This is a genomic window from Streptomyces sp. NPDC088554 (assembly GCF_044752945.1).
Taxonomy (GTDB): Bacteria; Actinomycetota; Actinomycetes; order Streptomycetales; family Streptomycetaceae; genus Streptomyces.
The window spans coordinates 1-56,754 of sequence record NZ_JBIVMF010000034.1 but is presented as its reverse complement, the minus strand read 5'-3'; the positions used below and the strand labels follow the sequence as shown (position 1 = coordinate 56,754).

Genomic DNA, 56,754 nt, shown 5'->3' with positions numbered 1-56,754 from the left:
ATCCGCCGCTACATCATCTGGCGAAACCGCCACGCCGACGACCGGCGCCTACGCGCGGTCATCGACAGGGCCAACGTTGCCTGATACGGCACTAGATTGATGGGGATCCGGGGCCTTCTGGTGAAGCGAGACCATCTGAGACAGCTACGTCCCCGCACATTGATCGCCGCGGTTCCGGGCAAGCGGATTGATCCTTTTGCTCGGCTGTGTCAGGTCGAGCCTCAGAAGTCTCTCGCCCGGTGACCTTCGTGAACACCTGTTCTGCGCGATCCAGGGTCAACCGCATCGTGCCGTAAGGCCCCGCGGCGTACCCGGTCCGGTGCCCATGCAGGTGCAGTTCCTCCACTGCCTGAAGGCCGGCGTCGACCTCCGGCACGTCGTCCGGTGGGACGAGGGCGTGCAGTTCCTCCGTCCACTCCCAACCGAGATCACGGAGCACGGCCCGGGCTTCCTCCTGCTCCCAGCCGCTTCGCGCCACCAGTCCGTGACGAGGGTCCGTCGAGAAGACCATGTTCGGGTCCGTCATCATCCGGCCATCTCCTCGACTCGTCCCGCAGATCCCGTCTCCTCGCCCTTGGCCGTGGGCCAGGCCGCGAGCTGGAAACGCGCCGGACGGTCGTCGTGCTTGCCGACGCGGCATTCGTCGCCTGCCTTGCCCAACGTCTTGTTCATTCGAGTGAGGAAGCGGTCGTACTGCTCATGCCAGATCACGGACGAGCCCGCCTCCGTATACGCGTCTCCCCTGGCGAAGGCCAGGGCCACGATCTCGTATGCCAGGCCCTCGTGCTTCGCCCAGCAGGGCGGGATGACGTCCTGCGGCTGCCAGGCGTACGTCCGGTTCAGCCAGCGGCACACGGAATCGAGCCACGCGGGTATCGGCTTGATCAGCTCTGCTGACAGGGCGCCGATGTCCCACGGGACGGGACCGTCGGCGGCCACAGACTCCTCCGTGCTCCGCTCCGCGATGTACTCCAGGATCAATGCGGGCGGCTCGGGAAAGGGCTCGAAGCGGGTCAGGGTCTCGGTCATGCGGCAGCCGCTCCTTCACGGCCGGCCCACGCCGCCGCGTGGGCCTTGGCCTGGTTCTTCTTCTCGGTGGCCCGCCGGGTCCGCTCGGCTTCGTTGGCGGCCCGCAGGTCTCGGACGTGCCCCTCGATCTCGGACCAGGAGTCCCAGGTCCATATGCCGTCGAGCCGGGTGACGATCGGCGGCAGATTGTCCGCGAGGACCAGAGCGTGCCCCGCGGGCAGGCCCCTGATCTCGTCTCCTCGAAGGACGGGTTCGAGCGCCATGTGCGTGGCCGTCGAGTGGCCGCCGCGGTCCCCACCGGACGTGGTCTTCGTCGTGCGCTCTCGTTCGACCTGACCGCACAGGTCGGACATGTCCTTCAGGAAGTCGGGGTCCTTGTCCCCGGGCAGGACGACGATGTTGTTGGTGAAGGCCGCCAGCTCCTTGGCGGTGTCCTCGCCGAAGCGGGCACGCGCAGACGCCCACGCCTGGAGGCCGTAGACGACCGTGATGCCACGGCCCCGGCCGTCGGCGACGCGTTGGCGCAGGGAGGGGATCGGCGCAATGTTCGGCGCCTCGTCCAGGGCCGCGAGGAGAGCGGGGTCGAGCCGCCCGGCCGGGGAGGCGAGGGCGTGCCCTTCCGCGAGATCCAGAAGGTCTTCGGCTATCGCGGTGGTCAGCGGCGCGACGCTGTTCACCTCCGAGTCCTTGCCGAGGAGGTAGAGGGTGCCCCCGGCGTCGAGGAAAGCGCCGAAATCCGTGGGGTTCTCTCGGTCTCCCTGAAGGGCGTTGATCACCGACTGGTGCATGAAGGGTTCGAGAGCCGCGTCGAGGGTCGAAGCGGTGTTGCCGACGGTGCGGCTGTCGCCGGTGGTGGCCGTGCGGAGCATGTCCGCCCAGCCGGGGCCGGCGCCCGGATGAGCGTTGAGGATGCCGAGCGGTGCCGGGTCGGTCAGCTTGCGGGCCCACCGCAGCACCCAGTCGAGGGAGGCGCCGTCGAGAGCGGCGGCGTGGAAGATAGCAGCGAGGATCTTGGAAGCCTGCCCCTTGTAGAAGGCGCTGCCCTCGCTGGACTGTGCTGCGCCGTTGGGGGTGCGTGAGCCCGCGACGAACGCCTTCCCGCGCATCATCGCCACCTCTGTGTCGGCTGCGCCGTTGATCGGCGTCCACCGGAAGCGGGGGAGGCTGGGAGCGATGTTCTGCGGGTCGAAGACCGCGACGGGGCGGCCGTCCCGCTGCCTCGCGTCCAGGGTCAGTTCGACCAGATCCGGCTTGGTCGAGGTGGCCAGGACGGGCCCGGCCCAGTTGCGGACGAGCGGGGCGAAGAACCTCATCGTTTTTCCGCTGCCCATCGGGCCGATGACCCGGCATGCCTTGTCGGCGCGGGACCAGAGATCGACGCCCTTCGGGCGCTGCGAGGTGCCCAGCGAGTAGCCGAAATCGTGAGTATCGAGGGGGTTGTGCATGACGTACTCCGGAGCGAAGTGGGCGACGAGGAGAGAGGGTCAACGAGCGGCGGGGCGGTTCTTCGCGAAGCTCACCCCGGCTGCGCGGCTGGGGTGGCCGTCGTCGCTGGTGAGGGAGGGCCGGATCTCGGTGGCCTTCAAGACTGCTTTGGCCGACATCTGGCGCTTGAGCTGTGCCTTGCTCGCGAATCCGGCGTTGCGCCGTCCGCGGTTCAGCAGGAACCAGAGCGTCACCAGGGCCACCGCGCACACGGCCGTCACGGCGTACAGGGCCAGGGAGATCCCGCCGGGCATGATGTCCATTACTCGGCCCTCCGGGCGACGCGGGCCGCCAGGTAGCGCATCCGCCGGCCGCACAGCCGCGACATTGACGCATCGGGCCCGGCACAGCGCGGGGGCGCGGTGTGGAAGGCGCTGTGCAAATCCTCGGCGGCTCGCCAGATATGGGCGACGGCCGTACGTACGCGACCTCCCGCGGCGGAGTAGTCGCCGTGGTCCAGCACGAGGGCCAGTTCTTTCATACGCCGGGCGAGGTCGAGCACTTCGGCGTGCAGCTGGTCGATGTCCTGTCGCACCGCGCGCTCGTCGGCGGGAAGCGTGGTGTGGTCGGTGGTGACGGTCATGGCGAGAGCTCGTTCCGAATCTGCGTGAAAGGGGTCGGCGGCGGAGAGGCGGCGGTATCCGCTCATTCGGCGTCCGGGGAGGTGCTGGTCAGGTCGGTCATCGAGCCGGAGGAGAAGCACAGGTGCTGCTCGGCCTCCACCAAGAGGTGCTGGACGCCGGGGTAGATCACCTCGCCGACCTTCCACAGCGCGATTCCGCGGCGCAGGCGCATGATGTGCTCGGCCGTCCAGGACGGCAGACCCAGCCGGGCCACCGTGGCTTCCGCCTCGGCCTTCTTCTGGCTGTAGATCACGATGGTGTCAGCCATCTTCAACGCCGCTTGGGTCTCCGGGCTGTCGTCGATGTCGGACAGGTGATGGACGATGAAGATGCAGCTCAGCCCGTATCCCCGCGCGAACTTCAGGAACTTCTCAAGCAGCGACGCGAGTTGGGGGGTCCCGAGGATGTGCCAGGCTTCCTCGCAGACGAGGATGCGCTTGCGCTGCGTGTAGCGGCGGCAGCCGGAGCCGGGGTTCGGCCCCAGCTCCCAGGCTCCGGAGTTCGCGTCGACCACGACGCGGTTGTGCTGCCCCGGCTCCGTCCCGCATTCGCACAGCGGGCGCAGCCAGACTTCTTCGAGGAAGACCGAGATCACGGCGACGAGGATGGTCATGGCGACGCCACCGGACGGGACCTTGGTCAGGTCGAAAACAATCATGTCGGCGTCAAGATCCACGCCTAGGCTGGTCGGGCCGTCGAGCATGCCCGTCAGGTCGCCGGTGTCGTCCTGTTCACTGCCGCAGAGCCGGTCCAGGACGTAGGACGCCTCCAGGCCGTCACCGAGAAGTTCGTCCCGCGTACGCTTCTTGGCCGTCGCGTCGGACTCCTCCGGGGACCGCAGCGCGGCGGAGACGTCGGCCAGGACCGGCGTCCGGCCGAGTTCTCCCGCCCGCTGGTGGGCCCTGCGGATCGCGATCCGCAGGGCAGAGCCGGCGAACTCGTCCAGGGCCTTGCCGAGACCGAGTTCAACGATCGTGCGTACCAGCTCGACTTGCCGCTTGCCCGCGATGGCCGGGTCCATCGGGTTGATGCACGAGGCACCACGGCCGCCACCGGGCGCGAACTTCACCGGGGCCTTGCCGGTCAGCGAGCGGCCGAGCGCGGCCCACTCGCCTTCTTCGCGCTCCTTCTGCTCCTTGGTGTCGAGGACGACGACCTGACGCCCGAGGCGGATCTGCCGGGCCGCGTACGTCTTGGTCAGGGCCGACTTACCCCGGCCCGTGTCCCCCATGACGATCATGTTGCCGCCGGGCAGGCCGTCACCGAACGCCGAGAACGGGCAGTAGATGAACGCCTTGCCCGAGTACAGCTCCCGGCCGATGATCGCGCCCGCCGTGCCGAGGGTCGGCGGAGCGATCGGCAGGTACAGGGCCTGGCTGGTGGTCGTCTCGGTGTAGAGGGGACGGCGCACCGTCTCATGCATCGGCGACAGCGGGGCGAGGTCGAGCAGGTCGGTCACTTGATGCCTCCGGCGAGGGGCAGGGTCGTGGCGAAGGCACGGGCGTGTTCGAGGTCGAGCCATTCGATACGCAGGTGCGCGTTGCGGGCGCGGGAGGCGGTGGTGCGCTTGGTGCGCTCCAGTTCTTCGGCGCTGCGCGAGGAGATGGTGATGTAGCCGACGACGGCGGAGCCGGCCGCGCCGGAGGAGGCCAGGTTCATGCCGCGTGATCCGGTGGCTCTGGCGGCGATCTGGTCGCGCGGGTCGATGTTCTTGCCGCGCTTCCGGTCGCGGTCGATCTCGGCCTGGTTGTTCGTGTCCTCCGCGAGCATCCGCTCCACGGCCTTGTCGTTGGGTTCGAGCTGCTGCGTGATCGAGATGGTGCGGATGACGTCGGGCATCCCGATCAGCAGAGGCGAGAGGAAGTCGGGGCCGACAGGGGTCGTAGGCCATCCGACGACGGCGGCCGTGGCGTGGTACCAGCTGTCCCTGGAGCCTGCCGCGCGAGTGGCGACGTGGGCACCGTCGCGGACGTCGACGTTGCGGGGGAAGGCGTGCGCCTGTCGGAGATCGGTGTCCCAGATGGCGTGATCCGGGTCGTACGAGTTGCGGATGAACGCGGTCATCCGCCCGTCGTCCAGGGGCGCGATCACAGAGAGGTCGGCGTCCTCCGCGCGGGACCACAGCTCATCCAGGTACGCGGCCATGGCGGCGGCGACTCCTTCGTCACCGGTACCGCGGGCGGCACCCTCGGCCGCCAGGTCGCGGGTGAACCGGGCGTGGATGGTGATGTAGTAGCGGTGCTCCTCAGCAGAAGTCGACACGGCGTTGGCCAGTACGTCGTACGAGTCCTTCAGCCACTGCGGGGCGTCCGTCGTCGCGGCCGACTCGTCGCGCTGCGCGATGTAACGCTGGTGGGCGTAGGGGTCCGACTTCATCTGCCGGGCCAGGACCTGGATGCGCTTCACCGGGTGTTCCTCGACGTTCCCGAAGGCGTCGAGGAGTTCGCCCCAACGCTCCAGGGCGACGATCTGCTCACCGACTTCCTTGCCGCCGAGGCCGGGCGAAGCGATCTCCAGGGTGGCTGTGACGCACCCGGCCTCCGGCTGGAGGACCACGACGGCCTGCTGACCGCGGACCGTGACCGGCACCCACGTCATGCCCGTGACGCCTTCCGGCTCCACAAGAGCGGCGTCCGGCGGTGTGCCGTTGCGGCGCACGCCGGCCTCGACGGCCGGGGACACCCATACGCCGCCGGTACGGCGGAGCGCCTTGCGGTGGTAGCGGTTGATCCGCCACCAGCGGTAGAGGGTGCGCCGCTGGGACGTGCCCTTGGGCCGGTACGGGGCGTACACGATGACCAGGGCGAGCAGGATCGGCAGGACCAGGCACGTTGCGGCGATGGCCGTCACGCCGTTGAAGAGGTAGCCGAAGAGGATGCCGGTGACGGCGCCGCCGCCGAGGACGACCTGTTCGCCGAGGTCTCGGCGGCCGACCAGCCCTGTGGGGCGGTGCTTTCCGAACTGATACGTACGAGTCGACATGGAGGGTCACTGATCCTTGCTGGGGTTCGGTCGTCCGGGTGCCTGGCCGCCCGAGGGCCGCGACGGCGGCGGGGGCGTGACGGAGGGCCCGGTGCCCGAGGTGGTTCCTGATGTGGAGGAGGGGGAGGCGGGTGGTGTCGGGCCCGAGGTTCCCGTGCCGGTTGACGGCGGGGAGGGCGGCTGTGCTGTGCTCGGTGCCCCGTTGGCTTCCGGTGGGCGTCCGGCCGAGGCGTGGCCACCGGCCGAGAACCAGTCCGGAGAAGAGCTGACGACCGGGTCGGAGGTCGCTCCCTGGGGACGAGCGGCGGCCGGTGCACCGGACGTTCCGGCGGTGTCGTCGCCGCCCTGCTGGCTTTCGGGCTGTTCGGGCTTGCCGCCGCTTGCGGCGTCGGTGCCCTGCGCGCCCGGGGAGCTGGTGGCCTTGTTCTTCGCCATGTCGACGCCGGCCTTGGCAACGGCGAGCCCGGCCGCGACCGGTCCGGCCACAGCCGTTCCGCCGCCCATCTTCGCGCCAGCGGTCTTGGCGCCAGCGGTCTTGGAGCCGCCGACCAAGGAGTCCTGCACGTGTGCGCCCATCGCCCTGTTGGCGTGCTGGGCGGGGCCGTCGATCGCGGCGGCCGGGCCGGAAGACTGTGCACTCTTCCGGTCGTGGTGGAGGCTGGCCATCTCGTCGCCGAAGGCAGGAACCCACTTGTAGAGCGTGGCGGACGCGAAGACGGCGAGCAGGAGGATCAGCGCGCCGACCAGGGTCTTGGAGACCGCGTCGGACATGCTCCCCGAGGTGTCGCTGAGGATCGCGCCGCCGAGGCCCAGCAGGGCGAACAAGATCGGTTTGCTCAAGCCGATGGCGAAGATGGCGCCGAACCACTTCTTCGACTTGCCCCACAGGTCGCGATCGACCAGCCCGGCGTTGACGATCGGCCCGAGCGCGACGGCCACGTAGATGGCCGCGCTGCGGATCAGCAGCTCGATCCACATCAGCAGGGCGCCGCACATCATGATGAGGTTGACAACCAGCAGCTGTCCCACGCCCTCCGTGGGGTTGGCCGCCATGACCTTGAGGATGTTCTCCAGGAACGGTTTGAAGTTGCTCGTCGCGTACGGCTCGAAAACGGCGGTGACTTCGTCAATGGCCTTCATCAGCAGCGCGATTGCGCCCGGCGTCATGGCGTTGACCACGAACTGGAGGAGCAGGAAGCCGATCGCCTCGGACACGGCGGTGGTCAGGGCGACTCCGCGGACCGCCCGCTTGGCCACGGCGATCAACCAGAGGGCCACGGTGAGCAGGCTGGAGGCCGCGAAGATGATCGCGTACTGCTTCAGGAAGCCGGGGCTGGTCAGGTCGATCTTCGTGGTGTTCTGGATCAGCTCCAGCATCTTGCGCAGGAACCAGATGTTCGCCTCGGTGAGCTTCTGGAGCAGGAACCCCAGCGGGTCCTTGACGAAGTCGATGGCCGCCTTCGCTTCACACACCATCGGGATGTAGCAGAAGGGGTTCGCCACCGCCGAGGGCATAAACACGAACCCGATGATCACGTTGACCATCGCCACCGCCTGGAGGCGGCGGCGCCAGCGACCCGGCGCTCCCCGCTCGATGGTCAGCAGGCCGGGGGCGTCGTCACGCAGTCGCAGGCGCATTGCTGGCACCCCCCACGTCCGCGAAGCTGTCGGCCGGGGCCGCCTCCTGCATGGCCGGCGGAGACGGCACGAGCGGGTCGGACGGCGTGACGGCCGTCGTCTTCCAGGTGCCGTCCTCCCAGACCACATCCACGGTCATGCGCAGGAAGGCGACCTGCGGGCGCTGCGTCTCGTCCTTCCCGGCGACACCCCCCACCGACGCCGTCCACAGCTCCACGCTCGCGGCCTGGTCGGAGTAGGAGACCGAGCGGGTGGCGAGCGCCGCCGTCCGCGTGATCAGTTCGCTGCCGTCGGCGGTCGTCCCGTCCGCGCCGACGCCGCGGTTCTCCATGACCAGACGAGCCGTCGAGTCGGTGTCCGAGGTGACCGAGTGCAGCACGCTCGACGCTGCGGTGGACGCCAGCATCCGGTGTCGCCAGTTCTCATCCGTGAAGAACCGAGGGTCGCCGTAGAGCATGGTGGCGCTGACGGCAGCGGCACGAGCGCCGCGCTCGTTGTGTCCGTACGGTGCCGGGAATCCACTTCGGTCTTCGGCACCGCTCAGCACGGGGTCTTCTGCAGCGGCCGGAACGTAGTCCGAGAAGTCGCCCGGTACGTTGGATGCCTGCCGCACGTCGATCGGAGCGACCAGTCCCGTCGAGGCCGAACTGTCCTTCAGCTTCCAATCGTCGGACTCCCAGGTGAGGGTGACCGTCACCGACTGGAAGCCCGTCTTCGGTGTCGCGTGCCCGGCCGTGCTGCCGCGAACCGTCGTCGTCCACAGCCGCACCATCGCCCCGTGGGCGTCGAAGCCCAGGACATGCGCCGAGAGGACACCGGTACGCGCGACGGTCTTCTTGACGGAGACCTTGGAGGTGTCGCCCCGCAGGGAGCCGACCGCGTCCTCGGCAGCGTGGTCGGCCTTCTTCACCGCCGCATCAGACGAGCCCTTGGCCGCCATAACTGCCACCGCACGGTGCCGCGCGTCCTTGTCCGTGAGGAACTGCGAGCTCCCGCTGACCGTCGTGTAGTTGGCCGCTGCGGCCTTGGCACCGGATCGAGTGTGCGGGTAGCCGACGGGGACGCCGTGCAGCTCCCGCACGCCTTCCCCGCTCGCCTGCGGAGCCGAGTGGGAGGGTGCCGACGCGGAGGGTGCCGTGGCCGCAGGGGTGCCCGTCGTCATGCTGACGACCACCCCGGCCGCGGTGACCACGGCCGCGCCGCCAGCCGCGATGCCCCAGAGCTTGGCCGACGAGCGGCGCGCTCCGCTGGCTTTCGAGGAGGAAACGTTCCTCCGGGATCGGATAGGCATGGGTCACACACCCATGCCGTACGTGATGGCGAAGATGGTGCCGAAGCTGGCCACGAGGAAGACGCAGGTCAGGCCGCCGACCATCATGCCCTTGCCGCGTGAGCTGTCCATCGTGGAGTGGCCCTCACCGAACCACCCCTTCGACTTGCCGACACCCGCGAGGAAGGCACCGGCGCCGACGACGAGGACGACGGCGGCGATGACACCCAGGATGACCTTCGCCGTGCCGCCGAGCTTCCCGAAGGGGCCCCAGTCCGGCTTCACGCCGGACACGACATCGACTCCGGCGGCGAGGGCCGTGTGCAGGGAGGGATCGACGGCGGCAGAAAGGAGGTTGTGCATGGTTCAGCCCCTTGGTGCTGTGAGGAATAGTTTGGGGTTTTTTGGCGTGATCAGCCGACGTGCCGCATCGCGATGATCTGCGGTTTCCAGTAGCTGAGCGGCTTGATCCGCACCTGAGCCCCGGTGTGCGGTGCGTCGATGACCTGGCCGCCGCCGATGTACATGCCGACGTGCTCAGGGCCGGCGCTGCCGGGGACGCTGAACAGCAGGTCGCCCGGGGCGAGTTGGGAGATGGCCTTGACGGCGGTCCCTGCGTGGACCTGGTCGTACGTGGTTCGCGGCAGGTTCACTCCCGCCGCTGACCAGGCCATCTTGGTGAGCGAGGAGCAGTCGCAGCCGCCCACACCCTCGTACGGCATGACGCAACTGCCGCCCCACCGGTACCAAGTGCCCAAGGCCGTCTTCGCGGCCGAGATCGCACGGGCGGCGCCCTTGCCGGCCGGTGCGTCCGGGCTGACGGCGTCGGCCCATTTCGAGGCCAGAGCGCGGATGCTGCGCACGTAGTTGCGGGTCTCGGGGTACGGGGGGATGCCGCCGTACTTGATCACCGCGCCGCCGCCCGCGTTGTACGCGGCCAGCATGTTGTCCGTCGAGTCGCCCGGCACCTTCTTGACCTCGTCGGCCAAGGTGCAGTCGTACGCGGCTTGCGCGGCGATGGCGTCGGCAGGGTTGCGGACGTCCTTGACCCCGTCGCCGTCGCCGTCTTTGCCGTGCTGTGCCCAGGTCCCTGGCATGAACTGAGCGATGCCGAGGGCGCCGACGGGTGACGTCGCACCGGAGTTGAAGTTGCTCTCCGTGTACAGCTGAGCCGCCAGGAGGGAAGCTGTGACCTGCGGGCACTCGCCCGCGTGCTTGTTGATCAGCTCACGGACCCAGCCCGGAACAGGCGCGTCCGTCGTGATGCCGCCCCCAGGTCCGGCTTCCTGCGCGGAGGCGCTGTCGGCCCCTCCAAACGTGGTCAGCATGGCGACGCCGGTGATGAGCCCGGCCGTGACGAGTCCCAGGCCAGCTTGTGTGCCCTTGTTCATCGCGGCCCCGTCACGCCCAGGGCAAGGCAGTGACGCGCCAGCCCTCGGCGGCGTGCTCCAGGCGGAGTGCGAGCTGTTCGTTACTGCTGCGCGCGTGGCCGGACTTCGCGGTGGTCGTAAGGGTGTAGCTCACGCGGACGAGGGCGGAGGAGGCCGTTGCCGCAGGTGCGCCGTCGGGGACGACTGCTGACGTGATCTTGGCCGTCTGATGTGCCTTCTCGGCCCGCAGGGCGGCCCAGACGGCGTCTTGACCCGGCCGCTTCTGGGCGAGCACGCCAGCGAGTTCCCCCGAGGCGAGCCGGGCTGCCCGAGCGCCGGCATCCGCGTACGAGCTGTCGGCACCGTCGCGGGCGTCGTGTTCCGCGTAGGCCGTAGTGAAGGCCCGCGCCGTCCGTGCAACGTCTTTGGGGAGTCCGGAAGCTGACGGGGAGGAGGTAGCGCTGCTGTGCGGCGTGGCCGTGTCGGGGATTCCCGCCGAGACGGAGTGCGGCTGCGCGGACACGGTCGAGGCCGCGGAGGCGTCGTTGGTCGAATTGGAGCAGCCGGTCGACAGAAGGGCCAGGGAACCAGCCACACCTATCGCTGCTGATATAGGTATGAAACGGGTGGATCGAGGCATGCGGGGACCACAACCTTGGTGCAAGAGATTTCGGAAGTGCGAGCGGCGCGGTCCCGCGGGGGCTGGGGACCGCGCCGCTCCTTCGCAGGAAGGAGGGGGATTCCTCCTGCGGGCTTTACCGGCGAAGGCCGGGGAAAGCGCAAAGCAGGCCGGAGCATATAGCTCTATCTGCCTGTCTCATCTGCGGAAGAGTTCGATCTTGTTTCGCATCTGCGAGACGGTTGAGCTGACGGGTGCTTACTCATATCAAGGCCATCAGCCCCTTCCGTGATTCGGGCGAGAACGTGAGCAGATCTCTACGGCCGAAAAACGCCTTGTGGCGTTGGCCGTGCCTGAATCCTTGCAGGAGTTCGCGGACAACTCGAATCACGAAAAAAGCCGGAACTTAATTCCTGGAATTAAGTTCCGGCTTTCGCTCGGGGGGAGGCTTTGCGGACCCTATGCCGCCCCGTGGCGCAGGTGCTCGATCGCCACGCCGAGCCACGGCGCGGCCGGGCCGGAAAGACGCAGGGGTGCGCACGTGCTGTACGAGAGGACGACGGCGGACGGCTCAGCAGCGACTCCGGTCAGAAGGGCGTGGTCGAACGGCATCCACTCACGAGCCCTCAGCGGCAGGAGCCGTACCCCGGTTGAGGTGAGCACCACTCGGGCGGCGGTGTGATCGCGCCACTGCGGAAGGGCGGCATCCTCCGCTTCCTGGCGCCGACGGGCGTCGAGACGACCGTTGCTCACCCACCGCCGGCCGAAGGTCGGGTGATCCTCGAAATACCCGCTGGCCGAGGTCGGGTAGTCGACCTCTGTCCCATAGAAGCGGGCGGCGGAGCACGCCACGTCCGCGAAGGCGACTTCACCGGCCGCAAGTACAAGGCAGTCCGCTTGGACCGGCACAAGACTGCCGCCGCCCTGGAGGTGAACCGTGAGGGCGGACGCTGCCTGTACGGCATCGGCGTGGACGGCGTCCTCCGCCCGGTCGCGTCGGCGAGACCACATCGTCGTTCCTTCCTGATCAAGCTGACGGCCGGGGCATGCACGGCGCGAGCCACGCAGGCCCCGAGTCCGTCATGAGATGAGATCACCAGAGGGCGGTGGAGGCAGCGGCGGGTGTCCTCGCTGCCTCGTCGTCCTCTTCCTTCAGCCGGGCCAGCAGCACACCAAGACGGTCGTTGCTGATCGCCTGGTGCTTGCGGACGGCGTCCCCTACAACCTCACGACTGGTCCGTCCGGCCCGCTCGGTAGCGGCCCGCGCGATCGGCAGCAACTCTGCCAACCAGTCGTCGTCCGGCTCCCGGTCCTGGGAGCATTCCGAGTCGTCCGGGACGGACGGCTTTTCGCCGTCCGTAGGGGTCCGGACCGCCGTGGGGCTGGGGGATTTCGTGCTCTCCGTCACTGCTGTGGTCGGCGCATGGTCCGCAGGTCCGCCGCCCGGCCCGTCCGCGCTCTTACCCTCCGTCTCCTCTCCGTCCGCTCCCGCGGACGGGTGAGCCGCAGCGTCCTCCGTACGTGGTTCCACGTCGGGCAGGGGCTTAACTTTCCGCAGGTCAACGGTTACTGGGGCGGCATCCTGCGGCGCGGACGGACCGCTCGTCAACCACCGCGGAGGCATCGATGCTGGCGCTTCCAGCGGACGAGGACTCTGCTGGACCGTGATGCGTTCGAGCGTCGGAGACTCCTCGCGGACCGGTCCGGGACCAGTGTCAGCCCGGTCCGGGACCGCTCGCTCAGCCGTCCGCGCCATCAGGATGTAGAGGTGGACCGATCCGGCCAGGGCGAGGGGCGCGAGCATCGACAGCACACCGACGACGCTGTCCGTAAGGTGCAGCGCGGACCGTCCGGCCTGCGGAGAATCGTTCAACGTGATGGCGTGCAGAGCGTTCGCGCCGAGGCTCGCCCCGGTAGCCGCGAGGAACAAGAACCAGGCGTAGAGCCGTGCGGCGAACCGCTGGTGCCGAAGGAGCACGATGGCTCGCACGCCGTAGGCAATGAACCCGTCGATGAACACCGGGAAGAGGTAGGACAAGGTCTCCCTGGCGTGGATCGCGAGGGCGATCTGACGCAGTGCGTCGTACGAGAAGGCGAAGCCGGCCGCGCCGAGCAGGATGATCGCACTGCGGTCCCAGGCCGTCATTCCGCGCAGGCTGTAGCTCTCCTGCTGTTCGGTTCCCGCCGCCGTGTCTATGTGCGCGTGTGACATCAGAGGCTGCCCCCGTCGCGCGGACTGATGTCCTGCCAGGCAGGGGTCTGCGAGAGGAGCTGTCCGAGCTGTTCCAAAGACGTGACCTCGTGCACGTGCTGACTCGGGCAGCTCACGCACGACACCCGCAGCGAGATTCGTTCCGTGCCGCCCTGATCGGTGTAGTACAGCTCCAGGTGCTGGCCTCCGGTCGTGTCGAGCGACGCGAAGGCTTGCAGGTGCTCCTCGAAGCTGAGAAGCCCCAGTACCTCCCAGTCGAGCGTGACTGCGGCGTCCCCCAGCAGGGTGCGTGCGTACTTGGACGCTGCGGTGATCGACCTCGGACCCCAGGCGCGGAACGCGGCCTCCCGAGCGGTCTTGCGCCGCTCCTCTGCGGTGGTGAGGTGCTTGGCCGCAGCGAACATGATCGGGTGACTCATCGGGGGCCTTCCAGAAGATCGGTGGTGCGGGGTGCGGTGCCGTCGCCGGGCTCATTGGCGCGGCGAAGGAGAACGTCCGCGTGACACGGAGCGTCAAGGGGACATGCGCACATCAGGTCGAGCCCGCGCAGCGTTCGGGCGAAGCGCGCTGCGTAGTGGCGTCCGACCGGGCCCCGGAGCGTGGCTGTGAAGAGGTCTACCGACTCCGCAGCGTCCATCGGGGGTCCGAGCGGGGACCGAGCCCCGGCTGTGAACGGGTTCGCGTACCGGCTGCGCGGTCCGACGTATGTGCAGGCTGTGGAAAGCGTTGCGCCTTCGCGGAACGCTCCGCGAAGGCGGACGGGCATCACGCCGCCCTCCCGCCGCGGCGCCGGTCAGCGCCGATCATCGGCACAAGGGTCGTGACCATCTCGGCCAGACGGCTCGCCACGCGGGCCCCGACGAAGTCGGTCAGGTCAGGCCCGGCCTCATCGCGGGCGGGCAGGTTGGACGTGATGATCGTCGGCAAGCAGTGGTTGTACCTGTAGTTGATCAGTCGGTACGTGACCTCCTCGGTCCATTCCGAGGTCTTCGCCGTACCGAGATCATCGAGGAGCAGGTACTGAACCCTGCTGAGCCGTTGCAGTTCGTGTTCAGCGGCGCCCATGACCTGTGACGGGCGCAGGTTGCCGTACATGTCCGCAGAGTTCACGGCGATCAGCCCGAACCGGTCCGGCCCGCCGGCCGCGATCCTCCGCAAGGCCCCGTATGCCTGATGCGTCTTGCCCGTCCCCGTGAGGCCGGTGAGGAGCAGAGCGCCAGCCCCCGCGTTGTTCGTGAGTGCCCGGTCGGCCCAGCCGATGACCTCCGGCAGGGTGGCCTCCGCGTCGCGGAACCGGGGAGGGGTGGCCCTCTGCCAGCGGCTCAGGGCGTAGTCGGCCCGAGCCCGGGAGTGCCACTCGCGATCTCCGGGGTTCTCTTCCGATGCTTCGTCGGCGGGGTCGGCATCTGGCACGGCCTGAAGTCCTTTCGCAGCGAGTATTCGTTCCATTGCGCGCATCGACCTTGCGCTGCCCGCGCGTTCCGGCTCTGCCATGATCAAAATCCGTTCTGGTAAGCGCTGGGGGCAGCGGTGTTCTGAAAGGGAACCCAGCCTCCGGACTGCCGACGCAGCGGCACGACATTCCCTTGAGAGGCTGCTGCGGGGGGAGCGTGCGAGGGCAGATCCGCCCAGATGCGCAGCAGATAGCGTGCGGACTGTGGCGGACGGTCGGCGTTCCATCGCCGCGCCACCATCTCGACCAGCCGTTCATTTCCCCAACGCGCTGCGAGAGCTGTTATCCGATCCCATTCCGATTCGGTCAGTCGCCAACCAACGAGCATTCCAGCACCGGTTATGGCTGTTACCAGGTCTTTGGCCCCGTCCGGAACCGTCACCGAGCCTTGCTCGACAGCGTTGTTCTCTCGGCGCGACCTCGGCAAGCTAGCTTGCTCTTTGGTGGTGGTAATACTCCCGTAGGGAGTATTACCACCACGTACGCGCGAGGAAGAAACTTCCGAATCTGCCTGCCGAAACTTCCCACTTCCGACTTCACCAGCGAGGTTCTGGGAAGGAACTTCCTGGTCCTTCTCTCCCACTTCTGGCCCGCCAGGGCAGGGAGTGGGAAGTTCCTTCACCGTGTTGGTGGTTTCCTTGGCGGTCCCGCTACACAGCAATATGGAGTAGGAATTCGGGTTGGAGGCGCCCCCTCCGCGTTCGTGGCTCAGTTCACCGAGCTTCGCCAGCTCTCCGAGACATTTCGTTATCGAGCGAGGCGTAAGGCGGGTAACAGCGGATATCTCATCAAGGGTTAGCGTCGCCTTGCCGTCGTCGTCCGCCTCGCGGGCCAGCGCCAGCATGACAAGGCGCGAGCCCCTGCACGACTTCGACTGTGACCAGACCAGTTCGGTCGCTATGGCGCTCATCAGTGGTCACCGTCGCCTATGGCTATGCGACGGCTGAGGGAAAGACCGAAAGACTGGTCGTCCTCCGGGACGTAGCCGTTCTGGTACGGCTCCGGAGTGAGATACAGCGTTTCGGTGGGGAGATAGAAATCGTGGGCGCGGCGCCAGTCGGCAGCCTTTCCGAAACCGCGCCTGACCATGCGCGCAACTTCCTCTTCGGTCTTGCGGTCGATAAGCATGCGGTAAAAGTCCGATTCGAAGAGGTGGGTAACAGACCGGCGCACGGGATAGACCCGCACGAGTACTGCCGTAGGTGCAATTTCTCGAATCTTGGCACCGATGGTCCTGCGCCGAAATCCGGAAGGGCTGTTCTGAAGCATGGGGGAACTCCCGTGAACGCAGGGTCCGCCGTGCGGAAGAATCGTTTCCTCGAGACGGCGTCAGGCGGCGACGACGTGGAGCGATGGCGTGCCCTGCCCGGCCTGCGGCTTTCGGTAGCGACGGGCGAGTTTCAGCAGATACTCGTGCGTCACGCCAAGCCCGCGGGCGACGGCAGCAGCGTCCAGTGATGGATCAGTGGCGAAGCGCGCAATCACGGCGTCCCGGGCGGGCTTGGTCAAGACCGCGGTGCAACCTCGGAGCGCGCCGTCTACTGCTTTCTCGATGTCCCGGGCTTGCCATGCACGCCGCAGCCCTGCACGCTCGGAAGCCAGAAGACCGCCCCGGATTCCGTACTCGTCGTCATCCTTCAGGGACTCCACCAGGCACCGGGCAGCGACGGCCAACGGGCATGACGCGCACAGATTGCGAGGACGGTTGAGGGAGATTCCCAGCTTGGCTTTCACGGAGTCGGGTTCTTCCCTGGGGCCGTCTGCGAGAGGGACGAAGATGTTGATGTCCTGGTTCGCGCATCGGGCGTATTCTGCCCAGTGCTTACCCGGAGCTTTCTTCGACTCTTCTATGAGGGGCAGCCAATTTCCCCGGTGCGCAGCCTCGATGAGGCTGGATATGTCAGTGCTCATTTGTTTCTCGCGATGTTCGCAGCGCCGCGAAATGTTGCAATCGGGCGCGAGGGGAGATCAGGAACGCTTACGAGAGCGCTTGGAAGGCTGAAGAGCCATCAGTACCGACTCGTCATCCCTCTGGGTCTTTTCACCAGGGCTGACGAAGTGCATATCGGAAATCGTGTGGAGGTCATCCTCCGTGAACTGAACGAACTTGCCGAACTTTCGGTGCGGGAGCGTGGATATACGCTCGCGGAGCCACTTTTCCGGAATGTTCAGCCGTTCAGCGGCTTCGCTGTACCCGATGTGCAGACGCTTATCGCGGAAGTCAGCAGCCTGGCTGCCCAACAGGGCGTCCAGGCCGCCGGCCTGAGCCAGGAGACCGACCACGGCCGCGAGTCCCTGCAAGTCCACGGCCGGGCCCGCGTTCGCCGGTGCCACGGCCGCCATCACGCTTCCAGCCCGCGCAGTTCAGCGGTCCGCAGGTCGAAGACGTGCCCGCCGGAGGCTGCCCATCCGGCTTGGGGGAATGAGCGGATGATCCACCGGGCGATGGTGACCGCCTTCGCCCGAGGGACACGAAGGGTCCGTCCGCTGGCGTTCACGGCGGTCAGCCCGAGGTGGGGCCACAGGGTCCGAGGCCCCTGAAGGCGCACCTGTACGACGGCGACTTCCGGCAGCATGGACGACAGTTGCGCCGCCAGACGTTCGGCCGGGCCCGAAGGGATCGCCACCTTCGGGTTGCAGTCCGTAGTGGGGGACATGCGACACTCCTTTATGTGGTACGCCGCTCCGTCGTGCCGTGCGAAAGGACACGGAGTGGCCGTGCGAGTGACCAGCGGCCTTATCGGGGCCACGGATCACGCGCTGTCTGGCGTCCGAGAGGTGCGAACTCTCGGGCGCCGATGGCGTTTTGAGGGGAGGGACCGCGCCCGAGTGCTGCGCGGAATCCCCTCTCCATCGAGTCGGTCCACGATGGGAACCGCAGGTGGGCGAAGGCCGAGAGGGGTGCGAACCCCCTCGTTTTTCGCTAAGATGAAGCTATCTTGGTTCGCATCAAAAGTCAACAGTCCGAGGTTTTCTCGGTTCACCCGAAAAACGAGGTCCGATGCCAGCTCGCCGTTTCGACAGAGAACGTGTGCGCGGGGTACGTCGAGCCGCCGATGTCTCGCAGGCCGACGTTGCGTCCGCCCTCGGTGCTGCGGACTCGACCGTGGCGGGGTGGGAGTCGGGAGCGACGACACCCGATCAAGAGAAGCTGCCTGCTCTGGCCAGGGTGCTGAACCGAGATCTGGACGACCTGTTCCCGCGCAACGGCTTGCCCGATCTGATTGACCTGCGATGCGACGCCGGCCTCTACCGGTACGAGACGCGGACGGTCATCGGTACCAAGAGCGACGGGCCGGTGGCTGGAGCCGAAGGGGGTGTCCGCCGCCTCAAGGACCGGTACATCCCTCTCCTGGCGGCTGCATACGGGGTGACCGAGGACGAGCTGAAGCGCGCCCAGGACCGGTCTTTCGGAGACGCTGACGAGGAGACCGCCGAGGCCGAGAAGGTGCCGGAGACGCTGGCTGAGAAGATCACTTTGTTGCTGGAACGCTCTTACCCGGGCCGAACCGCTCCGGATGATCAGGAGCTCGCGGACTCGGTGAACGCCTACGCGGGTTCCCAGGTCACCTCAGCCGAGGACATCGAGGCCCTGCGGACGGGCGGAGACGACACACCGGTGCCCGTGGTCCTCGAAGGTCTGGCCAAGTTCTTCGACGTCTCGAAGCTGTACTTCGAGCCGAACGAGTCCGTCGCCCGGCAGGTCTACGAAGGGCTCCGCCTCATGTCGGCGGCCAGGCAGGGCAAGGTGGGCCGAGTCCGGGCCCGCGGAATGAGTACCGAGGGCCTGCCGGCCGATGTCCTCTCGATCCTGAACGACCTCGCCAGCGAGCTGGACAAGAAGGCCGGGCCAGGCACCAACAGCTAGTGCCCTGTTCCCCGGACCCGCGAGGGTCAGGAAACAGGGCACCAGTGTGAGGTTCCTACTGCCCCGTGCCGCTCGGCTCGTGGCGTAGACCGGAAGCGAACACGGCCTGGACGCCGCCCAGTGCGGAGAGATCCGCAAGCGGGTCACCGTCCACCAGGAGGAGATCCGCGCGGTAGCCGGGAGCGACCTTCCCCGTGATCTCGCCCAGGCCCAGTGCGGCGGCAGCCTGTGAGGTCGCCATGTCGATGATCGAGGCGTTCGACAAACCCAGGTGCGAGTAGAACGACAGGGCCTGAACAAGTCCGTCGAAGCCAGCGCGCTGCACGCCTGCGTCCGTCCCTGCGATCAGGCGGACTCCGGCGTCGGCCATCTGCCGCACCAGATCGAACATCGCACGGGCGCGTTCCTCGCCGAAGAACTTCGGGAGCATCTGCCAGTGCGGGCTTACAGCCGGGCAGACGGTGATGCCCTTCGTGATGATCTGCTGGACCACATCCAGCCGGAAGTCCAGGCCAGCGCTCGACATCCAGGTGCAGTGCTCGATGGTGTCGACGCCCGCGTCGACGGCTGCGGCGATACCGTCGGCACCGTGGGCATGGGCCGCCACGGGCACGCCCGCCTCGTGGGCTTCCTCAACCAGAGCGGCCAGCTCCTCCGCCGTGAACTGCGACTGGTGGCTCTTGGGACCGTCCTTCGTCAGACCGCCACCGGTCACCATCGCCTTGATGACCCCGGCCCCGGACGCGAGGTTGCGCCGTACGAGCTCGCGGATCTCCGTCTCGCCGGAAACCTCGCCGCCCAGGAAGTGACAGTGCCCGCCCACGGTGGTCGCCGGGGTGCCCGCGGAGACGATCCGCGGCCCCGGTGTACGCCGGTCGTTGATTTCGGCGCCCAGACGAAGTGCCACTCCGCCGCGGTCACCGAGATCACGCACAGTGGTGACGCCACTCCGCAGGAGCTGTTCGCCGCGACGCCGCATGTCCTCGAACAGGGCTTCATCCGTCGAGCCCTGGAGTGTGGCCACCGGATCAGGGCCCCCGTCGAAGGCCAGGTGAACGTGAGCGTCGATGAGTCCCGGCAAGATGGTTCCGCCGAACTCGAAGCGGGGCACATCGGCCCCGGCTCGCTCCTCGATCTCCGTGCGGGGCCCGACGGCCGCGATCGACTCGCCCTCGATGAGAACGGCGCCGTCTTCCAAGTAGGTCCCCGAGTCGACGAGCACTCGTCCACCGGTAATCAGCATCGTGACTCCTTGATCTTGCGAGGTCATGCGGCTGCGCGCAGTTCGTCGGATACCGCAATCAGTTGTTTCACATCCGACTCACGGTCGCTGCCCAGCGCCATCGCGAGGGGAACCGCGCGGCGGGGCGCGGGGACCCCCTTCTCAACCCGGGCGGAGACCCTGCGGAGCCGGGCGGCAAGCTCGGTGGAGTCGATGTTGAGGACTGTGCTGTCGTCACCCTCGTCCAGCAGGTAAGGGCTGATGTCTACCAAGCCGTCGCGGCATTCCACGATGCGGCGGTGATAACGCCGGTGCACGCCGCGGGCCCGCCACCGGTCCAGGGCCGCTGCGGACGCCGGCCGCAACACGTTGTCCGGGTACGTCTCCGCCAGCAGCTCCCACAGCGGCGCGAGGCGGCGGTGATCGCGTCGGTGCTGGAGCCAGAGGCGGAGGGACGAGATCCGGGCTCGGGCTCCGGAGTACGTGATGCCCGCCGCGAACGTGAGGATGGACGCCACCAAAAGGAAGGCGACGGCGGCCATCAGCGGTTTAGGGACCTCTACGTCGGCCGCGCGAACGGCGACGATGACGGCGCGGATCGCGCAGGCCACCGCCATCGCCCCCAGACCCGCGGCGGCCATCCAGAGCCCGGTGGAGTGCGGGCGTCGGGACATGCGGGCGTAGCGGCGAGTCCACCGGCACGCCATGCCGAGCGCGTACATCAGGTAGAGGCCGGCGCCGCCGTAGAAGAACGAGATCTGCGGAGTCGTCATGTCGGCCGTGCTGAAGGAGCCAGCGAAGACCTCGTGCGGCACAGACTCGGCAGCCACCGTGATCGCCACCGCGACGACCGCGACAACGACGGCTTCCTTCCGGGCCCTGCGTCGGCCCGCGTCCTCGTCAGCGGCAGAGTAGAGGTAGAAGCACATCAGGAAGTACACCGCGAGAAGCAGCAATACGTTCTGGATCAGCTTCGCCGTCCCATGGCCGGCGACGGTGTCGACGCCGGACGCGCCGCCGGGCATCGCTACGGGGTACGAGAGGGCAGCGCAAAGCAGGCAGAGGGTGACCGATCGAAGGGGTGCATCATGCGGGCTTCGCTTCCACTGGTAGAGCTTCCAGACCAGTGCGGCCACGAGCCCCAGGAGCAGGCGTTCCACGTTCTACAGCCATCCTCGCCGGTCGCCGAGAGCTGCCTCGACCCGTCGCAGAGCGGGGTCATCGGCCGGAGGAGTGGAGCTTGCGAGTAGGGCCGACCACTCCAGGATGATCGTGGCCACGAGTTCGACGGAGCACTCCTCGCCGTCGTCATACGAGCAACGCTGGGCAACGCGCTTGACCGCCTCAGTCCCGAAGACCGGAAGCAGGGTGGCCCACCCCTCCACATCGACAGCTGCCGCGTCCTCGTCAAGGGCTGTATCGGGCGTGTCTGTCTTCACCCCGCGGGCGGAGTCCGCGGCTGCCTTCTCGTTCTCCGCCACGAGGATGTGCCCGACCTCGTGCAGGATGATCCCGTCCTGGTGCAGGTCGGTCGTCTCGTGCTGGTACAGGATCACGTCGTAGGTGTCGTACTCCGCCCACATGCCCGAGGGGCCGGGCTTGGGCAGCGGAGCTGCGCGCAGAAATAGAGGGCGTCCGCGCCGTCGGCTCAGCTTCACGCAGAGGTCGTGAACGTCGAGCGGGGGAGTGACCCCGAGCTCTTGCAGCTCACGCCGAATTAGCCGGTGCAGATCCTTCTCCACCGTTCGGGCCGTGGCTGTACGCCAGCGTCCAAGGCGTCGGCGGTTGGCTCCGTCTTGAGCGGGAACCTTGGGCTCCGCCGCGTCTCGGCCACTCTTATCCGACCACACTGAGTAATCCCTCCAACCGGCTGTGATGGCTTCCCGACCGGGCGACACCGCGCCCCATGTCGATGACGTCCGGTTCCCGGCGCCGGAAACGACCGCAGTCGGCTGCATTTGCGCCCCCACTGAACCCCCTCGCAGGGGGAGGGGTGTTAGACATCCAGGGCTCGCCGTCTGCTCGGATGTCACGTACGCGAACGCGCCCTGACTCCCCGAGCGGGGCTGCCCCGCGGAGCCAACGGGAACCTCTTTGGACAGTACGTGACGCTTCCGACAAGACATGGCCTAAAAGTCATGATCGATTCGTGTAGACGGCAGGTAACTTCAACTACTCAAAGCGACCCAAAACAACCTTGTTGAAACCTGCATGAGGCTTTGAGCTGCGACTTTATGGTCTGGCGTGAACGGATCAACTTTCGCGAGTTGATGGGTGACTCCGTTATGAACCTGAGACTTTCGATGGGCCTGGCACTCTCGCAAACGCCCGGGAAATGGACAAAATGGCAGATCGGAGGGGGTGTGGTGGCGGTCACTCTGGGGCAGTTCGGGCAACTGCGGCGTTTACGCTTTCAGCCATGTCGAACGCGATATCCGCCCAGTCGGAAAACTACCTGGAGTTCTGGAACGAGTACCACCTGTGCACATTGACCACGCTGCGGCCCAATGGGCGACCGCATGTTGTGCCGGTCGGCGTGACGGTGGACGTCACCGCTGGCGTAGCCCGAGTTATCACCCGCAAATCGAGTCGTAAAGTGGCCAACATTCTCGCGAGTGGGGGCGAAGCCCGCGTAGCCGTGTGCCAGGTCGACGGCGGCCGGTGGGCCACGCTCGAAGGGGTCGCGGAGGTGCGCACCGACGAGGCTGTGGTCGAAGAGGCGGTTGCCCGTTACGGAAAGCGATATGGCCGTACGCCAGCCCCGGACCCTGAGCGGGTGGTCATCCTGGTCTCGGTCGAACGGGCGCTGGGTCAGACCTTGGGCGCCCGACCTCAGACAGCCCAGGCCGCTGCGTAGCGTCAAGTGGCTTGCGGGATGGCAGGGGGCGTGAGTCTGCGTAGATCATGGAGTCGCCGTGGCTGTGCGCATCGGACGATGCCACAGCACAACGAGCCTTTCCGTCAGCAACTCGGCCGCGAACATCCGCTGTCGCCTGGCAACCGCGTGCCGCCGAGTCTTCAGGGAACCGGGCTCAGTGGCTTGGGCTGACACCATCTTCTGTGCGCGCTCAGCGACCTGCGCGGGCAACCCAGGCCTGGTCAAGGAGACGAGCCTCTTCTTCGCCATGGACACCGTCCTGGAGATGCTGCCTGAGTCGCCGGCCGTCGTTCTCACCCGGGCGCGCATCGGAATGGCTTCCTCATTCGCCCGAGGCCGGCTCTGGGAGCGATGGTGCTACGGCGACCGCGACGCACAGGTTGCCGCGACGGCCCGCGCACCGGGGTGGCGTACGGTCTTTGCCCCGCTCCTTGGATGAGGAGTTACTGCTGTCGTGCAGCCAGCCGCTGAGCGGCTGACTGCACAACCTTGATATGGCCAGCCGAGTCGGGCAGTTGAGTGATTCTTTCGCGACCTACTGGCCAACGGCACCCCGCACCAGCCAATAGCGTCCAGCCGTCATTCCACAGCCGCCAGGGTTGTTACTCCGCATCCGATCCTGACTCAGGATCCCGCTACCAAGGCCAGTAGCCCCAGCCCGCTAGCCCGAGCAGGAGGGATGCACCCGCCGCGATCACCGGCGAGACGTACACCGCCAAGACGGTGCGTCCGCCGATTTGAATGTGCACGCCTTCGCGTGGCAAGACCGAGGCCGTGCCGGTCGGAACGTCCGAAATCAGACCGTTGGTAGCCGGATTCCTGGGGGATGACTCCCCGCTAGACGGTGTGCCATGGTAGGCAGTCACGAGATGTCCCTTCTTCGAAGCGCAACCACCGTCTCCCCGGCCTAGGAACCTGAAGGCGGCGGTGCGCGACACTCGAGTCCTCCCGGATCCGGGAGGACGCAAAAGGGCCCCACCATTGGCATGGTGGGGCCCTCGTTGCTGCGACGACGCTATCGGAGATGGATGGGCAAGAGCAAGTGACTCAGACAGGTGCCGGGGCGTCACATAGCTTTGCTGCCAGGCGAGTTGTTTCTAGCTCCGATCATCTGGCGAATCTCTGGACCGCCGCATCGTTCGTGCTCAACCTCGCGCCGGCAGTAGAAACGACATCAGCGTTCCCGTCCACGTCGAGGCCGAAGCCGTGGCTGCGCGCCTCGGGTATGAGGGGAACGTCCATGCCGCCGTCCCTTCTACCCGTGCACGAGGGAGGCGCCCCATGTACAGCAAGAAGCGGGATACTCCATCCCGAGGTGTAGGAAGAACCGCCTCGAGACCTGGCCAGGGTCAGTGACGCGTAGCCTCAGGAAGGACGGCCGCAGCGCGCTTTCGGCGATGTAGAAGGGTCAGGACTGCTACCGCTGCGAGGGTCATCCACGCCTTGCCGAGGATCTGTCCCGGCAGGTATTCGAAGGAGCCGAAGGCAAGCTTGAGGAACAGCAAGCTGTCCGAGAGCAAACCGACCGCGTTCGAGGCGAGCATCGCGATCAGCAGGCCACGTTCCCGCAGAGGCTCATAGACGGCGAAGTCCATGCTTTCGGCGACCACGAAGGCCGCAGCCGACGCCATCGCGAGCGCGGGGTCAGCAAGGAAGTACGACAGGACGGTGCCCATGGCTATCGCTGCGAGGACCGCCCTACGGCCGGCCGCCTCTCGTGCAAGGTCACGGAGGACGAGGGCTAGTCCGACCATGTAGACCCCGGCTGGGGCCGCGTAGCCGAAACCCACTGGGACGGCTCCGAAGTGTGTAACAGCAAGATTGGCCGCGGGAATGGTGGCCACGTAGGCGATCAGCGTGGCGATACCGGTAGGAGCGGGGACGTTCACGATCTTCTCTCTGTCTGGTGAAGCACGAGTTGCGCCCAATCCCCTCCGTGAGCGGACGGCGGGGCAGGCGCCCAGACAGTACAGCCCATGCCACTGACAACAGGGGTGAGGCCAGCCCGCAGAACTCTGGCCAAGAATCGCTCCCACGCCGAGGTCGCACACAGACCGCGTAGGCCGCCGGCTCAGCCTCCGATAGCAGGCGGACGGCGGCAAGACTGATGAAACATTGCAGTTCACCCGGCTCCCGCTCTCTCGCTGCGGCGACCGGCCAGAGCGGCTGTCGGAATCTGACGGCCTCCCGCACCTGGCCCGCCCAGATCTATGGCAGGTGTTCTTTCGGCCGTCTTCGATCGCCGCCTACGAGTGCAGGCAACATCAAGAGTGCCGCGTTTGCCTTACATTGACCCTGTACGTCACGCGAGCGGTAGCTCCAGGGATCCACTTCCTGCGCCCATTTCGAATGGGTGTGCGAATCTCGCTTTTAGTTCGTTGACCTTGTTGTCGGCGGTTCCCTCTAAGCTCGTCGACGTTGGTATACGAGCAGGTGGGGGCGAGAAGAAGGATGTCTTCAGGCTTCGCGATAGGGCACCTCGTCGAGTTCACAGCGGCTCCGGGGGTTGGCCGAGTAGGGGCCATAGACGGCGACATGCTGCGCATCGACTTCTTCGAATCAGTAGCCGAGGAGATCGTCCACTCCCAGCATGTGCCGGCCAAGAGCTGCTGGCGTGCCCGGCTCGAACCCGAGACAAGGGTCTACTGGCGAGAACCGAGCACCGGAGACTGGCTGGCGGGACGGGTGACGGGAGAACACCTCCCGGAATACTTCATCCAAGTTCCCAACAAGAAGTGGAACGAGCGGGCGAGCGAGCGCGACCTCCGGGTGCGCTGGGACCGCCCCGTCCGCAACCCCCTCCAAGTCCTTACGAGCGGCGGCAACGAGTCGGGCTACTTTCGCGACGCTCGGCTGCCCTTCCTGCAAGATCTCGTAGCCCAACGAGCCGCCTGCGCGAACATGGCGGCGCTGCTGTCCTCAGCTGCCGAGATTTTTCCGCATCAGGTCCGGGCAGCCATGACGGTGCTCTCCGATCCGGTACAGCGATACCTCATCGCCGATGAGGTCGGACTGGGGAAGACCATCGAGGCTGGCTTCGTCATCCGCCAGACCCTTCTCGATGACCCGCGGGCGCGAGTCACTGTCGTCGCCCCCGAACCGCTTCGGCGCCAGTGGGACAAGGAACTCCGCAACAAGTTCTTCATCGACGACTTTCCTTCAGCGCGGATCGTGATCACGTCTCACGAGACACCGGAGAAGTGGCACGAATACCACGACAGTGCCCTAGTCGTCGTGGACGAAGCACATGCGCTGGCCCAGGACAGCGACGAGATGCCCACGCTCTACCGTGAACTGGCTGCCTTGGCGCACGCTGCCCCAAAGCTTCTACTGCTGTCCGCGACCCCTGTGACCTCTCACTACACGACTCATCTCGGACTGCTCCACCTGCTCGACCCTAACCTCTACAGCTGGGACGATCGCGAAGGCTTCGAGCACCGCTACGCCCTACGCGCCGAGTTGGCGGACAGCGTCTATGCCCTGGACGCCACCTTCACCTTCCTGCTGAGGTCAACGCTTGACGACATCCGGCGACTCCTCCCCGATGACCCCGGATTCGAGAATCTTGCGGGTCGGGTTGCCGAGTGCCTCACCGAGGACGATGACCTCCGTGACGGAGTGCAACCCGCCGACCTTTCCCTGTGTGTAGAGGAGTTGCGAGGGCACATCAGTGAGACGTACCGCCTCCATCGCCGGGTGATCCGGCACCGGCGCGACCAAGTGGTGCTTCCAGACGACGAAGACGAAGAGAGCGAGCCCTACGCCGTCCGCGGCCGGGAACGTCCGCAAGTTCTCACCCTGCCCCCCACCTTCGACGCCGTCGAAACTGCCCTCACGGAGTGGCGCACCGGCGTCTCGGATCACTTGCTCGATACCGGCCTCGAAGGCGAGACCAGCGCCTACGGACGCATCCTCAGCGTCCTTGCCTCCCGAGCCGGCGGGCCCTTCGATGACTTCGCCGACACTTTGCGCTGGCGCGTAAACGGAGACGCTCAAGCGGCACAACGAGCCGGTCTCAGTCCTCAGGAACAAGCCCTGCTCGCCGCCCCCACCCTCATCCCTGCAGAGGGGCAAGCACTCCTCGAACTTGAGAGGCAACTCAACGAGACACAAGGAAACCAGCGGGTGAAGGCGACGATCAGCGCCCTCATCCCGACCCTGAATCGCGGTGGGCGGATCGTCGTCTTCTGCGGTCCGGGATCACTGGCGCACCAACTCGCAGCGCGCCTAGGCGGTTTGTCGCGAACCGCGCAGGTTGAGGAGCACACCCGCCAGATCGGCGCAGCAGCTTCCGAGGAAGCGGTCACAAAATGGCGCACAGCGGCGGGCACGTCGGTCCTCGTCGTCGACGACACCGCCGAAGACGGACTGAACCTTCAGGTCGCAGATGCCGTCGTCCATGTGCGTCTGCCGTGGAACCCAAACCAGCTCGAGCAACGAATCGGACGCGTAGACCGCTATCGCAACACCGAATCCGTCAGCCAGTCCGATGCCGCCAGCCAGTACGTGCTCAGCGCAAGCGCCGAGCACGAAGCCCTCGGCACAGCGTGGCTGGACCTGCTGCTCGACGGTTACAACATCTTTTCGAAGTCGGCGTCGACACTGCAGGACGCCATCGCGGAAGGCCTCGACGCAATCTGGACCGACGCACTGCGGGACGGCCCTGCAGGGCTCACATCCGCGCAGCAGCGCGTAAAGGATCAGCTCCTCGAAGCGCGCCAGCAGATCGAGAAGATGGACATGCTCGAGGCCATCTACCTTGACGCCGACGGCCGGGACAACACAGCCAAGGCCCTCAGAGACCTGGAAGTGAACTGGAAAGACATCCAACGCGCTGCCTTCCAGTACACGAGCGAAGGATCTGGCGGCATCAACATCCGACGCTCCGATCACATCGTCGGCGAAACCGTCTTCGACCTCGTGGAGTCCCGGCCGCATGTGCCACCGCGCCTGTACCTGGCACAGACTGCCGCGCTGACTCCGGCCGTGACGCGGGGGACGTTCAACCGGTCAAAGTCTCTGCGCTCCCCAGGCACCCGGGTGTTTCGCATCGGCAACCCCTTCATCGACATGCTCTCCTCGCTGAGCGCGATCGACGAACGTGGCCAGGCAACTGCCTTCCAGCGCATTGACCCCAGCCACACGGGTGATCCAGAACCCTACTTCGGCTTCGACTTCCTTGTTGAGGCCGACATTTCGGCAGCAGCAGAGACGATGACCAACCCGGAAGAGGTGAGCCGGGCGTTGCAGCGACAGGCTGACCTTCTTCTTCCACCGTTCACTCGCAGAGTGTGGGTGCGGGCAGGGAGCACCGAGGCGTTGACGCTCGCCACGGCGCTCGAGTGGCTGAACAGCCCTTACGACAACCGGAAGTGCCGGAACTTCAACAACCAGCGGGTTCGTGAGCTTGTCGGCATCTTCGGCGGCTGGTCGGAGTTCCAGCACTCTGCTGAAACCGCCGAGAAGGTCGCACGCAACGAACTCTTCCGCGTCACCGACCTGGCGGCGCTCTGTACCGAAGCTCAGCAACGGGCTCGCCGGCGACTTGCTGTGACCCGGGCCCAGGCAGAGGCACGCAGGGCTGCCGGACGACTCTTGCGCGATACCGAGAGCCAACTGGCCGACGTGAACACCGCCAGTCTGCTCATCGACGGACTCACGCAGCCGAACGTCCGGCTCATGTCCGCTACGTGCGTTGTCCGCGGGGGAAACGGAGCCCAGCGTCATGAGTGACAGTTGGACCGGGGCTCAAGAACTCTTTGACACCTGGCCGTTGGTTCCCCCGACGTCCGAGGACACGGAATACCGCGGAACTCTGCGACGGCTCAAGGACACCCTCGAAGGGCTGATGGAACGCCGGTCTTCATGGCGTGACGTGGCAGCACTGACACGACAAATCCTTCTTGAAGCCCAAGCCCACGGAAACAACTCTGGCCTCGAAGTCCCGCTCGGCGCACCGCTGCCCACACGGCTGCAGTGGGAACAACTCCACTGCCACGCCCTCCCGGCTGGTCGTCGCGTCCTGGTCACAGCCCGGCCATGGCACCCCGACATATCAGACCAGAAGGCCACCGAGGCAGCTGAGCACGACTTCCAGCAGATTCACCTCGGAGAGAGCCTCCATCAGCATCTGGCATTGGAGCCCGGCCCAGCCGACCCCTTCTGGATCCAGGCTCTCGGCGAGGACTACGCCGAGTACAAGTCGATCGGCCAGCGCCAAGCAGCACGTGCCGTAGCACTCGCAGAACCGGGCAGCACGGTGATCGCCTGCCTTCCGACCGGCCACGGAAAGACTGCACTCGTGCAGGCTCCCGCGCTCCTCTCAAGCAAGCGCAGCGGCGTGACCCTGGTCGTCGTGCCAACGGTTGTGCTCGCCCTGGACATGGAACGCCGCGCCCAAGAGCTGCTGAGCGCCCGCGGCCGGCAAAGCCCTACTGGCCGATACGCCTACATCGGCAACCTAGACGAGAACCTCAAGCAGCAGTTGCGAGAGGACATCCGGTCTGGCAGCCAGCGGCTGATCTTTACGAATCCTGAATCGCTCGTGTCCGGCCTCAAGTCCGCCCTCGAAGACGCTGCCGAGGCAGGCCACCTGCAGTACTTCGTCGTCGACGAAGCGCATCTTGTCGAGCAGTGGGGCGAGGGCTTCCGACCTGAGTTCCAAACCATGTCCGTCCACCGTCGTACCTGGTTGAGCACCGCCCCTAAAGGGCGTGAACCCGTCACCGTCTGTATGAGCGCGACACTGACCGAACAGCAAGTGACCACGCTCGAGAAACTCTTCGCAGGGTCCAAGCCCGCTGAGATCGTTTGGGGCGCCCAACTGCGCCACGAGCCTAGCTACTACATAGACGACTTCACGGAAGAAGAGGAACGCACGGAGGCAGTCCTTCGTGCAGTCGACCGTCTGCCGAAGCCACTGGCTCTGTACGTGACAGAGCGGAAAGACGCCCGGGCATGGGCAGACCGCCTACGCACAGCTGGCTACAGGCGAGTCGCCGATGTCGCCGGCTATTCAAGCCCCGACGAGCGTCGACAAGCCGTAGAAGGATGGGGCGGCCGCTCTGCCGTGGGCCCTATCCCCACCCAATACGACATCGTCGTAGGAACCTCAGCCTTCGGCCTGGGTGTCGACCTCCCCGACGTCCGCAGCGTGGTGCACGCATGCCTGCCGGAAACCGTCGACCGCTACTACCAAGAGGTAGGACGGACCGGCCGGGACGGATGCCCGTCCGTGGCTTACCTGGCATCGGCCCCCCGAGACCTGCCCGTCGCCGAGGGCATCAACCGGCAGGCGATCATTAGGGCCGACACCGCCTGGTCAAGATGGCGGTGGATGTGGGACGTCCGGGATAAGACGTATACGCGTCCGCGGCACTACCTCATCAACCTCGACTCGATCCCGGACAACGTCCATGACATCTCCGAGGCCAACCGGGACTGGAACATTCGCACCCTGAACCTCATGCTGCGCGCAGGGCTCATCGAACTCCATGTCCCTGAACCACCCCAGCGGAACGAAGGCGAACCGCGTGCCGTCTTCCAGGAACGCCTCAACCGGTTCTACGAGTTGGCTTCCACACATGTCGACGTCTCCATCGCGGACACGCAGACCAACGACGAAGGACACTTCCAGGCTCGCTTCGAAACTGAGCGCCGGCGCTCGATCACTGCTCAGAGGAACGCACTTACTGATCTCCGAACCTTGCTGCGCGGCGAGCGGTGCTCCGGCGAGGTACTCAGCACCTACTACCGGGTGCAACGAGGCGCAGCCCCGCTGCTGTCGGGTATCAACTGCCGAGGCTGCCCCAGTTGCAGATCGACAGGTCTTCCTACAGACAACGGCTTTTACAGGCTGGCGGGAGACCCTCATCCGCTAGTTCCTGCCCCTCCGAGGGCCAATCGCGACCCCCTCGGAACCTTGCGCGGCACCGCTTCCTGCCTCAGCTTGTGGTGGGGGACCGACGCTGAGCGTCAGGTTAATGTGCCCCGGCTTCTGGAGATGTTGGCCCTTCGCGGTATGAACGTGATCGGTGGGCCAGGGATCGCCTCCCGCCTAGCCGAGACCCTCCAGGAGGATGTAGCGCCCCGCCCGATCATCTGCGACACCGACGCGGACCTGCTGCGCTTTTATGACGGCCCCATCGTGTGGGTTCTGGACGATGATCCGTCATCCGTGGACAGCGTGCTCAGGTCACGACTTGGTTCACCAGACGTGACGTACCTGATCCACCCACGGGGCATGCCGCATCCAGAGCGGCCCGACCTGCCGTTCACCGCTCTTCATCCTCAAAACTTCCCCGTCCGGAATGCGTTGGAGTCGTTCTGATGGCCCTGATCAATGTGGACGCTTCGCGCCCTGACCCCATGTGGGCAGTCGTCCGTCTACTCGCCCACTCGAAGAAGCCTGTATCGCTCAACAGCGCACGCGCCCTGTTGAGTCCGCCGACGCTAGCTTCCCCAGAGAAGGACGATGCGTCGGAGATGTTCAACAAGGCCATCAAGACCCTTCGGGAACTCGGGTTGCTTCACGTTCACGACTCCACCAGTGAGCTGAAGCTTGTCGGACCCGCCGCACTTCTCGACGGCCGTGACTGGGATGCCTTCTCCGCTGCTCTGCGCACCGCAGTGCTCGCGCCTGACCGCAACAGCGGTTTGGGAGACAACGAGGAGCAGAAGGAATCCCGCGACCTCACTCGGGCCCTGGCCTGGTTTCTCACCCTGGATCCTATGGAGGCTCCGGTGGCTTGGGAGCAAGCGCAGAAGCTCAGGCAGAACGCTTTGAAGCCGGAGGCCGGCCCTGCCATCGTTAACGCTGAGCGTTGGCGGCCGTTTGGCGACTGGGCGCCCGCGTTGGGGCTCGCTGCCCGCCCCCTCCTCTCCGGGGAAGGCAGTAGTCCGTTGACTCCGGACTGCACCGCCGCCGTCAGGTATGTCGTTCAGAGCCTGTGGGAGCCTGGCCAGCAGGTTAACGCCGTAGCAGCCGTCCGAAGCATCCGTGAGCACTTGCCAGTGCTGCCGGGCGGCGAATACTCGCGGACTCTTCAACTCGACAACCCCGGCGACCGTGTGGCGGGCGCTGCCCTCTCCTTTGCACTGCTGCGTGGTAGCGACGAGAAGTGGCTGCGTCTAGAGCTCGATTCCGATGCCCCTCTAGTACTCCAGGTAGCCGACCCAGAGCAGCCTTCGAGCCCGCGCTACGTAAGCGACATCACGATGCAGGAGGTCCCAAGTGCCTGACTTCCGTGGACAGGTCTGCTGGGACCCCGCGACTGCTGCTAACACCATTGGCGTCGAAGCCATCTCTCCTTCTCCTGCCGTCTTCCGGGCCACGCACGCTCCCCTGAGGATCCAACGAGCGCGGCTCGACGGCCGCCAACTTGTGCTCGAGGGGCAGCCGGTCGATGAGCGGGCGGTCCTTCATGACTTCCTGAATCATGAGTCCAACACCGGCGCGCTGCTCATGCCCATCGTGGGTGAGTCTGGTTCTGGAAAGTCGCACCTCGTCCGGTGGGTGCGCGAGCATCTTGATCTGGTCGACGATCAGTCTGAGTCTCGTGAGGTCATCTACCTTGAGAAGCACAGGACGAGCCTGAAGGCAGTAGTTCAAAGCCTGATCGCCAAGGCTGACAGCGATGAACTGAAGCAGTTGAAGGCGGAGATCGACAAGTTCACCGCTGACATCGACGCATCAGTGCTCGCTCGGCGCCTCATCCATTCACTCAACGAGACCCTTGTAGCCGAGACAGGACGCGGGGTTTCAGGGCCGGCTCGGCAGCTCTTCGGCCCTCAGGGACTCGGAGCACTCCTTGACGATCCGCACGTCAGTGAATTCATGCTCAGGCCGGAGAAGTTTGTTCCACAACTAGCCACCTACCTCCTGCGGGACCGTACCAAGGGAGAAGGGGATCGCCCTCCGAAGTTCACCGTTCATGACCTCCCTCTGGACATCACCGGCGTCAGTAAGGCATCAGCCCTAGCCAAGAAGTGGGTTCAGGTCCTCAGTTCCAAGGCCGAACTTCAGGAGATCGCGATCGACCTTCTGAACGAGCACTTGGAGACTGCGATCAACCGGAGCTTCAACCTGGGCATGGGGCGCCTGCTAGAAGCTATGACCCTTGTGCGGGAGGAGTACCACCGGCAGGGCAAAGAGATCATTCTTCTCATCGAGGACTTTGCCCTCATCCAGGGCGTTCAAAAGGACCTGCTCGACGCCATCGTCGAAGCGGCCCACCGCGAAGGCTCCACCCGCCTGGCCCCCATCCGCACTCTCATGGCGGTAACTACTGGCTACTTCCGTGACCTGCCGGAGACAGCTCTCACACGCGTACGCGCGAATCTTGGCTACGCCTACGACCTAGACGTGCCGTTCAGCCAGGAAGACACCGGCGAAGAGGCGATCGCCGCATTCGTGGGCCGCTACCTCAACGCCGCACGTGTCGGCAAGGATCGACTGGAGCAAGCAGGCGATGCAGAGCCGACGAACGCATGCGACGAGTGCCCGCTACAGGCTCGTTGTCACGATGCGTTCGGGGCATCCGCTGACGGCTACGGGCTGTACCCCTTCAACAGGTCGGCCCTTACCCGCGCGGTCCACTCGACTGCTTCGAAGGCCGAGCCGTGGGCGTTCGTTCCTCGAACCGTTCTGGGAAGCGTGGTACGGCCAGTCCTTATTCAGCACGCTAGCTCGCTGCGGAAGGGAGAATTCCCGGACGCTTCCTTCTCCGAGGGATTCCCCACTGCTGAGATCGATCAGCCCCTCAGCACAGCCGTGCAGCAACTCGTCGAGCGGAGCGATCCTGTTGCCGCCGACCGGCGCAAGCGGGTACTTGAGTTCTGGGAAGATGCAGCCGCTCAGGGCATTGAAATCGACCCCACGGTGCTGGAGGCGTTCGCCCTCAGCCCCATGACGGCCGAGTCTCCGGTCCTCCCTGAGCAGCCGCGACGTGCTGCAGAGCCCTCCCGGCGATCCAGCACCTCGTCGAGCACCGCCAAGACGGAAGACAAGACCTTTCCCCCGTCGGTGCAGCGGAGCCTTCAGAACATCGAGGAGTGGGTGACCCGCGGCGAGGATCTCCAGCAGGATTACGCTCGGACGATCCGCACAGTCGTTGCCACCGCGGTGGCCCAGCGGTACCGGTGGAATACACCGCTCATGCAGGCGCAAGCCAGTGTGAAGGACAAGGGCTGGCCGAACAATGCCACCGTCGTCAGCATCGAAGGCTCAGCGGTCGCAGGCATCAGCGGTGCAGACAGCGCCCCCATTCAGTTCAAGCGGAGCGCGACGAACAGTAGATTCTTCCAAAGCTTGATCCGCGCGCAGTACGGGCTAGATCAGGTCCGTGGGGAGGACGTCCGGAGGCTGGCTACCGTCGCCGAAGAGCACACCCGTGCGATGGCAACCAGAGTTCAGCGCAACTTGGAGGTCACAGACGACGACCTCGTGCTCGGTCTGCGCGCATCCCTTCTGGGAGCGGTTCTTGCAGGCCGCGCCTGGCCTGGCATGACCATCGAGGAGTTGCTGGCAGCTGCGGTCGACGACGGCGAGAGCTGGAAGGGCGCCGGCACTATGCCGAGGCCTGAGCGGTGGACCGTCGCACTCAACCAGCACCTTGCTGCGCGCAGCGCCCTGGTTAAGCGCATCCGTACCGGGGTCGGCATCTCGCAGGGCAGCAGAGGAGCAGTGGGCATGATCGATGCTGCCCGGGCGGTCCCTCTGCTGGAGCAGGCAGCCACCAACTGGTCATGGGAAACACCAGTGAGCACCGTCCCGGAATGGATCAAGCCTGCAGTCAAACCGTTCGTGTCATGGCCCGCCCTGATCGCCGGACAGATCACGATGCTCGACGATCTACTCCGCGACATCCGACTGCGGCAACCGCGCAGCACCCCGGGGAAGAACACCCTCGCTAGCATCAAGTCTGCCGTTGATCGGGCCAGGGAGGTCAGCTTGTCGCTGTCTACTCAGCGAGCACGCGATCTTGATTTGCTCCTTGAGCAGGCAAGCGCCGTGGAGTGGTCCACGATCTCCGCGCTGGAGGATGAGCTGGGGCGTTGCCACGACGACGACCGTCCAGAGACGACCCTTCTCACTGCACGCATCCGCACAGCCGCCCAGGACCGCGGATCCTCCATCGCGGTCGTTCGGAACCTGCTGTATGTGGCTGATGAGTGGCTCGACGAAGCCCTGAAGGGTGCTGAGATGCGGGCAAGTTCTTCGGCCGCCAAGAGCGCAGCCGATGGCGTACAGGAACTCGTTGCCGAATGGCGCTCTCTGGTAGCCGAAGGGGTTGATGGTCAGTGACCCAGATGTCCGTGTACGAGAAGGCAAAGCTGCTAGAAGATCACGCCTCCCGCATCGCGGATGGCGAAGAGTCCCAGCGTCAGGCCACCCGGGTTTCAACTCGGTTGATGGAGCTTCGGTCCCAGCTCAATCAACTGCGCTCCCAGTTGGCTGTCGCCCAAGCTCTGCAGGCCCGTGGCGCGGGCCTCGACATCGACCTGTCCAGCATCGATGACGGGAGAGCGGGCTTTGAGCGCAGCTTGGGGCCTAGCGGCCTGCCCTCCAATCAGGTGTTCAACACGGCGAAGAAGAAAGCACAGGTGGTTGCTGATCGTCTTGGGGAAGCAAATCAAGCCGCTTGGTCCGTGTGGACGGCACAGCTACTCGAGGAGTTGCCCGTAGCGCGGATCTCGATGCTTCTCGATCCAGGGGCCGAGAAGCAGGCATCCGCCCGCCATGCCGAGCTTGAGCGCCTGGCAAAGGGCAAAGCGTCCCAGGACTCCATCACTAACTTCGCTGTCACTCATGCTGGCTTGGCTGAACTACTTCAGGACGCTCAAGACCCGCCGCAGGCACTAGCCGTTCTGCTGGATCGACTGCGCGAGCAGTCCGGTCTCACGCTACGCGACGTCACCGACGAAGAGATCGCGCTCATCCGAGAATACGGGATGGATGCCCACATCAGCCTGAAGAGGAAGGGCTCGTGAACCAGCGCAGCATGGACCAGGATTTCGCCAATGAACTGCTCAACCGCTTGGAAGACCTCGAACTGCCGCTGCTCTCGTGGGGCGTGACGGAGGGTGCCCTCTCTGAAGACGACGTGGTCGAATGTATCGAGTCTGTTCTCAGCGACCATCCGAAAGCCCCGGAGAACGTCTCACCTCATGACGTACTCCAGGAGATGCGCGGCCTCGCCCTGATCTGGAAGGTGCCCTGGCCGAATGACGGGCCAGCGCGCTATCGCACGCGATTCGCCGAGTCACTCCGCCTCACAGCCGGGCTTCGCCAGCTCTTCCGGCCTCGGGGCGACTGGGCAGACGAGGCACCGAATGGATGGTGGCGTCAAGGAAAGCGCCTTGTTGCCGACTACCGGCTTCACACGCGGCATCGGCGCTACCCCAAGCGTGACATCTCTGCCTCATCGGCGCTCGAACAGTTGGGTACTTCGCCTAGCTGGGGAAACCTCCAAGACCGCGTCGCAAAGGCCTACCTGGGTGGAAAGAGTCTGGCACGCTTCCAGTTGGAAGCGACCCAAACTGTCTTTGAATCGCTCGCCCACCAGGACAAGTCCAGTGGAATCATTGTCGGGGCCGGCACGGGTAGTGGCAAGACACTCTCGTTCTACCTGCCCGCGTTCGCGGCAATGGCGGCACACGCTCCAGGTAAAGTCCACACTCTGGCCCTGTACCCGCGTACCGAGTTGTTGCGCGACCAACTCAAGGACGCCCTCACGGAGGCCAGCAAGGTTGAACAGGCACTCGCGCAACAGGGTAGGCGATTTCTACGCATCGGCGCGCTCTATGGAGGCACCCCAACCAAGTCCACCGATTGGCGGCTGACTGAAGGCAGGGGTTCGGGGCGTTGGAAGCGGTTCCAAGACGGATTCATCTGCCCTTTCCTTTCTTGCCCCAACGACAAGTGTGAAAACGGGGAGTTGGTGTGGTCCGATGCGGACCGCGCGGCCGACATCGAGCGCCTCGTCTGCTGGCGCTGCCGGTATGAGGTACCCGAAGGGCGCCTGGCCCTTACGCGTAGTTCCCTGCGGAGCAGCCCACCCGATCTGTTGTTCACGACGACCGAGATGCTGAACAACTGCAGTGCGGACGGCAACCTCGACGGCCTTCTGGGTTGGCGCGGCGGGCAGGTCCCTTCGTTGATGCTCCTCGACGAGGTCCATACCTATTCCGGCGTGCATGGCGCCCAAGTCGCCTACCTACTACGAAGGTGGCGCGAAGCGGCCCGCAAGCCGGTCACGTTCGTTGGCCTGAGTGCCACGCTTCGCGACGCCAAGGAGTTCTTCGCACAACTCGTCGGTCTACGCGACAGCGACATCGACCCCATCGCTCCGTCCGAGGACAGCATGGTGGAGGAGGGCCGCGAGTACGCGCTCGCCCTGCGCGGTGATCCCGTGGCAGGGGCCAGCCTGCTGTCGACATCTATCCAGACAGCGATGCTCTTCGGCCGAGTGCTCGATCCAAGTGACGAGACCTTTCTGTACGGATCCACCGGATTCCTGTTCACCGACGACCTGGACGTCACCAACCGCTTCTACAAGTACCTACGTGACGCGGAAGGCGACCAAAACCACCGCGGTGTCAGGAGCCGAAACGGCGACGTGCTTGCCGGACTGCGCTCACGCGAACGGCCTGAGCCCGAGGCCCGGTACTACGACGGCCAGTCGTGGGATCTCGTCGAGAAGATCGGCAACGAACTCGCTCGTGATCTGCGCATGCACCACTTGGTCATTGGTCGCACTTCTTCGCAGGACGCTGGCGTTAACCACAACGCCAGGCTGACTATCGCCACCGCCTCCCTGGAGGTGGGGTTCAACGACCCCCGTGTTGGCTTCGTGCTTCAGCACAAGGCGCCTCGCAATGCTGCCTCCTTCATCCAGCGTCGCGGGCGTGCTGGTCGTGCCCGGGGTACGCGGCCGATGACCGTCGTGGCTCTCTCTGACTACGGTCGTGATCGTCTTGCTTACCAGGGCTACGAGACGCTCTTCGCGCCAGAGGTTGAGGCGATCAAGCTGCCTCTACGGAATCGCTATGTCCTCAAGATTCAAGGGGCCCAGGCCCTTCTCGACTGGGCAGGGCGTCGCCTGCGCAGCAAGGGCTTCCGCTATGCAGACCCGCGCAAGCTCCTGAAAGCGCCGAAGTCGGGCGCTGTGGACCCCCGCTTTGAACGCGAGCACAAGGCACTCATACAGGTGCTGGATGAGTTGCTGAACGACGACCGTGTCCAGGACCAGTTCGCAAAGCACCTCACCAGGGCCCTGCAACTCCCCGCCGACGAAGTGCAGGCCGTGTTGTGGGAACAGCCGCGGTCTCTGCTCCTAGCCGTGGCGCCCACCGCACTACGACGGCTCAACTCCGGTTGGAAACCGCTGGTGACTGACGCCGGCGCCGTGAACGACGCCATGCTCCCCGAGTACATCACTCGAACTCTGTTTGAGCCCTTGAATCTTCCAGAAGTTGATCTGGAGCTCCCCTTTGACGACGGAGACGGAGCCGTCGAACCGATGCCGATCGGGAGAGCCCTCACGGAGGCGGTACCCGGCCGAGTTAGCCGACGCTTCGGGTACTTGAACGACGACCATCGCACGTGGCTCCCTCTGCCTGCCGAAGGCAGCGACGTCCTCAATCTCACGCAGTTCGTCAGGGATGGGATGCCCGAAGGCCCTTGGCGGCCTCACGAGCACGGCGGGGCCGAATTCGAGGTCGTCAGGCCGAAGCGGATAGGGCTGGTCGAGCCAGACAGCGACATCATTGACCAGTCGCAGGGCGTCCCGGTGTGGGGCACACAGGTTGTTGCCCCTGACGATGTCCAATTCGATGAAGGGATGGTGCCGAAACCGTCCCCATGGCAGAGGCGGATCGACGCCGTCAGCTTCGCGACACACGCGGCTGGCAACCCCGTCGAGGTGCGGCGCATGACGATCGGCGCCGAATGCACGGTCCGCCGTGAACGCCAGGAAAGCGAGAACCAGTCCGTCCGCTACGAACTCCGCGGAAAGCCCGCTGCCCTCGGATTCCGCCTCGGTGTCGACGCCGCCTGTTTCAAGGTGCGTCCCTTGAACGTTGAGGACCCCGCGGTCAACCGGTACCTGGCCTCGCCACAATGGCGTGCTCTTGCGTTCGCACACGCAGTCCAAGAAGATCCGGCACTGGCTGATATCTCAAACTTCTTCCAGCGCGAGCGACTCGCTCAGATCTACCTGACGGCATTCGCGTTGGCCGGTCTGACTGCGGAGCGCACGAACGCGGAGATCCGCACGCTCCTCTCGAATGGGGGATGGAGCAGAGATCTGGCAAGGATCTTCCAGGTGCTCTATCGGGATGCCGACTTGTCCGAGGAGCACCTGGACAACGACCGCCTCGTTTCTGAACTGACAACACTGGTCACCCAGGGCACCGTCATCGAGGCCCTCAATCGAGCAGCCCGGCTCCTCGTTATCGAGGACGTGTCCGCAGACACGGCTGACTTGGCGCAGCGTGCCTACCGAGACACCATGGCCGCCGGGATCCGTACTGCCGCCCAGCGCGCATGCCCGAACGCGCAAGACGGCGACCTCATCATCGACGTGCTACTCGCCGACGAACCGGATGGACTTACGACCATCTGGCTCAGCGAGACCTCCGTCGGAGGCCTGGGCGTGATCGAGCAGCTGATCGATTACTACTCGGCGGATCCCCGAAAGTTCTGGGGACTTGTGACGAGCAGCCTCGCACCCAGTGAATTCGAGTATGTGGATGCCACTTTGACGCGTTTCCTCGAGCACGTCACTGAGGAACCGGGGGGTGCCGCTGCACGTGCCATGGCGACGCTTCGCGCTAACGCGCCGGCACAGCAAGCCCAAGGCGCACTCGGTGATCTACGGGAGGCATGGGCTCGATTGGACGGCCCACCTCGGCATGCGGCAGTCGCGGCGTTGTCCACACGCTTGCTACGCCCGGGCTCCGGGCCCGACATCGACGCCGCGGCTCTCGCTCTCGTAAGAGCCTGGACTGCGCTCGAAAAGCGTCTGGGAATTGAAGTCGACGCACGCGTCGTGGCGTACGCCGTGGGATCGAAGCAACTCGAACTGCCTGGAATCCGTTCGCTCAGCGCCGACCAGGTCTTCAGCCTCCTGTGGCCTCGGGGTCACCAGGCTCGTACCCAGGACCTGAAGCATTACCAGCCGTACGCCGAAGCACCTGTACTGGAACGACTTCTGTTTCAGGCCGCTCACGACGACCGGCTGCCCGAAGTCGATGTGACGCAGGCTGCCTGGGTTGAGTCGTACTGCAAGCACCTCTCAGCGACCTCCGCCGTCGATCTCATTTGTCCCGCCGGCAAGGAGGAGTCAATGGCGCAAGCCTTGAAGCAGATTCCTGTCACCCACATTGACCGGGACGTTCTGCGCGTCTACGGAGAGGTTTGCGGAGTCCTCCGTCAGCAGAGCGAACTCCGGGTCCGTGTCGAACTGCGGGAGGCGACCCAGTGAGTTCCCAGGAACGCACAATTCGTACCGGGCTACACACCACGGTGCGCGTAGACACCATGCTGACTTCGGCGCTGATCGCGGAGTTCATTGCGCCTAGCGATCACGTGTGGCTGGTGTCACCGTGGATCACCGATGTCCAGATCATCGACAACAGCCACGGTGCGTACGATGCGCTGTTTGGCGATGTTCCACCCCAGAACTGTCGCCTATCCGATGCCATCGCCCGCATCGCCCACGGTGGCGCGAAGATCCACGTCGTTACACGCCCCGACGCGCACAACGACGACTTCCTGCGCCGCCTCAAGAAGGCGGCAGAACCGGAGCGTATCCACTCGGCGCGGGATCTGAACATCCACGAGAAGACCTTGTGCGGCAACGACTGGATGCTCAGCGGCTCGATGAACTTCACCATTCGCGGCATGTCGAAGAACGACGAGAGAGTGACCTACACGGCAGGTATTGACGCCGCTGCCCAGGCACGCCTGGACCTGGCCGAGCGCTGGGGAGATGCCGCATGACTCAGCCTAAACACTGGACGCCGGAACGTATCCAGACCTTCCTCAGAGCATTCTTTGGAGCAGGCAACGACGCATGGCCCGACATGCGCCCGGACTACGCTCACAAGGAGCGCACCGAGCCCTTCGTCAAGGTTCTGCTCAGCGGCGGTGATGCGCCTATCGTCCTGCCGCGGTGGGACGCCGACAGCCATCAATTCGCGATGTACGCCATCGCACGCGACCGGGCTGACGTGACGAAGACAGCTGAGTTGATCGAAGCCTTCGCAGGGCCGACGTATATTTACTGCGACATGGAGCGTGGCGGCCTGCGCCCGGCCCGGCTCAACCCGGATGACCCAGTAGAACGCGCCATCTTGGACTTCGCCGGCGAGCGCGTGACCTTCAGGCTGACAACCGCGCAGCCCTCGCGTTACCGACAGAGCCTCACCAACGCATTGCTCTTGATGCAGAAGACCTATATAAGACGCCCGCCCCGCCTGTGGCGTGCAGTCAAACCCATCGGCCGGCTCATCGCGGAGTTCGATGCTGCTCTCGCGGCGGGCGGTGAAGCAGCTTCCCAAGATCTACTGGAGCAGTTGGCGGCGGCTGGTGGACTCACCGCCACGAACCTGGCGCACCTGAGGCTCAAGCGCCTGGATCGCCTCGGAGTGAGCAACAAGGTTCTCGCTTTTCCGAACCTGCCGGACATCGTGCACCAGGATCCACCTGCTGCGGTGAAGGGCGCCATTCTCAACGCTGTTTACACGGTGGCCCTCGAGGAACCTCTCGCTAGGCGAGACCTCGACGCGGCTAAAGAGGGTCTCATCGCCCACGGCAGGGTGGTCCCTGAACTGCTTGTCGGCGACCCCCGGTCGTATGGTCCTCAGGCGATGACCGTCGTCTTGCTTGCGGCCGTGATTCTCGATGATGTGACAGTTGCCCGTCGGGCATTGGCGGCCATTGAGGAACTGGATCAGGCGCCCCAGATCGCTGCACTCGCTCTGAGCGAGGCTGAGCGTCTGGCGGCTAAGCCGGTGCCTGATGCGGTGGCTGAAGCATCCTCGGAGGCATCCCCTGGCGCTGATGCAAGCGTGCCCGTCGAGTCTTGGCCAGAGTTGTTCTCTGCGCTTGCTGATGGAAGCCCAACTGGCAAGCAGGCCGTCGAAGACGAAGTGTGGGCGCTGTGGCCCACCCCGGCGCAGAACGATGACGTTCTGGCGGAGTTCTTGGACGGGTTGAGCGATGGCGAGGCGGGTGAACTGTGGCGTGCTGTCGGTTCGTTCCTCGATGCCGTGGGCTACGACGAGCCGGCGCCGAAGAGCGCGCATGCCTTCATTCGTAATGCCGTAGCCTTCGGCCGCTACAGCCCGGGTGATCTGGCTGTGCTGCAAGCTCTGATGGACATCGCTCTTCGGGCCTCACCCGCTGCCGACACCTACGGAGAGATCCTCAAGGACGTTAGCTCGGAGTGCAGTCGGTGGATCGCTCCCGAACGGGCCTCGGCCGCCTTGGACTTCGTTGACCGCCTATTTCTTGCTGCGTGCCCTGACGTGGATGCCCGTGAGAAATTGTGTGTCGATCTCCTCGCACCGTTGTCCATTCACCGGCACCGCCTTGCGGAAGCTGATCTGGCCTTCGCGCAGCGGCTCACTCATGAACTTGGCCTGGACGGTCTCGATTGGGCCGTTCCCGCAGAGGAGGGTGTGCAGGATGACCCCCTGGCGTCGATGCCGGCTTCGACGCTGCTCCTGTACTCCTTGGACGAGGCGGTGCTCACCAGGTGCCGGGAAGAGTTGCAGAAGATCGCTCCTGCTGTGAAGGTCTCGACTGCCTATGACCACGTTGGCACGCCGCAGCTGAGAGAGAAGGCGCGCAGAGCGGACGTGGTCGTTCTAGCGACGCGTTGCGCCAAGCACGCCGCCACCGGCTTCATCACTCAGCACACTGGCAATGACGTGCCGATCGAGTACGCGAATGGCAGCGGCTCGGCGTCTCTCCTGCGCGCAGCAGAGCGAGGTCTACGGCGCACGATCGCCGAGAGCGTCTGACGCACAGGTGGTCTCCCCCGATCCCCTGGGGGAGACCACCAGTTGAGGCCGCAGAGCTTCGACTACTTGCTGACTAGGGCCTGCAGGTGGGTGCTGAGGAGCCGCACGTCGTTGGCCGTGTTCTGGAGCCCGTTCCAACTGCGTTCCTGACCGTCCGAGAACTTCCACGTGCCGGAAGTCCAGGCCACGTGCTTCTCGAGCTGGCGCAGGGTGATGCGGATCTTGTCCCAGTTGACCTTGTCGAACGGGACGTCTGTGGTGAGTCGGTCCATGACATAGCCCATGGCCTGGATGCCCACACCATGGGTCAGTCTCGACTCCTTGGGAGGCTTGTTCCACGCATCCTCGAAGAGGTTCTCCACTGCCGTCCAGAAGGACAGAAGGTGCGCCAGCATCGCTTCCTCGTCCCCGGTACCGTCCTCAGCGTTCCGGTACTGGTACAAGGAGCCCTCGTAGATGCTGTGCTCCAGCATCCTCAGGATGCTGTTGTCCTTGATGTTGCCGGTGGGCGATGTGGGGCTGCTGATCCTTCCGCAGAAAGGACCGTCCCCCATATTCAGAAGGACCATGATCTTCGCAGCGAGTTGACGGCGCGCGTACGAGCGCGGCAACTTGGCGGTGGTCTCCGGCAGGAGTTCATACACGAGCCCCTTGGGCAGTGGCTTGGTCGAGTTGACCAAGATGAACTGCGACCGCTGCTCTTCCTGAGACGCAATGAAGCCCACTGCTGCGACGGGGAACTCTGCAAGGTCAGCGTCCCTGATGGCGGCGCTGCGCTGCTGACCGTCCACGAGCCAGGCCGGCTTCTCTTCATCAGCCAGTGATTCGTCGACCGGGATGATCAGCTCGCCGGGGATGGAGTAGCTCACACTGCCGCCGCGCACCGCGGGTTCGAACGTGACGCGATCATCGAAACCGAGAACCACGGCGTTGGGAAGCATCGCCCCCTCGGACTCAAGGTAGCGACGGATCGAGCGGATGTGGCTTTGGACCTCGGGCCGCTGGTACCCCTGCAGCTTCTTCTGGCTGTCGCGCCGGATGCGCGAGACGGCGGCAAAGTCTTCCAACTTCTTTCCGTCTACAGCGAAGCAGTAGATCTCCTTGTCGCCTTGGAGCACCTTGAGGGCGGGAACCTTCAGTACGTAGCGGTCGGCCACATCATCTCCTGTTTAAGTTACTTTGAGTGCTATGCGCGGTATAGGCGATTATGTGAGTGGAAGCTTGCGCATCTTGGCTTCGAGTACCGTCATGTTATGGAACCCGCGACGTTTGTTTCGCTCTGTTCCACGGAAGATGACCATGTCGATCTTGTGCTTCTTGCAGAGTTCGCATCGGCAGTGATTCCAAGGGCGGTCGACAAGAGTGTCCCTGTAGTCATCAACCTTCTTCAGTTTCTTGGCGTCACCGATGAGAGATTGATAGGCGTACAAGGCATCGATGACCTCCTGCACTTCAAAGTTCTCGTCGGCTTCATACTGGCGTAGCAATTTGAGACATTCCCGTTCGGCCTTAATGGCTGCCGACTGCGACACCACGCCCGCCAAGATCAGCTTCTTTAGGGTGGGGTTCCCGTCAACCTGGGGGACTCTGATTGCTAGGTATGAGCGGTCGGCGGTGTGGTAGTTATTTCGCTCGTCCATGAAAGCTTGCCGGAATGCTGACGTACTGTCGAAGCTGGTGACATGATATTTGGCGAAGCGTTCCATGCTGGCGATACGGGTGATTCCGAGTAGATGAAACCCGACCCCACTCTTGCGAACCTCAGAGATCCCTTCCAAGCAAGCCAGTATTTCCGGCGTCTTCAGTGGAACCATGCCACCCAGGGCGATTCGCCTGTAGCCCATTTTCTGAAGTTGGACGACGCTGTCCGCGTAACTGGCCGGGCTCCACCCCTGCGCCGCGCCAATCGGTTCCAGATGTTGCTTCCTGCCCGTGACTAGGCGATTGTGACTCTCGGTAGCTTTGATGAACTTTTCTGCCAAGTCGAGCGAAATCTCACGACGCTTTACCCACGCCGGATCAACGTCCTTGTCAGGGGCATCAGGTCGATAACCGAAGATCACATGGTCGATACTGATTCCCGAGTTGAATCGGCACTCCGTGTAGTAATGGAGAACGTCCTCAACTCTGTACGGGGGGTACTCTTCATTGATGTAGTTGAAGGCTCCGCAGTCACCGAGACTTTCTATCGGGTCGGGTAGCCCGAAAAAGGTCTTCACGCCGTCGCGATAGAGACGGTCCCGCTGAGGGGCGCTGTACTTCCCGGCTCCCTTGACCGATCCGTCTACGATGGCTTTGCTGACCAGTATCCCATCGTAGGGCGCGGGCTTTACTGCCTGATGGGCGTACAGGTCATCCCGTTGGCGGACTCGCTCGTCTGGGTACTCATCATTGATGAAGTCGTACCTGGGGTAGATCTGATCTTGGCTATCTGGGAAGTAGAACTTCACGAAGCACCCATCCTCGAATCACGATAGACGCGAATCAGATAGTTTGACAGGATACTGATATGGCGGGGAGTGTTCTGCAACTCGTTCCAAGGGGTGTTGATTTCAGGCCAGCGCCCCTTGGTCCAATGGCAGTGCGGCTTAATGAGCGCCAGTTCAGTCATGACCCTGTCGCTAATATCTGGCGAGTCGATATCGGCATCAAACAAGACTCGCTCCATAACCCGATCCATGAGGCGGCCCAGCGACCTGATTCCGACACCATGCATAAGGCGGCTCTTGGCGGGAGGCAGTCCCCAAGCTTCAGGGAAGGTGTCCTTCACTGCCGTCCAGTAGACAACCAGAATCTTCCGAATGCTCGCAGTGTCGGTGGTTCCGTTGGCTAGGTTTTTGTACGAGAAAAGGACACCGGAAGGTGACAATGATTCCGTGATCGCAGTGATGAGGCTGTTGTCTTTGACGACAGTGTCTGACTTCTTATCGGGGGTCGTTGACGCCTGCTTAACGAGCCCCTTGAAAGGTGAGTCATTGTCCTGGTTTAGTGCGTTAACGAGGATCGCGGGAAGCTTTCGAGCGGACAGCCTGGTCGGAAGTTGGGTGTTCACTTCTGGGAGGAGTTCTGATACCAAATTGCTCGGAAGAGGAGACACCGTGTTGACGCGCAGGAACTGATCGCGCTGGATGTCAAGATCTTCGGCCACAAATCCTGCCACTGTGATCGGAAGGGTGGTTCGCCGAGTGAGTGCAAGCGCGCGGCTTCGCTGCTGACCATCGACGATCAGAGCCGGACGAGGCGCGTCCCGCGACTCCGGTAGCGGAATCTCAAGGGTTCCGATGGTTGCCAGTCCGTCGCCCGGATTGGGGCCGCGACTACCTTTAAACCGTACCGTGGTGGGCAGGGCGAGGATGAGCCCATTTGGGAACAGCACATCTTCACCGTCGAGGTACTCCAGAATTTGCTTAACGTGCTGCTTCTTTTCGGGACGTTGATAGCCAAAGAGCTTGCCGGCCTCATCCCGGGAGATCCGTGCAACATCGGCTACGAGATCGATTTCTCGCGCTTCCAGGGCAAACAGGTACAGGGGAATATTCGGGTTCTGCTCAATGCGCAGGGCTCTGCGCTTGATGACGTTCTCTGTCACCGTTCCCCCATAGCTCGGATGTACAAGTTGGCGAACCTGCTCTGCTCGCATGCCTGGTTTCCGTCACGTAGAGCACGCAGAAGTCGCGACCGCGAGATGCCAGGATGCGACGCGTTCTCACGCTTGATGAACGCCATGACGTCCTCGTCGGATATGGGCGTCCGGTTGTACCGCTCAGGCTCAGCTACGTTTGAAGCCCACCGCTGCCACGAGTCACTGGTAGCAGTCGAGGTCAGCCTGCCGTCCTCACAGTGTTCAAGCCATGAGGCGGCCATGCGAACGTTCAGGCTCGTCAGAGTGCCGCCGAGTGTGCGTCGCAGGCACGCGTTAGAGGCGACTCTCTGGATGCCGGGGATCTTCTCGACGCCTCCCACTAGCAGGACTTCGCCCCCGACGCCGGCCAGCCCCTGGATATCGGCCTTCATGGCATTTGCGTACACCTCGGACAGGACCATGAGGACCGGGCCCTGTCGGCCGAGTTCCTCTAGGGTCTTGCGGCCAGTTCCTTCTTGAAGGTGCCCCCACCACTGGGCACTGTCAGCCGTAGAAGCGGTGACGGAGTCTGCGTGTCGAGTACTGAAGGTCGCCGCGTAGGCAGGTGCCGACGCCGATACTGGCTGGAGGCCGAGGCCGGCCGACGCCACCCACAGTTCCGCTTCAAATCTGGCCTTCGCGGCCGCGGCAGTTAGCCGACGGGCCTGTGTCCAGTGATCGCCGCGGTAGAGCTCGCTTAGGGGCTTCGTGTTCGAAGCCGTCTCGACGCGCTCTCTCCACGCTGCGGAGCGGTCCTTCACGCTGCCGGCCGGTAGCGATCTTGCATGGAGCGTGGTCTCCGGCACAACGGCCTTACGGTCCGTGCAAGTGACCACCAACGATAGTTGCCTCACGCAGTCCCACTCCCGACGGCCTTAACTAGTAACTTGTTGCGGTTACTCTACCCGTCAGTTTTGGCGCTAGGGTGCACCAGTACACGAAGAGCTAACTAGGGAGCAAGGCATGGGACGTCCCGCGATCGTTCTACTGAGCGGCGGCCTGGACTCGACGACAGTTCTGGCCATCGCCAAGGACCAGGGCTACACGCCGTACGCGCTCAGCTTCCGGTACGGCCAGCGGCACAGTGTGGAACTGGAAGCCGCCAAGCGCGTGGCAGAGACTCAGGGCGTAGCCCGCCACGTCATCGCAGACATCGACCTGCGAGTTTTCGGTGGCTCCGCTCTTACTGCTGATATCGACGTCCCGAAGCACGACTCGCTGGACGACGCCAGCAACAGTGACGCAGGCAGCAGCGTGCCCATCACCTACGTGCCGGCACGTAACACGATCTTCCTGTCGTTCGCCCTGGCCTACGCGGAGACCGTTGGCGCGAGCGACATCTTCACCGGCGTGACCGCCGTCGACTACAGCGGCTACCCCGACTGCCGTCCTGAGTACATGGACGCGTACGCCAAGATGGCGAACCTTGCGACCAGGGCTGGCCTTGAGGGAACTCAGGAGCTCAAGCTCCATTCCCCCCTCATCGCGATGTCCAAGGCCGACATCGTTCGAGCGGGCCTGCGCTTGGGTGTCGACTACTCCCAGACGTCCAGCTGCTATGACCCGGATGAGCAAGGTCGGGCCTGTGGCCGTTGCGAGACCTGCCTGCTCCGCCTAAAGGGGTTCGCCGAGGCTGGTACCACTGACCCCGTGCAGTACCAGGGCGTCTGAGAATGACCTATCTGGTCAAAGAGATCTTTTACACCTTGCAAGGCGAAGGGAGCCATGCGGGCCGACCCGCTGTCTTCTGCCGCTTCTCGCGGTGCAATCTCTGGACAGGTCTTGAGAAGGATCGGCATCGGGCGATTTGCCAGTTCTGCGATACCGATTTCGTTGGAACCGACGGCGAAGGTGGTGGCCGATTCGCGTCCCCTGATGACCTCGCCCAAGCAGTCGAGCAGGCGTGGCCTTCAACCGCCCTGGAACACCGCTTTGTGGTGTGCACCGGGGGTGAGCCGCTTCTGCAGCTTGACGAGGCAGCCATCGAAGCTCTGCACGCCAGGGGTTTCGAGGTTGCGGTGGAGACGAACGGCACCCGCGTACCGCCGCCGGGAATCGACTGGCTCTGTGTCAGCCCGAAGATCGGGTCTGACGTGGTCGTCACAAGCGGCGACGAGTTGAAGCTTGTCTATCCGCAGTTGGGCGGAGACCCGGGCCAGTTCGAGAACCTCGACTTCCAATTCTTCCGTCTCCAGCCCATGGACGGACCCGACGTAGAAGCTAACACCCGGGCCACTGTCGACTACTGCATGAAGAACCCGCGCTGGATCCTCTCTCTCCAGACGCACAAGTATCTGGGAATTCAGTAATGGAAATTTTTCGCGAGTTCACGTTCGAAGCGGCGCACCGCCTGCCCAAGGTTCCAGAGGGCCACAAGTGCGCGCGACTGCATGGCCACTCTTACAAGGTCATCGTTCACGTAGAAGCCCCCGTCGACCCCGAGGCCGGTTGGGTCATGGACTTTGGTGACGTTAAGCGAGCCTTCAAGCCGCTCGAAGCTCAACTGGACCACTACTACCTCAATGACATCGAGGGCCTAGAGAACCCGACTAGCGAGGTTCTCGCCCGCTGGATCTGGGGGCGCCTGCAGCCGACCCTGCCCGCACTCTCAGCCCTCACCGTCCGCGAGACGTGCACATCCGGTTGCACCTATCGGGGCGAGTGAGCATGCATGACATTCAGAATGAGACTGACTCTCGCGGCATCGAGATCAACGAGGTCGGCATCAGTGGCCTTCGGTATCCCGTGTACTTCGAGGATGGCTGCCTCCGTCAGGACGGCATTGCGGATATCGCGATCACCGTGCGGCTCCAACACGACCGCCGAGGCACGCACATGAGCCGCATGGTCGCTCTCGCGCACGACCACCTTCAGAGACTCGACCCCCGGCAGTTGCCGCAGGTCCTCAAGGCCGGAGCGGAACTGTTGGATGCGCCCGCGGTTACTGTGACGATGGCCATGCCTATCAGCACGACCGTCGTAGCGCCGGCCAGCGGCCGTGAGTCGAAACAGGTTCACGACGTCTGTATCGAAGGGCGCTGGAACAACGGCGACGTGACAGTAGCAACGGCAGTGACCAGCGAGGTCACCAGCCTCTGTCCATGTTCGAAGGCAATCTCCGACTACGGTGCGCACAATCAGCGCAGCCGGATTACGCTCAACGTGACGGGCCAGGGAGACACCCCGTACCCCCTGCCGGTGCAGAGCGCCGTGAGGTTGTTGACGTCTTCCGCTTCGGCTCCCGTAGTGCCTTTGGTCAAGCGCGTAGACGAGCGTGTCCTCACCATGCAGGCGTACGACCACCCTGTATTCGTCGAGGACATGGCCCGCGACGTCAGCCTTGCGTGCCGGGATCGAGGCCTTCGCCACTCAGTGCGCATCCGCAACCTCGAAAGCATCCATAGCCACGATGCTGTCGCATACGTCGCTGGATAAGACCGGCAGCTTTTGGAGCTTGATCTCTACTCATGTAACTGGGCCGGCCCGGACCCCGCGCTCGGGCAGGGTAGGTCCAGGTTTCCGGTGTCATCTTGAGCACCCCCTGGGGCGTCTCGCGGTTGTGGCCCTGGTCGAGCCGGACCTTGGGGGTGTACGCCGTCGGCTCACACGCAGACGAAGTCGCGGTCAGACGGGTCGCGCTACTGGAAGGCGGCGTGGTTGTCGCCGACAGGCCGACCGTCGAGCTTAGGAACTCTACTCGAGGGCGGGCACGAAGCCCACGGAGCGCAGTCCGCGCAGGCAGAGGAGCGGCCGCACCTCGCTGACATTGGGCGGACTGCGAAATCCGCGATCTGCAAGGTTGTGATCCTTTTGCGACCTGACTGCTGTGATCACAAACGCTGCCTGTCCGCAGTATCGCTCGGCGGTGACACGCCGACCCAACGCTTTTGGCAAAGACCCGTTAACTACGGAACGTAACCACGCGCGGTGTTCTGGAACTCATGAAGCTTGTCGCAGCCCAGGGTGATCCGTTGCCCCTCGGATCCGAGGCCCGCCGTACGGCTCGGGGGTCTGTGGGCGCGTTGAAGCGGAGAGGAACTGGTGCGGCGAACGCCGCACGGCCCCCAGTCCGAGCCGGATCGAGCGGGATCCAGCCGGACAGAAACGGGATGTATTGTCCGTAGTTTCGGCATCGTCGCAGGTGAGAGCCGTCACTCTTATGGGTTCGAGTCCCACCCGCCCCACCAGCAAGTGGTTAAGGAAAAACGTTCTGACCAGCGCCTTAGCTGGTCGGAGCTGAGTGCAGCAGGGTCTTGGCGGCCCTTCGAGATCATGGTTTCATGATCGTGGGGACAAATTGGGGACGCGGGTCACGCGGCGGGACTCGGTCCCTCGTCTGGCCCACCCTCGTCAGCCTCGGGCGTTGGTTCGGTGTCCCGGTCCTCGCTCTCGGCCTCGTCGCGCTCCTTGCTCGAAGGAGTCTCCTTCTGTGGGGACCGGGGCACGACCGCACTCGTTGACTCTGCCTCGGCGGTCATGAGTTGGGGCAGGACACTCGTGTACGTGTCCGAGGTGATTCCGCAGGCGGGTCGCCTCGTCGGGCTCGACGGTCGTGTTCGTCATGAAGTTCCTTCGGTCGTACGTGTTCGAGGGGCGGTATGCCAGCGACAGCGTGCCGGTGGGCCGGGAGGCTATCGGCGGACATGCTCCGTTCTCGCTGGCTCTCGCAGGCCGACGGTGTCGTGGTAGACGGCGCGAGAACGTACTTGCACCGGTGGAGAGCTGCCCGACGGTCCGGTCCTCCGCGCAGGACCGCCGGGCGGCCGTCTAGGTGGTGGGCGCAAGATCGTCCAAATTGACGACCTCGTAGTCTCGCAGTTCACGTACGAGCTGGGAGGCGAGGAATCAGCCGATCTGAGGGTGGTTGTAGGAGATGGGAACGTCTGTGCCAGCAAGGGCTTGGATACCGTCGGAGTTGTACCGGTACGCGGTACCGATGACGCCGTAGAGCGGGAACCGCGTGGCCAGCAGCGCGACGCGCCCCTTGCTCCTGAGCCGGGGGCACCGTTGGGCCGCCATCCGGGCGTGCGCCAGACAGACCGGGGGCTGCGCGGTCTTTATGGGTCCGGCGCAGTCGAGGTCGTCGGCTGTCTCCGCGAAGAGGATGCCGTCGCTGCGCTTCAACTGGACCGTGCACACCTGGCAGCGGAGGAGCGCCATCGTGGTGCGCTGCCGGAGCGGGTGCACCAGCCGCCACCTCGGGGTTCCGGTGGGCATTCCGTTGATGTCGACCGACATGGAGTACCGGGCCCACAGGACGCCGCGCAGGTCCCGGTCGGGCGGCGCCTCGTCCACGTATCCGAGCTGCGGGCGGCGGTCCGGACCGATGTGCACGCGCAGGTTGAGGAGGGAGTCCGCCTCTTCGCCTCGCGGGCGGTGATGTACGGAACGATCAGGTCGGCCGCGATGGTCGTCATGCTGCGCCTCCCACCGGGATCGTAAGGGGCTGGCGGGGTGCAACGATCGTGCCGTTGGGCAGCAGCCCGCCGGTGTCCTCGAAGAGCAGCACCTTGTTGCACAATAGGCTCCTTCTCTGCGCTTCATCCGATCGTGCTTTGCTGTTGATCACTCGGTCTCCTCGGGGCGTGGGCGTGGGATGCCGAGGTCGGTGGTGGGTCTCTTGGTGAGGCGGGCGGCTTCGGCCTGTTTGGCGCGGAGGAAGGTCAGGGTCGAGTCGATGCCTTCGACTTCGCCGAGCCAGTGCTCCTCTTGGGCTCGCTTGCGGCGCAGGAGTAGGTCCGTCTCGATCTCCGCGAGGCGGGGCAGCATCTTGGGGTTGGCCTGGAGCATCGGGCAGCGGACGCAGGCTTCTCTGAACTAACGATCGCCGCTCGGCGGCCCCTGGGGTTAAACCGCTGGCAGCCGGGTGTTGACCCGGGCAAGGATGCAGCTATGCGTCATGCCAACACTGACCCTGAGCTGTCGGGCTTGGTCCGCCGATTCGTCACGCCCGGACGCCGGTACCTTCGGTTGGGTGGAAGCTCGCTGCGGTTGAGCGGGCCTGAGCGCGATCTGTTCATGAGGGAGTTGGTCCAAGCTGCCTCGGAGATCACTCCCGCTGAGCTCGGCATCCTTTTCGAAGGTGGGTGGCGGGAGTGTAAGACTGCCTCCTGGCTGGTTGTTGTGGCTGGCAGGACCGAGTTCCGAAGTCGTATCGGCGAACTTCTGCTGGCCAGCGGAGGGCCCTATGCCGGCGCGGCCTACTGCGTCACTCTTGCCACGTTCGGCGACAGTGCCGACGCAGATTTGCTGTGTAGATACCTTGATCACTACTTGCTGCGGCCTGACCTCGACTACGACCAAGGCATTGCTCTTGGCGCGCTGCTTCACCTCGATGCCGCCCTCGGGACCGAGCACGCATCCCGCTACCTTGCCGTAGGTGGCTTGTGGCAGCAGTGGACCGACGCTCCGCCCCATAGGGACCGGGATCCGCAGGGTATTCGGCAGTTCGTGGACCAGCTGTGCTCCTTCGCCAGCGAGTGTGCTGAACTCTTCGCAGCACTGGAAAACGAGCATTGATTGTTCGTCTTCTCTGAACTTCCTGTCGCCCAGCGGTCCGCTCGGCGGCCCTGGCCGTCGGCATGTCGGCGGGCTCTGACAGCATCACGGTCATGACCGACATTGATGACCTGGTGCAACGCGTCGCCACTCGGGGCATCGGACAACGAGGACCTTTCCGCGCCTGTCGGCGATGCCGAGATTGCGGAGGCCGAGGGGCGACTGGGCTTCGCGCTGCATCCCCTACTTGTGCGCCTGTATCGCGAGGTCGCTGACGGCGGCTTCGGCCCTGACTACCGACTGCTGCCGCTGCTTGGTCCGGGCTCCAGCGTCGCTGGCGAATACCTGACGCGACGTGAGGCGTCCGTTGGCGTGGAGCACCCGGAGTGGCCCGAAGGCGTCGTACCGATCCTGACCTGGGGCTGTGGCATGTACGCAGGCGTAGATTGTCTCAGTGAGGACGGTCAGGTCCTGCTCTTCGAGCCGAACCCGTATAGCGGCGGATCGTGGGATCAGTGTTGGTTCCTCGACTCCGCCAGCCTCGTAGCGTGGCTGGAGACATGGCTCGCGGGGACGGGCTGGTTCGAGGAGGACGCCTTCGACAGGGACGACCTGGTCGAACCTCAGCCATGGGACCAGGCCGCAAGCCGACTGTCCTCCGGCGCATAGCGAAACACCAACGCTTCGTCCCGTTGGCGCAGACGCCGTCATCCCGGCCATGCTCACGGCTCCCTTCGGAGAGTCGGCATCGGGAGGGCGACCAACGCACTGGCTGTGCGTCTGGTGACCTGTGCGAGCTTGTCTTCCGCTCCGGCCAGGCTGACACGGAGCCCTTCAACCTCACCGAGCCAGCCTTCGCGTTCGGCTTCGGCGATGCGGGCGATGAGGTTGTCGCGGATCTCCTCGAGGCGGTCCCGTTGGGCCGGGTCCGGCCTGAGGAGTGCACATCTGACACAAGCGCGCTCATGAATACAAGGGGTGGAAAAGGCGCGGCCGCAGGTTCCGATGGACACCTTGCGTTTCTCGAAGTGCGCGAGGAAGGAATCCCACTCCTCCTCGGTGGGAGTCCGGTATTCCTCGCTGGGCCGAGTGGCCCGGCGGCGGGCGATAAATGCCCTGTGCGCCTCGATTGTCTCGGCGGGGTAGACGGCTAATGGTGGAGTCGGGTATTGGAACTGTCTGAATACCCCGGCCCGGGGCCAGTGTGCCGCCCCGGACCCCGGTGTCAGCCGCCTTGTGTGGAGGTGCCAGGAATCGGTCATACCTGTTCGAAGTGGAACGCCTTGATGAAGCAGTCTCGGGGCTGGGCGACGGCGAAGAGGATGCACTCCACGAGTGACTGAGCGGTGAGGGCGTCCTTGGCCTCGCGCGGTGTGGTCTCCCATTCCTCGGAGAGCGGGTCAGGGTTGGCGAAGTCCGGCGGGTAGAGGGAGATCGCGCGGACTCCCTGGGGCCGCAGACGCTTGGAGAGGATCTCGGCGAACCCTGTTTGGGCGTTCTTGGCCGCGTAGAAAGCGTCGTGCGCGTCCGAGCGGTGATGCCCGGCCGTTCCGCAAGCGGAGACCATGGTCACGACGTCCGGCTTATCCGAGTTGAGCAGGAGAGGGAGGAAGTTCTTCACGGTTAGGACGGTGCCGGTGGCACCGGATGCGATGGTGTCGACGATGTCGGCGTCGGAGGCGGATTGGAGGTCTGGGCCTTCGAGGTAGCGGGAGCCGTTGTTGATCAGCACGTCGATGCGGTCGGTGTGCCGCGCGACGTCGGCAGCGAAGTCTCGGATCGAGGCGGGGTCCGTCAAGTTGCAGGAGAAGGCGTGGACTTGCCGCTGTCCTCGGTCGCGAATCTCGTCGCGGACACGCTCAGCGGCGGCGAGGTTCCGGGCGGAGAGGAAGACCTCGGCGCCAAGGTCTGCGAGACGGATGGCCAGGGTGCGGCCGAAATCACGGCCGGCGGCCGTGATGACCACGCGGTGGTCGTCGAATCTCATGTCGTCGCTCCTGCTTCGTGGATCGGATGTTGGGGTGAAGTGCGGCGGCTGACATCGGCGGCGTAGGCGGCCCAGTCCCCCGCGGATGCCTGCTGCCACTGGACGGCGACCTTGATGTGGACACCGAGCATCCGGGCGAGGATCGCGGCGGGGAGTTCGGTCGCGAGAGCGAACAGTGCGGTGGAGCGATCCTGTTTCGGTCGGATCCCGATCTTATGGAGACGGATGCCGATCTGGCTGTCGGTGAGGGGGCGCCCTGGATGTCCTCCCGGGAACAGCCAGGGAACGTCCTCCGGAGTGCCGATCTTGGCCTTGCCGCGGCGGGTTGCGACGAGCTCGCGGACGCGGCTGGCCAACGGCGCGGGCAGGATGACCGGCGAGGTGCCGAACGTGATGGAGGCAGTGTCGCCGTCGAAGTGGACGTCATCGACGGTGAGTTGGCTGATGGTGGCGATCTTCTGTGCGTAGAGGATCAGTAGCAGTCCCGCGACGCGGTCCGGGGTCGGCAGCGTGTCGTCGTTGAGGAGGCGGCGAGCGTCAGCCCAGCGTTTCTCGCTGTCGATGGTGCCGAGCGTCCGGTCCAGCGGACGGTGCCGTAGGTCAGGCCGCGGGCATGTCGGTGCTGTACCGACCAGCGGATGAAGTGGCCGGTCTCGTCGCGGTAGCTGACCGTGGCGTCGGCCATCCACCGTTCCAGGTCCGGCTGGGTGCAGGTCCCTGGCGTGAGCCCTTCACCGGTGAGCCAGGTGAGGAAGTTGTCGGCCGCGGTGACGTGGCAGCGCACGTTCAGATCCTGGAGCTGGGTGGTGTGGTCGTCGCCAATGCGCCGGCGGAGCCGGCGCATGTGATGCCAGACCGCGTAGCCGTGCAGGATCCGGCGCTCGGCGAGATCGGTGCGGGCCTGGACCGTGGTGGTGATCCATTTCTCCAGAGCGATGAGCCGTTCGTCGCGGGGCGGGAGGGCGCCGGTCGCAACCAGGACACTGCGCAGGTGAGCCAGCACCTTGCCCGGGGGTAGTTCGTCGAGGACCTCGTGGGTGACGGGCCGCTCGTCGCGGCCTATGCGCTCCAGAAGATCTCGTGCTTTCGAGCGGGAGATCCAGGCCAGGGCGACGTCCGGGCGCTCGGCTTTCGTCAACACCTGCTGGAACAGGGCGAGTTCAGGACGTAGGGCCCCGGTGTCATCACCAAGGAGGTCGTGTACTTGCTGGTCGAGGACGCATCGCTGGCAGGGGCGGGGGCTGAGCTGCCAGGTGGTGGTGCAGACCGGGCAGCGGCCCCAGAAGTCGGGGTCGGGGTTGGTGCACTTTGCGCACAACGGCGCCTCCCAGGTGCCGCCGCGGGCCTGGGCGACGGAGTCGCAGCCGCTGCAGGTCACCCATCGGTGCTGGCAGCGTTCGCACCACGGCTGACCGGTGGCCCGGGACATCTCGCAGGCCGCCATTCGTCCGCAGATGCCGCACTCCGCGGTGATCTTTGGTCGGCAGTTGTTGCAGCGGGGACCGTCGGGCAGTCGGGTCGCGACGGGCATGCGTCGGGGGCAGCCGACGCACTCCTCCAGGTTCGAGGGCTGTCTGATCATGCAGTTCGGACACAACGGCCGGCCCTCAGAGTCGCGGGTGGCGGGCTCGCGCACGGCGCCGCAGCCGGAGCAGGGGACTGCCGCGTGGCGGGTAAAGCAGGCTCGGCAGATCCTCTTGCCCTCCAGCAGTTTGGACAGCGCCTTCACTCCGTGGCAGCGCGGGCAGGCAGGCCGGACCACCTCGGTCGCCCCGGCCTCAACGAGTTCATTGATGAACCGCAGGGCAGCAGGGGTGGGGGCTTCGCAACCGGCCCCGGTCAGCAGCTCGGGGCGGGCGACGACGGCCCAGGTGTCGGCGTACGGACTTAAGTCCTCAGTCCCGTACGTTTCTTCGTCCTCAACTGTCAGGCCACGTCTGTCTCGCGCTCGATGGCCTGGAGGCGGT

Annotated in this window: 50 protein-coding genes and 1 pseudogene; 16 read left to right on the top strand and 35 right to left on the bottom strand. The window is 64.9% G+C overall.

Going from position 1 to position 56,754, the window contains the following annotated elements:
* Positions 1-525: 525 nt before the first annotated feature.
* The 21 genes from ACIP8W_RS28645 to ACIP8W_RS28545 form a co-directional block, all read right to left on the bottom strand.
* Positions 526-1,029 (bottom strand): hypothetical protein, encoded by a 504-nt coding sequence (locus ACIP8W_RS28645; protein ID WP_402205267.1) that lies wholly within the window; start codon positions 1,027-1,029, stop codon positions 526-528.
* Complete coding sequence (locus tag ACIP8W_RS28640; protein ID WP_402205265.1) at positions 1,026-2,474, bottom strand: type IV secretory system conjugative DNA transfer family protein; 1,449 nt, start codon at positions 2,472-2,474, stop codon at positions 1,026-1,028. The genes ACIP8W_RS28645 and ACIP8W_RS28640 overlap by 4 nt, the downstream gene beginning before the upstream one ends.
* Before the next feature lie 39 nt (positions 2,475-2,513).
* The gene (locus ACIP8W_RS28635) at positions 2,514-2,777 is read right to left on the bottom strand and encodes a hypothetical protein (protein ID WP_401282373.1); all 264 of its coding nucleotides are present in this window, start codon (positions 2,775-2,777) and stop codon (positions 2,514-2,516) included.
* Positions 2,777-3,097, bottom strand: a complete 321-nt coding sequence (locus tag ACIP8W_RS28630) for a DUF6238 family protein (protein WP_402205263.1) — start codon at positions 3,095-3,097, stop codon at positions 2,777-2,779. The genes ACIP8W_RS28635 and ACIP8W_RS28630 overlap by 1 nt, the downstream gene beginning before the upstream one ends.
* Positions 3,098-3,159: 62 nt before the next feature.
* Entirely contained in the window at positions 3,160-4,596 is a 1,437-nt protein-coding gene (locus ACIP8W_RS28625; protein WP_401282367.1) for an ATP/GTP-binding protein, read from the bottom strand.
* On the bottom strand, positions 4,593-6,119 hold the full coding sequence (locus tag ACIP8W_RS28620) for an SCO6880 family protein (RefSeq protein WP_402205261.1): 1,527 nt from the start codon (positions 6,117-6,119) through the stop codon (positions 4,593-4,595). The genes ACIP8W_RS28625 and ACIP8W_RS28620 overlap by 4 nt, the downstream gene beginning before the upstream one ends.
* 6 nt (positions 6,120-6,125) lie before the next feature.
* Positions 6,126-7,757 (bottom strand): hypothetical protein, encoded by a 1,632-nt coding sequence (locus tag ACIP8W_RS28615; RefSeq protein ID WP_402205259.1) that lies wholly within the window; start codon positions 7,755-7,757, stop codon positions 6,126-6,128.
* Positions 7,738-9,048, bottom strand: a complete 1,311-nt coding sequence (locus ACIP8W_RS28610; RefSeq protein ID WP_402205257.1) for a hypothetical protein — start codon at positions 9,046-9,048, stop codon at positions 7,738-7,740. Before ACIP8W_RS28610 ends, ACIP8W_RS28615 begins: the two co-directional genes overlap by 20 nt.
* Positions 9,049-9,051: 3 nt before the next feature.
* The gene (locus ACIP8W_RS28605) at positions 9,052-9,390 is read right to left on the bottom strand and encodes a hypothetical protein (protein ID WP_402205256.1); all 339 of its coding nucleotides are present in this window, start codon (positions 9,388-9,390) and stop codon (positions 9,052-9,054) included.
* 50 nt (positions 9,391-9,440) lie between these two features.
* Positions 9,441-10,418: an NlpC/P60 family protein gene (locus tag ACIP8W_RS28600; protein ID WP_402205254.1), complete on the bottom strand. Its 978-nt coding sequence runs from the start codon at positions 10,416-10,418 to the stop codon at positions 9,441-9,443.
* A 10-nt stretch (positions 10,419-10,428) separates the two neighbouring features.
* The gene (locus ACIP8W_RS28595) at positions 10,429-10,692 is read right to left on the bottom strand and encodes a hypothetical protein (RefSeq protein ID WP_402205252.1); all 264 of its coding nucleotides are present in this window, start codon (positions 10,690-10,692) and stop codon (positions 10,429-10,431) included.
* 783 nt (positions 10,693-11,475) lie between these two features.
* Positions 11,476-12,027, bottom strand: a complete 552-nt coding sequence (locus ACIP8W_RS28590) for a hypothetical protein (protein ID WP_402205250.1) — start codon at positions 12,025-12,027, stop codon at positions 11,476-11,478.
* An 82-nt stretch (positions 12,028-12,109) separates the two neighbouring features.
* Positions 12,110-13,228 (bottom strand): DUF2637 domain-containing protein, encoded by a 1,119-nt coding sequence (locus ACIP8W_RS28585; protein ID WP_402205249.1) that lies wholly within the window; start codon positions 13,226-13,228, stop codon positions 12,110-12,112.
* Positions 13,228-13,647 carry a DUF6195 family protein gene (locus tag ACIP8W_RS28580; protein ID WP_402205247.1) on the bottom strand — a complete coding sequence of 140 codons (420 nt, stop codon included), beginning with the start codon at positions 13,645-13,647 and terminating at the stop codon, positions 13,228-13,230. The genes ACIP8W_RS28585 and ACIP8W_RS28580 overlap by 1 nt, the downstream gene beginning before the upstream one ends.
* Entirely contained in the window at positions 13,644-13,994 is a 351-nt protein-coding gene (locus tag ACIP8W_RS28575) for a DUF4326 domain-containing protein (protein ID WP_402205269.1), read from the bottom strand. Before ACIP8W_RS28575 ends, ACIP8W_RS28580 begins: the two co-directional genes overlap by 4 nt.
* The gene (locus tag ACIP8W_RS28570; RefSeq protein ID WP_402205245.1) at positions 13,994-14,722 is read right to left on the bottom strand and encodes an ATP-binding protein; all 729 of its coding nucleotides are present in this window, start codon (positions 14,720-14,722) and stop codon (positions 13,994-13,996) included. Before ACIP8W_RS28570 ends, ACIP8W_RS28575 begins: the two co-directional genes overlap by 1 nt.
* A gap of 2 nt (positions 14,723-14,724) precedes the next feature.
* Positions 14,725-15,591: a hypothetical protein gene (locus ACIP8W_RS28565; RefSeq protein ID WP_402205243.1), complete on the bottom strand. Its 867-nt coding sequence runs from the start codon at positions 15,589-15,591 to the stop codon at positions 14,725-14,727.
* Complete coding sequence (locus tag ACIP8W_RS28560) at positions 15,591-15,950, bottom strand: hypothetical protein (RefSeq protein ID WP_402205241.1); 360 nt, start codon at positions 15,948-15,950, stop codon at positions 15,591-15,593. Before ACIP8W_RS28560 ends, ACIP8W_RS28565 begins: the two co-directional genes overlap by 1 nt.
* A gap of 60 nt (positions 15,951-16,010) precedes the next feature.
* Positions 16,011-16,592 carry a WhiB family transcriptional regulator gene (locus ACIP8W_RS28555; protein WP_402205239.1) on the bottom strand — a complete coding sequence of 194 codons (582 nt, stop codon included), beginning with the start codon at positions 16,590-16,592 and terminating at the stop codon, positions 16,011-16,013.
* 57 nt (positions 16,593-16,649) lie between these two features.
* A complete protein-coding gene (locus ACIP8W_RS28550; protein WP_402205238.1) occupies positions 16,650-17,024 on the bottom strand; it encodes a hypothetical protein in 375 nt (124 codons plus the stop codon).
* Entirely contained in the window at positions 17,024-17,338 is a 315-nt protein-coding gene (locus ACIP8W_RS28545; protein WP_402205236.1) for a transcriptional regulator, read from the bottom strand. The genes ACIP8W_RS28550 and ACIP8W_RS28545 overlap by 1 nt, the downstream gene beginning before the upstream one ends.
* A 374-nt stretch (positions 17,339-17,712) precedes the next feature.
* On the opposite strand from ACIP8W_RS28545, the gene ACIP8W_RS28540 reads away from it, so the two are divergent.
* Positions 17,713-18,549 (top strand): helix-turn-helix transcriptional regulator, encoded by an 837-nt coding sequence (locus ACIP8W_RS28540; protein ID WP_402205234.1) that lies wholly within the window; start codon positions 17,713-17,715, stop codon positions 18,547-18,549.
* A gap of 55 nt (positions 18,550-18,604) precedes the next feature.
* Here ACIP8W_RS28540 and ACIP8W_RS28535 read toward each other — a convergent pair whose 3' ends face one another.
* The 3 genes from ACIP8W_RS28535 to ACIP8W_RS28525 are packed head-to-tail and all read right to left on the bottom strand — an operon-like array spanning position 18,605 to position 21,429.
* A complete protein-coding gene (locus ACIP8W_RS28535; protein ID WP_402205232.1) occupies positions 18,605-19,792 on the bottom strand; it encodes an amidohydrolase family protein in 1,188 nt (395 codons plus the stop codon).
* A gap of 23 nt (positions 19,793-19,815) precedes the next feature.
* The gene (locus ACIP8W_RS28530) at positions 19,816-20,931 is read right to left on the bottom strand and encodes an MAB_1171c family putative transporter (protein ID WP_402205230.1); all 1,116 of its coding nucleotides are present in this window, start codon (positions 20,929-20,931) and stop codon (positions 19,816-19,818) included.
* Positions 20,932-20,934: 3 nt separating this feature from the next.
* Positions 20,935-21,429, bottom strand: a complete 495-nt coding sequence (locus ACIP8W_RS28525) for a hypothetical protein (RefSeq protein ID WP_402205228.1) — start codon at positions 21,427-21,429, stop codon at positions 20,935-20,937.
* 761 nt (positions 21,430-22,190) lie between these two features.
* Here ACIP8W_RS28525 and ACIP8W_RS28520 point away from each other — a divergent pair.
* The gene (locus tag ACIP8W_RS28520; RefSeq protein WP_402205227.1) at positions 22,191-22,628 is read left to right on the top strand and encodes a pyridoxamine 5'-phosphate oxidase family protein; all 438 of its coding nucleotides are present in this window, start codon (positions 22,191-22,193) and stop codon (positions 22,626-22,628) included.
* A gap of 1,370 nt (positions 22,629-23,998) precedes the next feature.
* Here the strand turns inward: ACIP8W_RS28520 and ACIP8W_RS28515 are convergent.
* On the bottom strand, positions 23,999-24,538 hold the full coding sequence (locus tag ACIP8W_RS28515; RefSeq protein ID WP_402205225.1) for a VUT family protein: 540 nt from the start codon (positions 24,536-24,538) through the stop codon (positions 23,999-24,001).
* 562 nt (positions 24,539-25,100) lie between these two features.
* Here ACIP8W_RS28515 and dpdE point away from each other — a divergent pair.
* Genes dpdE through dpdD form a run of 8 tightly spaced genes read left to right on the top strand, consistent with a single transcriptional unit; the run spans position 25,101 to position 42,680 of the window.
* Positions 25,101-28,382, top strand: coding sequence for a protein DpdE (gene dpdE / locus ACIP8W_RS28510; RefSeq protein ID WP_402205223.1), 3,282 nt, complete (start codon positions 25,101-25,103; stop codon positions 28,380-28,382).
* Positions 28,375-30,978: a protein DpdF gene (gene dpdF, locus ACIP8W_RS28505; protein ID WP_402205221.1), complete on the top strand. Its 2,604-nt coding sequence runs from the start codon at positions 28,375-28,377 to the stop codon at positions 30,976-30,978. Before dpdE ends, dpdF begins: the two co-directional genes overlap by 8 nt.
* Positions 30,978-31,889 (top strand): protein DpdG, encoded by a 912-nt coding sequence (gene dpdG, locus ACIP8W_RS28500; protein WP_402205219.1) that lies wholly within the window; start codon positions 30,978-30,980, stop codon positions 31,887-31,889. Before dpdF ends, dpdG begins: the two co-directional genes overlap by 1 nt.
* Positions 31,882-34,953 (top strand): protein DpdH, encoded by a 3,072-nt coding sequence (gene dpdH, locus ACIP8W_RS28495; RefSeq protein WP_402205217.1) that lies wholly within the window; start codon positions 31,882-31,884, stop codon positions 34,951-34,953. The genes dpdG and dpdH overlap by 8 nt, the downstream gene beginning before the upstream one ends.
* Positions 34,950-35,639: a hypothetical protein gene (locus ACIP8W_RS28490; protein ID WP_402205215.1), complete on the top strand. Its 690-nt coding sequence runs from the start codon at positions 34,950-34,952 to the stop codon at positions 35,637-35,639. Before dpdH ends, ACIP8W_RS28490 begins: the two co-directional genes overlap by 4 nt.
* Complete coding sequence (gene dpdJ, locus ACIP8W_RS28485; RefSeq protein WP_402205213.1) at positions 35,636-40,135, top strand: protein DpdJ; 4,500 nt, start codon at positions 35,636-35,638, stop codon at positions 40,133-40,135. Before ACIP8W_RS28490 ends, dpdJ begins: the two co-directional genes overlap by 4 nt.
* Positions 40,132-40,653 carry a phospholipase D-like domain-containing protein DpdK gene (gene dpdK, locus ACIP8W_RS28480; RefSeq protein WP_402205211.1) on the top strand — a complete coding sequence of 174 codons (522 nt, stop codon included), beginning with the start codon at positions 40,132-40,134 and terminating at the stop codon, positions 40,651-40,653. The genes dpdJ and dpdK overlap by 4 nt, the downstream gene beginning before the upstream one ends.
* Positions 40,650-42,680, top strand: a complete 2,031-nt coding sequence (gene dpdD / locus ACIP8W_RS28475) for a protein DpdD (protein WP_402205209.1) — start codon at positions 40,650-40,652, stop codon at positions 42,678-42,680. Before dpdK ends, dpdD begins: the two co-directional genes overlap by 4 nt.
* A gap of 62 nt (positions 42,681-42,742) precedes the next feature.
* On the opposite strand, the gene dbpB (ACIP8W_RS28470) is transcribed toward dpdD, so the two are convergent.
* Genes dbpB (ACIP8W_RS28470) through ACIP8W_RS28455 form a run of 4 tightly spaced genes read right to left on the bottom strand, consistent with a single transcriptional unit; the run spans position 42,743 to position 46,694 of the window.
* Positions 42,743-43,837 (bottom strand): DGQHR domain-containing protein DpdB, encoded by a 1,095-nt coding sequence (gene dbpB / locus ACIP8W_RS28470; RefSeq protein ID WP_124282441.1) that lies wholly within the window; start codon positions 43,835-43,837, stop codon positions 42,743-42,745.
* A gap of 48 nt (positions 43,838-43,885) precedes the next feature.
* Positions 43,886-45,130, bottom strand: coding sequence for a tRNA-guanine transglycosylase DpdA (gene dpdA, locus ACIP8W_RS28465; protein ID WP_402205207.1), 1,245 nt, complete (start codon positions 45,128-45,130; stop codon positions 43,886-43,888).
* Positions 45,127-46,269 (bottom strand): DGQHR domain-containing protein DpdB, encoded by a 1,143-nt coding sequence (gene dbpB, locus ACIP8W_RS28460; RefSeq protein ID WP_124282443.1) that lies wholly within the window; start codon positions 46,267-46,269, stop codon positions 45,127-45,129. The genes dpdA and dbpB (ACIP8W_RS28460) overlap by 4 nt, the downstream gene beginning before the upstream one ends.
* Complete coding sequence (locus ACIP8W_RS28455; protein WP_402205204.1) at positions 46,266-46,694, bottom strand: hypothetical protein; 429 nt, start codon at positions 46,692-46,694, stop codon at positions 46,266-46,268. The genes dbpB (ACIP8W_RS28460) and ACIP8W_RS28455 overlap by 4 nt, the downstream gene beginning before the upstream one ends.
* Positions 46,695-47,265: 571 nt before the next feature.
* Between ACIP8W_RS28455 and queC the strand changes: the two genes are divergently transcribed.
* Genes queC through ACIP8W_RS28435 form a run of 4 tightly spaced genes read left to right on the top strand, consistent with a single transcriptional unit; the run spans position 47,266 to position 49,737 of the window.
* A complete protein-coding gene (gene queC / locus ACIP8W_RS28450; RefSeq protein WP_351001626.1) occupies positions 47,266-47,973 on the top strand; it encodes a 7-cyano-7-deazaguanine synthase QueC in 708 nt (235 codons plus the stop codon).
* Positions 47,974-47,975: 2 nt separating this feature from the next.
* On the top strand, positions 47,976-48,611 hold the full coding sequence (gene queE, locus ACIP8W_RS28445; RefSeq protein WP_402205202.1) for a 7-carboxy-7-deazaguanine synthase: 636 nt from the start codon (positions 47,976-47,978) through the stop codon (positions 48,609-48,611).
* Positions 48,611-48,967: a 6-carboxytetrahydropterin synthase QueD gene (gene queD / locus ACIP8W_RS28440; RefSeq protein WP_351001622.1), complete on the top strand. Its 357-nt coding sequence runs from the start codon at positions 48,611-48,613 to the stop codon at positions 48,965-48,967. Before queE ends, queD begins: the two co-directional genes overlap by 1 nt.
* Before the next feature lie 2 nt (positions 48,968-48,969).
* Positions 48,970-49,737, top strand: a complete 768-nt coding sequence (locus ACIP8W_RS28435) for a GTP cyclohydrolase I FolE2 (RefSeq protein WP_402205200.1) — start codon at positions 48,970-48,972, stop codon at positions 49,735-49,737.
* A gap of 1,410 nt (positions 49,738-51,147) precedes the next feature.
* Here the strand turns inward: ACIP8W_RS28435 and ACIP8W_RS28430 are convergent.
* The 3 genes from ACIP8W_RS28430 to ACIP8W_RS28420 form a co-directional block, all read right to left on the bottom strand.
* Complete coding sequence (locus ACIP8W_RS28430; protein WP_401957838.1) at positions 51,148-51,636, bottom strand: hypothetical protein; 489 nt, start codon at positions 51,634-51,636, stop codon at positions 51,148-51,150.
* A 79-nt stretch (positions 51,637-51,715) separates the two neighbouring features.
* Positions 51,716-51,871: a DUF5999 family protein gene (locus ACIP8W_RS28425; protein WP_402205198.1), complete on the bottom strand. Its 156-nt coding sequence runs from the start codon at positions 51,869-51,871 to the stop codon at positions 51,716-51,718.
* Positions 51,868-52,092, bottom strand: a complete 225-nt coding sequence (locus tag ACIP8W_RS28420) for a recombinase (protein ID WP_402205196.1) — start codon at positions 52,090-52,092, stop codon at positions 51,868-51,870. The genes ACIP8W_RS28425 and ACIP8W_RS28420 overlap by 4 nt, the downstream gene beginning before the upstream one ends.
* A gap of 102 nt (positions 52,093-52,194) precedes the next feature.
* Between ACIP8W_RS28420 and ACIP8W_RS28415 the strand changes: the two genes are divergently transcribed.
* Together ACIP8W_RS28415 and ACIP8W_RS28410 are read left to right on the top strand one after the other, a co-directional pair.
* Entirely contained in the window at positions 52,195-52,821 is a 627-nt protein-coding gene (locus ACIP8W_RS28415; RefSeq protein ID WP_391296808.1) for a DUF6000 family protein, read from the top strand.
* A 62-nt stretch (positions 52,822-52,883) separates the two neighbouring features.
* Positions 52,884-53,469, top strand: a pseudogene (locus ACIP8W_RS28410) (SMI1/KNR4 family protein).
* Positions 53,470-54,058: 589 nt separating this feature from the next.
* On the opposite strand, the gene ACIP8W_RS28405 reads toward ACIP8W_RS28410, so the two are convergent.
* The 3 genes from ACIP8W_RS28405 to ACIP8W_RS28395 form a co-directional block, all read right to left on the bottom strand.
* Positions 54,059-54,787: an SDR family oxidoreductase gene (locus ACIP8W_RS28405; protein WP_402205194.1), complete on the bottom strand. Its 729-nt coding sequence runs from the start codon at positions 54,785-54,787 to the stop codon at positions 54,059-54,061.
* On the bottom strand, positions 54,784-55,143 hold the full coding sequence (locus ACIP8W_RS28400) for a hypothetical protein (protein ID WP_402205192.1): 360 nt from the start codon (positions 55,141-55,143) through the stop codon (positions 54,784-54,786). Before ACIP8W_RS28400 ends, ACIP8W_RS28405 begins: the two co-directional genes overlap by 4 nt.
* Before the next feature lie 116 nt (positions 55,144-55,259).
* The gene (locus tag ACIP8W_RS28395) at positions 55,260-56,318 is read right to left on the bottom strand and encodes a hypothetical protein (RefSeq protein WP_402205190.1); all 1,059 of its coding nucleotides are present in this window, start codon (positions 56,316-56,318) and stop codon (positions 55,260-55,262) included.
* Between the last annotated feature and the right edge of the window lie 436 nt (positions 56,319-56,754).

What these genes read in the sequence shown, in the direction of transcription:
- ACIP8W_RS28555 (WP_402205239.1), bottom strand. Translation starts at nt 16,592, where the DNA reads ATGAGCACTGACATATCCAGCCTCATCGAGGCTGCGCACCGGGGAAAT.
- ACIP8W_RS28545 (WP_402205236.1), bottom strand. Translation starts at nt 17,338, where the DNA reads ATGTCCCCCACTACGGACTGCAACCCGAAGGTGGCGATCCCTTCGGGC.
- ACIP8W_RS28630 (WP_402205263.1), bottom strand. Translation starts at nt 3,097, where the DNA reads ATGACCGTCACCACCGACCACACCACGCTTCCCGCCGACGAGCGCGCG.
- ACIP8W_RS28605 (WP_402205256.1), bottom strand. Translation starts at nt 9,390, where the DNA reads ATGCACAACCTCCTTTCTGCCGCCGTCGATCCCTCCCTGCACACGGCC.
- ACIP8W_RS28420 (WP_402205196.1), bottom strand. Translation starts at nt 52,092, where the DNA reads ATGCTCCAGGCCAACCCCAAGATGCTGCCCCGCCTCGCGGAGATCGAG.
- dpdG (WP_402205219.1), top strand. Translation starts at nt 30,978, where the DNA reads ATGGCCCTGATCAATGTGGACGCTTCGCGCCCTGACCCCATGTGGGCA.
- ACIP8W_RS28620 (WP_402205261.1), bottom strand. Translation starts at nt 6,119, where the DNA reads ATGTCGACTCGTACGTATCAGTTCGGAAAGCACCGCCCCACAGGGCTG.
- ACIP8W_RS28415 (WP_391296808.1), top strand. Translation starts at nt 52,195, where the DNA reads ATGCGTCATGCCAACACTGACCCTGAGCTGTCGGGCTTGGTCCGCCGA.
- dpdF (WP_402205221.1), top strand. Translation starts at nt 28,375, where the DNA reads ATGAGTGACAGTTGGACCGGGGCTCAAGAACTCTTTGACACCTGGCCG.
- dpdE (WP_402205223.1), top strand. Translation starts at nt 25,101, where the DNA reads ATGTCTTCAGGCTTCGCGATAGGGCACCTCGTCGAGTTCACAGCGGCT.
- queD (WP_351001622.1), top strand. Translation starts at nt 48,611, where the DNA reads ATGGAAATTTTTCGCGAGTTCACGTTCGAAGCGGCGCACCGCCTGCCC.
- ACIP8W_RS28520 (WP_402205227.1), top strand. Translation starts at nt 22,191, where the DNA reads ATGTCGAACGCGATATCCGCCCAGTCGGAAAACTACCTGGAGTTCTGG.
- ACIP8W_RS28635 (WP_401282373.1), bottom strand. Translation starts at nt 2,777, where the DNA reads ATGGACATCATGCCCGGCGGGATCTCCCTGGCCCTGTACGCCGTGACG.
- ACIP8W_RS28560 (WP_402205241.1), bottom strand. Translation starts at nt 15,950, where the DNA reads ATGCTTCAGAACAGCCCTTCCGGATTTCGGCGCAGGACCATCGGTGCC.
- dpdD (WP_402205209.1), top strand. Translation starts at nt 40,650, where the DNA reads ATGACTCAGCCTAAACACTGGACGCCGGAACGTATCCAGACCTTCCTC.
- ACIP8W_RS28535 (WP_402205232.1), bottom strand. Translation starts at nt 19,792, where the DNA reads ATGCTGATTACCGGTGGACGAGTGCTCGTCGACTCGGGGACCTACTTG.
- ACIP8W_RS28610 (WP_402205257.1), bottom strand. Translation starts at nt 9,048, where the DNA reads ATGCCTATCCGATCCCGGAGGAACGTTTCCTCCTCGAAAGCCAGCGGA.
- ACIP8W_RS28640 (WP_402205265.1), bottom strand. Translation starts at nt 2,474, where the DNA reads ATGCACAACCCCCTCGATACTCACGATTTCGGCTACTCGCTGGGCACC.
- ACIP8W_RS28580 (WP_402205247.1), bottom strand. Translation starts at nt 13,647, where the DNA reads ATGAGTCACCCGATCATGTTCGCTGCGGCCAAGCACCTCACCACCGCA.
- ACIP8W_RS28550 (WP_402205238.1), bottom strand. Translation starts at nt 17,024, where the DNA reads ATGGCGGCCGTGGCACCGGCGAACGCGGGCCCGGCCGTGGACTTGCAG.
- ACIP8W_RS28570 (WP_402205245.1), bottom strand. Translation starts at nt 14,722, where the DNA reads ATGGCAGAGCCGGAACGCGCGGGCAGCGCAAGGTCGATGCGCGCAATG.
- ACIP8W_RS28575 (WP_402205269.1), bottom strand. Translation starts at nt 13,994, where the DNA reads ATGCCCGTCCGCCTTCGCGGAGCGTTCCGCGAAGGCGCAACGCTTTCC.
- ACIP8W_RS28615 (WP_402205259.1), bottom strand. Translation starts at nt 7,757, where the DNA reads ATGCGCCTGCGACTGCGTGACGACGCCCCCGGCCTGCTGACCATCGAG.
- ACIP8W_RS28455 (WP_402205204.1), bottom strand. Translation starts at nt 46,694, where the DNA reads ATGAAGGCCGATATCCAGGGGCTGGCCGGCGTCGGGGGCGAAGTCCTG.
- queE (WP_402205202.1), top strand. Translation starts at nt 47,976, where the DNA reads ATGACCTATCTGGTCAAAGAGATCTTTTACACCTTGCAAGGCGAAGGG.
- ACIP8W_RS28405 (WP_402205194.1), bottom strand. Translation starts at nt 54,787, where the DNA reads ATGAGATTCGACGACCACCGCGTGGTCATCACGGCCGCCGGCCGTGAT.
- ACIP8W_RS28565 (WP_402205243.1), bottom strand. Translation starts at nt 15,591, where the DNA reads ATGAGCGCCATAGCGACCGAACTGGTCTGGTCACAGTCGAAGTCGTGC.
- queC (WP_351001626.1), top strand. Translation starts at nt 47,266, where the DNA reads ATGGGACGTCCCGCGATCGTTCTACTGAGCGGCGGCCTGGACTCGACG.
- ACIP8W_RS28590 (WP_402205250.1), bottom strand. Translation starts at nt 12,027, where the DNA reads ATGTGGTCTCGCCGACGCGACCGGGCGGAGGACGCCGTCCACGCCGAT.
- ACIP8W_RS28600 (WP_402205254.1), bottom strand. Translation starts at nt 10,418, where the DNA reads ATGAACAAGGGCACACAAGCTGGCCTGGGACTCGTCACGGCCGGGCTC.
- ACIP8W_RS28435 (WP_402205200.1), top strand. Translation starts at nt 48,970, where the DNA reads ATGCATGACATTCAGAATGAGACTGACTCTCGCGGCATCGAGATCAAC.
- ACIP8W_RS28645 (WP_402205267.1), bottom strand. Translation starts at nt 1,029, where the DNA reads ATGACCGAGACCCTGACCCGCTTCGAGCCCTTTCCCGAGCCGCCCGCA.
- ACIP8W_RS28585 (WP_402205249.1), bottom strand. Translation starts at nt 13,228, where the DNA reads ATGTCACACGCGCACATAGACACGGCGGCGGGAACCGAACAGCAGGAG.
- ACIP8W_RS28395 (WP_402205190.1), bottom strand. Translation starts at nt 56,318, where the DNA reads ATGCCCGTCGCGACCCGACTGCCCGACGGTCCCCGCTGCAACAACTGC.